47 protein-coding genes (2 of these 47 running past the window's edge) are annotated in these 57,671 nt (G+C 60.5%); 31 read left to right on the top strand and 16 right to left on the bottom strand.

What is annotated here, in order from left to right; translation table 11 throughout:
• The 4 genes from HNR03_RS17525 to HNR03_RS17510 all read right to left on the bottom strand — a co-directional run.
• Positions 1 to 477 carry the 5' portion of a paraquat-inducible protein A gene (locus tag HNR03_RS17525; RefSeq protein ID WP_259154850.1) on the bottom strand. It extends 120 nt beyond the left edge of the window, so the window shows 477 of its 597 coding nt (coding positions 1–477); it begins with the start codon at positions 475 to 477; the stop codon falls past the left edge of the window.
• A gap of 213 nt (positions 478 to 690) precedes the next feature.
• Positions 691 to 1,983: an FAD-binding oxidoreductase gene (locus HNR03_RS17520; protein ID WP_259154849.1), complete on the bottom strand. Its 1,293-nt coding sequence runs from the start codon at positions 1,981 to 1,983 to the stop codon at positions 691 to 693.
• Positions 1,980 to 3,068 carry a polyamine ABC transporter substrate-binding protein gene (locus tag HNR03_RS17515; RefSeq protein WP_259154848.1) on the bottom strand — a complete coding sequence of 363 codons (1,089 nt, stop codon included), beginning with the start codon at positions 3,066 to 3,068 and terminating at the stop codon, positions 1,980 to 1,982. The genes HNR03_RS17520 and HNR03_RS17515 overlap by 4 nt, the downstream gene beginning before the upstream one ends.
• 152 nt (positions 3,069 to 3,220) lie before the next feature.
• Positions 3,221 to 4,579 carry a glutamine synthetase family protein gene (locus HNR03_RS17510; RefSeq protein WP_259154847.1) on the bottom strand — a complete coding sequence of 453 codons (1,359 nt, stop codon included), beginning with the start codon at positions 4,577 to 4,579 and terminating at the stop codon, positions 3,221 to 3,223.
• Between the two features lie 162 nt (positions 4,580 to 4,741).
• On the opposite strand from HNR03_RS17510, the gene HNR03_RS17505 reads away from it, so the two are divergent.
• Positions 4,742 to 5,662 (top strand): helix-turn-helix domain-containing protein, encoded by a 921-nt coding sequence (locus HNR03_RS17505; protein WP_259154846.1) that lies wholly within the window; start codon positions 4,742 to 4,744, stop codon positions 5,660 to 5,662.
• A gap of 23 nt (positions 5,663 to 5,685) precedes the next feature.
• On the opposite strand, the gene HNR03_RS17500 is transcribed toward HNR03_RS17505, so the two are convergent.
• Entirely contained in the window at positions 5,686 to 8,070 is a 2,385-nt protein-coding gene (locus HNR03_RS17500; RefSeq protein WP_259154845.1) for a DUF3772 domain-containing protein, read from the bottom strand.
• Between the two features lie 222 nt (positions 8,071 to 8,292).
• On the opposite strand from HNR03_RS17500, the gene HNR03_RS17495 reads away from it, so the two are divergent.
• Positions 8,293 to 8,586 (top strand): hypothetical protein, encoded by a 294-nt coding sequence (locus tag HNR03_RS17495; RefSeq protein ID WP_259154844.1) that lies wholly within the window; start codon positions 8,293 to 8,295, stop codon positions 8,584 to 8,586.
• On the opposite strand, the gene HNR03_RS17490 is transcribed toward HNR03_RS17495, so the two are convergent.
• From HNR03_RS17490 to HNR03_RS17470, 5 genes are all read right to left on the bottom strand, one after another.
• Positions 8,571 to 9,596 carry a DUF2955 domain-containing protein gene (locus tag HNR03_RS17490; RefSeq protein WP_259154843.1) on the bottom strand — a complete coding sequence of 342 codons (1,026 nt, stop codon included), beginning with the start codon at positions 9,594 to 9,596 and terminating at the stop codon, positions 8,571 to 8,573. The genes HNR03_RS17495 and HNR03_RS17490 overlap by 16 nt on opposite strands.
• The gene (locus HNR03_RS17485; protein ID WP_259154842.1) at positions 9,586 to 10,704 is read right to left on the bottom strand and encodes an HlyD family secretion protein; all 1,119 of its coding nucleotides are present in this window, start codon (positions 10,702 to 10,704) and stop codon (positions 9,586 to 9,588) included. The genes HNR03_RS17490 and HNR03_RS17485 overlap by 11 nt, the downstream gene beginning before the upstream one ends.
• Positions 10,701 to 12,239: an efflux transporter outer membrane subunit gene (locus HNR03_RS17480; RefSeq protein WP_259154841.1), complete on the bottom strand. Its 1,539-nt coding sequence runs from the start codon at positions 12,237 to 12,239 to the stop codon at positions 10,701 to 10,703. Before HNR03_RS17480 ends, HNR03_RS17485 begins: the two co-directional genes overlap by 4 nt.
• 154 nt (positions 12,240 to 12,393) lie before the next feature.
• A complete protein-coding gene (locus HNR03_RS17475) occupies positions 12,394 to 13,026 on the bottom strand; it encodes a response regulator transcription factor (RefSeq protein WP_090183693.1) in 633 nt (210 codons plus the stop codon).
• Between the two features lie 33 nt (positions 13,027 to 13,059).
• A complete protein-coding gene (locus HNR03_RS17470) occupies positions 13,060 to 14,427 on the bottom strand; it encodes a cache domain-containing protein (protein WP_259154840.1) in 1,368 nt (455 codons plus the stop codon).
• Positions 14,428 to 14,804: 377 nt separating this feature from the next.
• Here HNR03_RS17470 and HNR03_RS17465 point away from each other — a divergent pair, with 377 nt between their 5' ends.
• From HNR03_RS17465 to HNR03_RS17440, 6 genes are all read left to right on the top strand, one after another.
• A complete protein-coding gene (locus HNR03_RS17465) occupies positions 14,805 to 16,862 on the top strand; it encodes a carbon starvation CstA family protein (RefSeq protein WP_222586568.1) in 2,058 nt (685 codons plus the stop codon).
• A 15-nt stretch (positions 16,863 to 16,877) separates the two neighbouring features.
• The gene (locus HNR03_RS17460; RefSeq protein WP_038983272.1) at positions 16,878 to 17,078 is read left to right on the top strand and encodes a YbdD/YjiX family protein; all 201 of its coding nucleotides are present in this window, start codon (positions 16,878 to 16,880) and stop codon (positions 17,076 to 17,078) included.
• Between the two features lie 1,182 nt (positions 17,079 to 18,260).
• Positions 18,261 to 19,538: an OmpP1/FadL family transporter gene (locus HNR03_RS17455; protein ID WP_259154839.1), complete on the top strand. Its 1,278-nt coding sequence runs from the start codon at positions 18,261 to 18,263 to the stop codon at positions 19,536 to 19,538.
• 75 nt (positions 19,539 to 19,613) lie between these two features.
• Positions 19,614 to 20,399 (top strand): transporter, encoded by a 786-nt coding sequence (locus HNR03_RS17450; protein WP_259155167.1) that lies wholly within the window; start codon positions 19,614 to 19,616, stop codon positions 20,397 to 20,399.
• A gap of 119 nt (positions 20,400 to 20,518) precedes the next feature.
• Positions 20,519 to 21,025, top strand: a complete 507-nt coding sequence (locus HNR03_RS17445; protein ID WP_259154838.1) for a cupin domain-containing protein — start codon at positions 20,519 to 20,521, stop codon at positions 21,023 to 21,025.
• Between the two features lie 111 nt (positions 21,026 to 21,136).
• Positions 21,137 to 24,070: an EAL domain-containing protein gene (locus tag HNR03_RS17440; RefSeq protein ID WP_259154837.1), complete on the top strand. Its 2,934-nt coding sequence runs from the start codon at positions 21,137 to 21,139 to the stop codon at positions 24,068 to 24,070.
• Between the two features lie 9 nt (positions 24,071 to 24,079).
• Here HNR03_RS17440 and HNR03_RS17435 read toward each other — a convergent pair whose 3' ends face one another.
• Positions 24,080 to 24,511 carry an MAPEG family protein gene (locus tag HNR03_RS17435; protein WP_259154836.1) on the bottom strand — a complete coding sequence of 144 codons (432 nt, stop codon included), beginning with the start codon at positions 24,509 to 24,511 and terminating at the stop codon, positions 24,080 to 24,082.
• A gap of 81 nt (positions 24,512 to 24,592) precedes the next feature.
• Positions 24,593 to 25,546, bottom strand: a complete 954-nt coding sequence (locus HNR03_RS17430; protein WP_259154835.1) for a diiron oxygenase — start codon at positions 25,544 to 25,546, stop codon at positions 24,593 to 24,595.
• 198 nt (positions 25,547 to 25,744) lie between these two features.
• Between HNR03_RS17430 and HNR03_RS17425 the strand changes: the two genes are divergently transcribed.
• Both HNR03_RS17425 and HNR03_RS17420 read left to right on the top strand, forming a co-directional pair.
• The gene (locus HNR03_RS17425) at positions 25,745 to 26,701 is read left to right on the top strand and encodes an AraC family transcriptional regulator (RefSeq protein ID WP_259154834.1); all 957 of its coding nucleotides are present in this window, start codon (positions 25,745 to 25,747) and stop codon (positions 26,699 to 26,701) included.
• Between the two features lie 100 nt (positions 26,702 to 26,801).
• On the top strand, positions 26,802 to 27,497 hold the full coding sequence (locus HNR03_RS17420) for a tRNA (adenine(22)-N(1))-methyltransferase TrmK (RefSeq protein ID WP_310504554.1): 696 nt from the start codon (positions 26,802 to 26,804) through the stop codon (positions 27,495 to 27,497).
• Positions 27,498 to 27,546: 49 nt separating this feature from the next.
• Here HNR03_RS17420 and HNR03_RS17415 read toward each other — a convergent pair whose 3' ends face one another.
• Positions 27,547 to 28,545, bottom strand: coding sequence for a zinc-dependent alcohol dehydrogenase family protein (locus HNR03_RS17415; protein ID WP_259154833.1), 999 nt, complete (start codon positions 28,543 to 28,545; stop codon positions 27,547 to 27,549).
• A 127-nt stretch (positions 28,546 to 28,672) separates the two neighbouring features.
• Between HNR03_RS17415 and HNR03_RS17410 the strand changes: the two genes are divergently transcribed.
• A complete protein-coding gene (locus tag HNR03_RS17410) occupies positions 28,673 to 29,578 on the top strand; it encodes a LysR family transcriptional regulator (RefSeq protein WP_259154832.1) in 906 nt (301 codons plus the stop codon).
• A gap of 101 nt (positions 29,579 to 29,679) precedes the next feature.
• Here the strand turns inward: HNR03_RS17410 and HNR03_RS17405 are convergent, their stop codons facing one another.
• Together HNR03_RS17405 and HNR03_RS17400 are read right to left on the bottom strand one after the other, a co-directional pair.
• Entirely contained in the window at positions 29,680 to 31,452 is a 1,773-nt protein-coding gene (locus tag HNR03_RS17405) for an acyl-CoA dehydrogenase C-terminal domain-containing protein (protein ID WP_259154831.1), read from the bottom strand.
• 77 nt (positions 31,453 to 31,529) lie between these two features.
• Positions 31,530 to 33,152 (bottom strand): acyl-CoA synthetase, encoded by a 1,623-nt coding sequence (locus tag HNR03_RS17400; RefSeq protein WP_259154830.1) that lies wholly within the window; start codon positions 33,150 to 33,152, stop codon positions 31,530 to 31,532.
• A gap of 230 nt (positions 33,153 to 33,382) precedes the next feature.
• Here HNR03_RS17400 and HNR03_RS17395 point away from each other — a divergent pair, with 230 nt between their 5' ends.
• The 17 genes from HNR03_RS17395 (at position 33,383) to HNR03_RS17315 (ending at position 52,847) form a co-directional block, all read left to right on the top strand.
• A complete protein-coding gene (locus tag HNR03_RS17395; protein WP_259154829.1) occupies positions 33,383 to 35,659 on the top strand; it encodes a PAS domain S-box protein in 2,277 nt (758 codons plus the stop codon).
• A gap of 4 nt (positions 35,660 to 35,663) precedes the next feature.
• Positions 35,664 to 36,299 (top strand): response regulator transcription factor, encoded by a 636-nt coding sequence (locus tag HNR03_RS17390; RefSeq protein WP_259154828.1) that lies wholly within the window; start codon positions 35,664 to 35,666, stop codon positions 36,297 to 36,299.
• Between the two features lie 78 nt (positions 36,300 to 36,377).
• Positions 36,378 to 37,475: an AI-2E family transporter gene (locus HNR03_RS17385; RefSeq protein WP_259154827.1), complete on the top strand. Its 1,098-nt coding sequence runs from the start codon at positions 36,378 to 36,380 to the stop codon at positions 37,473 to 37,475.
• 99 nt (positions 37,476 to 37,574) lie between these two features.
• Complete coding sequence (locus HNR03_RS17380) at positions 37,575 to 38,759, top strand: patatin-like phospholipase family protein (RefSeq protein ID WP_259154826.1); 1,185 nt, start codon at positions 37,575 to 37,577, stop codon at positions 38,757 to 38,759.
• Between the two features lie 68 nt (positions 38,760 to 38,827).
• Positions 38,828 to 40,117: an FAD-binding oxidoreductase gene (locus HNR03_RS17375; protein ID WP_259154825.1), complete on the top strand. Its 1,290-nt coding sequence runs from the start codon at positions 38,828 to 38,830 to the stop codon at positions 40,115 to 40,117.
• A 25-nt stretch (positions 40,118 to 40,142) separates the two neighbouring features.
• On the top strand, positions 40,143 to 40,697 hold the full coding sequence (locus HNR03_RS17370) for a helix-turn-helix domain-containing protein (protein ID WP_259154824.1): 555 nt from the start codon (positions 40,143 to 40,145) through the stop codon (positions 40,695 to 40,697).
• A gap of 20 nt (positions 40,698 to 40,717) precedes the next feature.
• The gene (locus tag HNR03_RS17365; protein ID WP_405046060.1) at positions 40,718 to 42,058 is read left to right on the top strand and encodes a glutamine synthetase family protein; all 1,341 of its coding nucleotides are present in this window, start codon (positions 40,718 to 40,720) and stop codon (positions 42,056 to 42,058) included.
• Positions 42,059 to 42,418: 360 nt separating this feature from the next.
• Positions 42,419 to 44,980, top strand: coding sequence for a nitrite reductase large subunit NirB (nirB, locus tag HNR03_RS17360; RefSeq protein ID WP_259154823.1), 2,562 nt, complete (start codon positions 42,419 to 42,421; stop codon positions 44,978 to 44,980).
• Positions 44,980 to 45,357: a nitrite reductase small subunit NirD gene (gene nirD / locus HNR03_RS17355; protein ID WP_222586592.1), complete on the top strand. Its 378-nt coding sequence runs from the start codon at positions 44,980 to 44,982 to the stop codon at positions 45,355 to 45,357. Before nirB ends, nirD begins: the two co-directional genes overlap by 1 nt.
• A 410-nt stretch (positions 45,358 to 45,767) precedes the next feature.
• Entirely contained in the window at positions 45,768 to 45,980 is a 213-nt protein-coding gene (locus tag HNR03_RS17350) for a hypothetical protein (protein ID WP_259154822.1), read from the top strand.
• A gap of 477 nt (positions 45,981 to 46,457) precedes the next feature.
• Complete coding sequence (locus HNR03_RS17345) at positions 46,458 to 47,438, top strand: quinone oxidoreductase (protein WP_259154821.1); 981 nt, start codon at positions 46,458 to 46,460, stop codon at positions 47,436 to 47,438.
• A gap of 14 nt (positions 47,439 to 47,452) precedes the next feature.
• A complete protein-coding gene (locus HNR03_RS17340) occupies positions 47,453 to 48,301 on the top strand; it encodes a TauD/TfdA family dioxygenase (protein ID WP_259154820.1) in 849 nt (282 codons plus the stop codon).
• 86 nt (positions 48,302 to 48,387) lie between these two features.
• Positions 48,388 to 49,440 carry a 3-keto-5-aminohexanoate cleavage protein gene (locus HNR03_RS17335; protein ID WP_259154819.1) on the top strand — a complete coding sequence of 351 codons (1,053 nt, stop codon included), beginning with the start codon at positions 48,388 to 48,390 and terminating at the stop codon, positions 49,438 to 49,440.
• Positions 49,441 to 49,529: 89 nt separating this feature from the next.
• Positions 49,530 to 50,858: an MFS transporter gene (locus HNR03_RS17330; RefSeq protein WP_259154818.1), complete on the top strand. Its 1,329-nt coding sequence runs from the start codon at positions 49,530 to 49,532 to the stop codon at positions 50,856 to 50,858.
• On the top strand, positions 50,855 to 51,517 hold the full coding sequence (locus tag HNR03_RS17325; protein ID WP_259154817.1) for a DsbA family oxidoreductase: 663 nt from the start codon (positions 50,855 to 50,857) through the stop codon (positions 51,515 to 51,517). Before HNR03_RS17330 ends, HNR03_RS17325 begins: the two co-directional genes overlap by 4 nt.
• Positions 51,514 to 51,840, top strand: a complete 327-nt coding sequence (locus HNR03_RS17320) for a Rieske 2Fe-2S domain-containing protein (RefSeq protein WP_259154816.1) — start codon at positions 51,514 to 51,516, stop codon at positions 51,838 to 51,840. Before HNR03_RS17325 ends, HNR03_RS17320 begins: the two co-directional genes overlap by 4 nt.
• A complete protein-coding gene (locus tag HNR03_RS17315; RefSeq protein ID WP_259154815.1) occupies positions 51,837 to 52,847 on the top strand; it encodes a YeiH family protein in 1,011 nt (336 codons plus the stop codon). The genes HNR03_RS17320 and HNR03_RS17315 overlap by 4 nt, the downstream gene beginning before the upstream one ends.
• 221 nt (positions 52,848 to 53,068) lie before the next feature.
• Here the strand turns inward: HNR03_RS17315 and HNR03_RS17310 are convergent, their stop codons facing one another.
• Positions 53,069 to 54,106, bottom strand: coding sequence for an AraC family transcriptional regulator (locus HNR03_RS17310; RefSeq protein WP_259154814.1), 1,038 nt, complete (start codon positions 54,104 to 54,106; stop codon positions 53,069 to 53,071).
• Positions 54,107 to 54,364: 258 nt separating this feature from the next.
• Between HNR03_RS17310 and HNR03_RS17305 the strand changes: the two genes are divergently transcribed.
• From HNR03_RS17305 to HNR03_RS17295, 3 genes are all read left to right on the top strand, one after another.
• Positions 54,365 to 54,961 carry an alpha/beta hydrolase gene (locus HNR03_RS17305; protein WP_259154813.1) on the top strand — a complete coding sequence of 199 codons (597 nt, stop codon included), beginning with the start codon at positions 54,365 to 54,367 and terminating at the stop codon, positions 54,959 to 54,961.
• Positions 54,962 to 55,092: 131 nt separating this feature from the next.
• Positions 55,093 to 57,108 (top strand): DUF1302 domain-containing protein, encoded by a 2,016-nt coding sequence (locus tag HNR03_RS17300; RefSeq protein ID WP_259154812.1) that lies wholly within the window; start codon positions 55,093 to 55,095, stop codon positions 57,106 to 57,108.
• 39 nt (positions 57,109 to 57,147) lie between these two features.
• Positions 57,148 to 57,671 carry the start of a DUF1329 domain-containing protein gene (locus HNR03_RS17295; RefSeq protein WP_259154810.1) on the top strand. Its footprint extends 835 nt past the window's final position, so the window shows 524 of its 1,359 coding nt (coding positions 1–524); the start codon lies at positions 57,148 to 57,150; its stop codon lies beyond the right edge, outside the window.

The raw sequence follows: 57,671 nt of genomic DNA, 5'->3' as shown, positions 1-57,671 counted from the left end.
GATGACCGCCACCATCGCGCCCAGCAGACACACTTCCAGCATGCTCCAGGGCCTGAGGGATTCCAGCCAGCGCATGCAAAACCTGAAACCCGGCGAGCGCCGGGAGGCGAGGGCGTAGCTGAGCACCCAGATCAGCAGCACCAGTTGAAAAATCGGCGCGATGATCATCGCAATCGCCGCCACCAGGGCGATGAAGGTGATGGGACCAAGGCTCAGCGCCAGCACCGAATCCCAGAGGGTTGCGCTGTTTTTCAGGCCCTTGAGGCTGATGCTCATGACCGGGTAGAAATTGGCGAAAATCCACAGCATCAGCGCGGTCAAGGTCAGCGCCAGGCGCTGCTCCACCGTCAAGCCGTTGTAACGCTGGAGCACACCGCCGCAGCGTATGCACAGGGTTTTTTGATGTTTGGCGAGCGTGACTTTTTCGTACACACAGTCGCAGTGCTCGCAGATGATCAGGTGGTTTGTCGTAGCCATAGACTGCATTCGCCAGGACACAGGAAAGTCAGAGCACCCCCTCAATATAGAAGTGCCTAGCGATAGAGCAAATCGAAAGTCTGTTCAGGGAAAAGGAATGATCGTTCCCACGCTCTGCGTGGGAATGCAGCCCGGGACGCTCTGCGTCCCAAAAGCGGGCGCAGAGCGCCCGATGAGGCATTCCCACGCAGAGCGTGGGAACGATCATGATCTTCAGCCGAGCAATTCGCGCAGGCGATACCAGAACATGCCAAGCGCCAGCAGTGGTGAACGCAGCATCGGCCCACCGGGAAAAGTCATGTGCGGTATGGCGCTGAACACGTCGAAGCCCTGGCTGTGTCCGGCATGGATGGCTTCGCCCAACAGCTTCGCGCACCAGTGGGTCACGTTCAGCCCATGCCCGGAATATCCCTGGGCATAGAACACGTTCGGGTGCAGTTTCAAGCGCCCGACCTGCGGGAAGCGATTGGCCGAGATACCGATCTTGCCGCCCCATTGGTAATCAATGCGCACATCGGCCAGTTGCGGAAAAACCTTGAGCATCTGCGGGCGCATGTAGGCGGTGATGTCCGCTGGGTCGCGCCCGGAATAATGGCAGGCGCCGCCGAACAGCAAGCGTCGATCCGCCGAGAGCCGGTAGTAGTCGAGCCCGACTTTCTGGTCGCACAACGCCAGATTCTGCGGGATCAACTGCGCCGCCACCTCGGGCGTCAACGGCTCAGTGGCAATGATGTAGCTGCCCGCCGGGAGCACCTTGCCGCTGAGTGTCGGTTCGAGGTCTTCAAGGTGCGCGTTGCACGCCAGCACCAGGCTGCCGGCGCGTACCGTGCCAGCGGCGCAACGAACCTGCACAGTGCTGCCATGAATCACCTCCAGCACCGGGCTCTGCTCGAAGATCTGCACACCCAGCGATTGCGCCAGCCGTGCTTCGCCAAGCACCAGGTTGAGTGGATGCAAATGGCCGGAACCCATGTCGACCAGCCCGCCGGCATAGACACCGGAATTCACCACCTGCTGACGGATCTGTTCCGGGCCGACCAACCGGGTTTCGTGAACGTAACCCGACTCGATCAATCCGGCCTGTTCCGCTTTGAAGGCGGCGAACTGCGCCGGGGTGTTGGCCAGCTCGCAAAAACCCCAGCGCAAGTCGCAATCGATATCGTGATCACGAATGCGCTTGCCCACCACTTCCACCGACTCGACGCCCGCACGCTCAAGATAACGCACGCCTTCTTCTCCGACATAACGACTGAAACCACTGACGTCATGCCCGATGCCGCGAATCAATTGTCCGCCGTTGCGCCCACTGGCGCCCCAGCCGATGCGCCGGCCTTCCAGCACAATCACCGAGAGCCCGCGCTGAGCCAGCTCGATGGCGGTGTTGATCCCGGTAAAACCGCCGCCGATCACGCAGACATCGGCGAACAGATCCTCGGTCAACGCAGGGAAGGGCGTCAGGTGATGCGCCGTCGCGGCGTAATAGGACTGTGCGTGTTCGTTGTTCATTTGTTGGACTTCACTTTGCTCCAGGAACGGGTCATCAAACGCATGATCGCCTGGGGCGGGGTGGTCGAAATGTAGAGCTTGTCGAGGACAGCCTGCGGTGGATACACCTCAGGGTTGTTCACCAACTCAGCGTCCATGAACGCCTTCGCGGACGGGTTGGGGTTGGCGTAGCCGACCGAGGCACTGACCTTGGCAATCACTGGCGGGTCCAGCAGGTAGTTGATGAAGGCATGGGCTTGTTTCGGATTGCTGGCATCGGCCGGAATCGCCAGCAGGTCAAACCACAAATTACTGCCTTCCTTTGGAATGGCATAGGCGATGTTCACGCCGTTCTTGGCTTCCTTGGCGCGGTTGGCCGCCTGGAACACATCACCCGAATAACCGAAGGCTACGCAGATGTCGCCGTTGGCCAGGTCCGACACGTACTTGGACGAATGGAAATAGGTGACGTAAGGCCGGATGCTCAGCAGCTTGGCTTCAGCTTTTTTGTAGTCTTCGGGGTTCTCGCTACGCGGGTCCATGCCCATGTAATTGAGGATCGCCGGGAACACTTCATCGGCCGAATCCATCATCGACACACCGCACTGGCTGAGTTTCTTGATGTTTTCCGGTTCGAACAGCACGGCCCAGGAGTCGATGTGGTCGACGCCCAGCACTTGCTTGATCTTGTCGACGTTGTAGCCGATGCCGTTGGTGCCCCACAGGTACGGCACGGAATGCTCGTTACCCGGATCGTTTTTCTCCAGCAGCGCGAGCAGTTTCGGGTCCAGGTTCTTGAAGTTGGGCAGCTGCGTGCGATCCAGCTTGAGGAACGCACCGGCCTTCACCTGGCGCGCGAGGAAGTGGTTGGACGGCACCACCACGTCATACCCGGTGCGGCCGGCGAGCAGTTTGCCCTCCAGGGTTTCGTTGGAATCGAATACGTCGTAGATCACTTTGATGCCGGTTTTGGCCTGGAAGTCGACCAGGGTGGTGTCGCCGATGTAATCGGTCCAGTTGTAGACGCTGACGGTTGGCTGGGCCTGCGCAACCGCGCTGAACAACAAGGTCAGCGCGACCGGAACCATGGATTTCAATAGACGCATTCGACACCTCTTTGAGTTTTTGAATTTTTCAGGCGTTTGATCGTTCCCACGCTCCGCGTGGGAATGCCTCAAGGGACGCTCCGCGTTCCACTGGGACGCAGAGCGTCCCGGGCTGCATTCCCACGCAGAGCGTTGGAACGATCATGGTGGGGTTAGACGCTGAACAGCAGGAACTCACGCTCCCAGGAGCTGATCACGCGCTTGAAGTTTTCGTGCTCGGCACGCTTGACCGCGACGTAACCCCTGACGAATTTGCTGCCCAGGTAACGCTCGATGGTTTCGCTTTCTTCCATCTGCGTCAGCGCGTCTTCGATGGTGATCGGCAAGCGCAGGTTGCGCCGTTCGTAGGCTCTACCCTGGACCGCCGCGCTCGGTTCAATGCCTTCGACCATGCCGATGTACCCACACAGCAGGCTGGCGGCAATCGCCAGATATGGGTTGGCATCCGCGCCCGGCAATCGGTTCTCGACACGCATGGCTTCGGGGCTTGAAGTCGGCACACGCAGGCCGACGGTGCGGTTCTCTTCGCCCCATTCGACGTTCACCGGCGCCGAAGTGTCCGGAAGGAAGCGGCGGAACGAGTTCACGTTCGGCGCAAACATCGGCAGCACTTTGGGGATGTATTTTTGCAGTCCGCCAATGTGGTGCAGAAACAGTTCGCTCATGTTGCCGTCGGCATCGACGAAGATCGGCTGGCCCGTGGCAATGTCGACCACACTCTGGTGAATGTGCATGGCGCTGCCGGGTTCATCGCCAATCGGTTTGGCCATGAACGTCGCCGCGACGTTGTGCTTGAGCGCCGCCTCACGCATGGTCCGCTTGAACACGGTGATCTGGTCGGCCAGGTCCAGCGCGTTGCCATGACGGAAGTTGATTTCCATCTGCGCCGGGCCGTCTTCGTGGATCAGCGTGTCGAGGTCCAGGCCTTGCAGTTCGCACCAGTCGTAGACGTCTTCGAACAGTGGATCGAATTCGTTGGCGGCATCGATGGAAAACGACTGACGACCACTTTCAGCGCGCCCCGAACGGCCCATCGGTGCCTTGAGCGGCAAGTCCGGGTCTTCGCAGCGCTGGGTCAGGTAGAACTCCATTTCCGGCGCGACAATCGGCCGCCAGCCTTTGTCGGTGTACAGCTGCAACACTTTCTTCAACACGTTGCGTGGCGAAAGTTCGATCGGGTTGCCGAACTTGTCGAAGGTGTCGTGGATCACGATTGCCGTCGGTTCGATGGCCCATGGAATCACGTACACCGCGTCCGCGTCCGGCTTGCAGACCATGTCGATGTCCGCCGGGTCCAGCAGGTCGTAGTAGATGTCGTCGTCGACAAAGTCCCCGGTTACCGTTTGCAACAGCACACTTTCCGGCAGGCGCATGCCTCGCTCATGCAGGAACTTGTTGGTGGGTGCGATTTTGCCGCGTGCAATGCCGGTCAAGTCACTGACCACACACTCGACTTCGGTAATCTTGTGATCTTTCAGCCACGTGAACAGCTGATCGAAGGGGACATTCATAAAGACCTCGTTATTGGTTTTATTAACGTCGGGGAGGGTGGTTTCATCCACCACACACTTCCCCTGTGACGCGTTGACGACTATCTTGGGCGAGCCTTGTCGTTCCATCTATCCACTTTAAGCAGCACCAAAACGCACCAAACGAGTGCGTAAGGTCATCCCATGTCAGCGTCCAGTCCGTTACAGGTTCAAGCGTTCAATACCGATGATGTCGCCGCGCAAATCCGTGCCACACCGGGTTGGGTGCAGCACTATCAACAGATGTCACCGGGGCATTTCGCCGGGCGTGTGCGCTACCTGGACCTGCAAGGCGTGGAGATTTACGAAGAACAGATGAACACCCGGGTCGAGCAGAACTTCAGTGCGCCGCAGGGGGCGTTGGCGTTTTGTTTCGATCGCAGCGACAACGCGCTGTACGTGTTGAATGGCGAAAGCCGCAATATCTGGATCACCCCGGAGAACTACCAGGAAATCGCCGTGGTGTTCGGCCCCGAGTTCGTCCAGCGCCACGGTTTGAACGTTGCGCGGCTGGAAGGCTTGTTCATGTCGCCGCTCAACTGCGGGCAGAACGCCTTGTTCAGCCGCTGGTTGAGCGGCACCTTGACCCGGCTGGCAGAGACGCTCGATCCACCGAGCAAGGAAGCGCTGACCCAGCAGTTGCTGGAGGATTGCCTCTACATCCTCGATAACGCCTGTTTGTGCCTGGACCGCGGTGGCCTGCAGCGGCGCACCGAAGAGCGCGCGATCATGAAACGCATCGGGGAGTGGGCGGCTGATTCACCGGAAGAAACCCTCAACCTGCTGGAGCTGTCCCAGGTTGCCGGGGTTTCCCTGCGGCAATTGCAGCATGCATTCAAGGCCTTCACCGCCATGACCCCGACCCATTGGCTGCGCCTGCGCCGACTCAACAGCGCACACCGCGAATTGCTCGCCCGAACACCGAATGAGACCACCGTCGCCGAAGTGGCGATGAACTGGTCGTTCTGGCATTTGGGACGGTTTTCCAGCAGTTACCGGGCGCTGTTCAAGGAACTGCCGAGCGAAACGCTGAAGCGCGCGGCGCCAAAAAGAAGCCCGGTATAAGGTCGGCACTGCTTGGCGTCCAGTCAGGTCACTGGCGCCGGTTTCGCCAGCTCAATACCCGCCGCTCCCAAGCGCTTGAGAATTTCAAACAACAGATCGCTTTTGGTCGTGCCAACGATTCTCGGGCTGCTGACGTAACCGGTGACCGTCAATGTGATGCCGTCGGGACTCAGTTTGCTGAAGCGCACAAACGGCGCCGGTTTCTCAAGGATGGTTTCGTGTTCTTGATAGGTGTCGTATAGCAGGTCTTTCACTTGTTCGGGGTCAATGTCCAGCGGGAACACCAGTTCGAGTGTCGCGACCCCCTGGGCACTGCCGCCGAGGGTGACGTTGCGCAGGTTCTGCGAAATCAGTTGCGAGTTGGGGACGATGACGATCGAGCGGTCACTGAGTTGTATTTCGGTGGCCCTGACGTTGATGCGCCGGATGTCGCCTTCGACGCCGCTGATGCTGATCAGGTCGCCCACCTTGACCGGCCGCTCGGTCAGGAGAATCAGGCCGGAGACGAAATTCTTGACGATTTCCTGCAAGCCGAAACCGATGCCCACCGACAATGCGCTGACGATCCACGCCAGATTGGTCCATTTGATGCCCACTGATGAGAGGGTCATCAGAATCACCAGGGCGTAGCCGATGTTGGAAAACAGTGTGCTCAGCGAGGCGCACATGCCGGGGTCCATGTCGGTCTTGGGCAGGAACTCGTTATCCAGCCATCGGCGCAGTGAGCGGATCAGGTAGATACCGATCGACAGGGCCAACACGGCTTTCAACAGGTGGTCGGGGATGATGTTCAGTTTGCGTAAACCGTCGCCACCGAGGATGGCGAACATTTGGGTGAACAGTTGCCCAAGTGTGGTCCCGACCCCGCCCACAAACAGTGAAATCACCGCCAATAGAATTAACGTGGCACGCCCCACGCCGGACAAAATGACCGAGACTTGCTCAAGGCGCACATCGCCGATCCCGAGCAATTGCTTGAACGCCTTGCCGCTGGGGCTCTTGGGAGAAAACAGGTACTCACAGCTGTCTCTGAACACCTGCGTCAGCAAGTAGAACCCGCACAGGATGATGAATCCCCAGACCAGTTGATAGGTGATGAACCTTGCCAGGGAGACATAGCCAATCAGCAGCGCAAGCAGCGCCACCACAATTACAACGGCGACGAATGAGTAAATCAGGCCGGCCAGGGTGGTGCTCGATTCGGGCGCCTCACCACTGTTCACCACGGCTCTTCGGACTTGGCTGGCACGGCGAAACAAGGCACCGACAATCAATGTGACCACGAGCGAAATCAGTCCCCGGCCAAAGAGGATGGCCGGTGCGCTCATGCCGGTGACATTGGTGATTTGTGCCAGGCCCACCAGAATCAGCAGCGTGACAGACAGCAGCCTGGGGTATGGCTGGATCGCCAGCGCAACCGGGTCGGCGATGGCGGGCAGGCGCCAGGACGGATGTCGGGTCGACAGCAGTGCCCTGCTCAAACCGGTGATCAGGACGCAGACATAGATGACTTTTTCGAATTCATCGGCAAAGCTCTGCATCATGGGCGACAGAGGCAGTCCTCGCGTGAGCGCATAAAACAGCAATTGCATCGCACCAGCGGTGGTCAACAGCGTGGCCACGACAGAAGCCAGCGCGAGCGAACTTCGGCGCAAACGACCTTCCGGCATTCGATGAATGCACATCCAGGTCAGCCCGCGATCGGCGATTCTTCGGCCCCAGGACCAAATGGCCGCCGCCAGCAAAACCAGGGTGACGCCAGACAGCCGATTGCCGGGCTGCCAGGCAGCCTGGAGCGCACTGCTGGCCTGCTGGATGAATTCTGCAAAGCGCTGGCGGTCCTCCGGCAGCGGATTGAACAACGGTGCCCAGAACCCTGGCGAGAGGATACTGCCGCTGCGCAGCGTGACTTCGGTTTCCAGAAGGCTGCGTCGAATGCCGGCAATTTGAATGATCAGGTCAGCAGCGTTGGCTCTAAGCGCCGCCAGGGTTTTCAAATTTAAATCGACTTTGGTCTTTTGCTCGGACAGATAGGCTCTTTGCGTCGCAATGTCCGATTTTTCTGGCGTGATATCGTCCTGCGACACCGGGCCCAGCACATCAAGTTGGGCTTGTAGCTGCTTCTGTTCGGGCAGCAGCGAAGACTGCAGGGTGTCCACATCCTTTATAAACAACTGCACCGTGTCCTGCAGGCCGACCATCTGCGTGAGGTTATTGGCCTGCGAAATCTGCTGTTTGATCCGGTCGAGGCGAGCTTGTAGCGCTTGCAGATCACTCTGGGAGACGGCAACGGATGAAGTGCCTGAAACAGCCGATGACGGCGGCAGCTCGGCGGCCGACAGCACCGTGGCAATCGGTCCAAGCAGCGTGAGCACGACGAAAATCACTGACTTCAATGCCTTGCGCATAGGAGTGCCCGGCTCTGTTGTTGGTCGCTTAACCTATGAGGTTAGGCCATCACGCAAAAACGATTGAAAAGAATCATGGACAGGCGTCCTCGGGGCCATTGCGCGTGAGGGACGAACAGTGTGTGATCTACACTCCTTTTTGCTCAATAAGTCGGTGATCTGTCTTGAGCTGCCAAACCACCCGGTGTACTTGCAGGGTAACGGACTGCGTTGGAGGTCTATATGAATAAGGTGTGGTTTATCAGTCTGTGCGCTGTATTGGCCGTCACATGCCCCCAGGCCTGGGCCGAAACCGTCGTGCCGATGAAGGGGCAGGACTCGCAAGAAACCCAGCTCGATATCGACGATTGCCATGACGTGGCGCTCAGTCAGAGCCCGACGCCGCCGCCCTCGGGCACCGTTGCGCCGGAGACCCACGGGCGTCAGCATGATGAGTTTTATGAAGGCGATCAGGACGAAGCGAAGATGGCCTATGTCAATTGCCTGCAGGCGAGGGGTTATCAGGTCAATCCTTGAGTTTTTTCCCGCCGCGCCTCGAGCAGATGAACCATCAGGCTGGCATACAGCGTCACGAGCAGGAACAACCCCATGCGCACGGCAAACGCCGTGTACACGTCCTTGCCGGCGACGCTGTCCTGCACTGACTGGCCCAACAGGATAATCAGCGTGATCAGGGTATTGAGCCAGAACCCGGGGGTAAACCGCGTCGGGCTCAGGGCATACAGTTTGCGCGCCAGCACCAGGCCGAACAGCAGCATCCATAGAAAGAACATCCAAAGGTGCACAAACAGACTCAGGGCGCTCCAGAACAGGATCGCCAGCAGGCCCGCACACAAGGTTGAACCTATGAGTTCACGGCCGGCGTTGCGGGCGTTAGTCGTGGAGCTTTGCTGACCGAGGCTGACGGCCTTGAGGATGATGGGCAAGTAACCTGCCGGGTCGATCAGCGCCATGAGGAACGCCGGTAGCACGATCAGGGTGGCGCGTAACGCAACCCGACTGACTTCTTCGTCAGGCAGGGGCGCGGCGGGCAGCGGCGAGGGGGCATTGGGCGGGTCCGGGAATAATCCGTGACTGATCGCCACGACCAACACCGCAAGGAGCAAGCCCTTGACCAGAGCCCCGATGACCATCGCCGCCAGGTCGAATTCGGCAACGCCTGCCGAGGAGATCATGGTCAGGCCGATCACCAGAAAGGTCACGATCAGCGGATTGCCGCCGCGCAGGCCAAAACGAAAGACCAGGAACAGACTCACACCGATCACCAGCACCCCGGTGACGGGGTAGTAACGCAGTATCGGAATCAATAGCAGGCCAACACTGGTGGTCAGCATCGCGACCAAGGCGAGCACCACGGCCGCCTTCAACGGCAGCGGCCGATTGACCGACGCCAGCAGGATCAGGCACAACACCGGCGCCAAAAAAGGAATCGGCAAGGCCAGGCCGAAACTGGCGGCCAGGCACAGCGCAGTGCCCGTGGCCAGGCGCAGCGCGCGTTGTTCGCGCGGCGTGCGCTTAATAGGCATAGCTCAGCCAGCTCATGAACCCCACGAACAACCGGCCAAGCGGGTTCAACGGATTGCCCTCGGTGGGAAAGGCCATGACTTCCGCCTGCCCGCCGGCACGGATGGCTCGGTTGTCGCGCAGCGTGGCGAGTGAATCCGGGGAGAACTGGATGATCACCGGAAAGCGCTGTGCCGGCCGCAACCAGTCGCGGCTGTTTTGCACGCTGGGCAACGTCCCCGGCTGGGTTGGCTGCCCGACGCTGACGCCGTAGCCGATACTGCGTACCTGGCCTTCGAAAATTTCACCCGGCAGCGCGTCCAGCACGATGGCGACCGGCGTATCGGGCTTGATCAGGCCCAGGTTGTTTTCGGTCATGTCCGCGCTGATCCATACATCGTGGATGGCAATCAAGGTCATGACCGGGCTGCCGGCCGCAGCGAATTGTCCGGCGTCGGTGCGCAGGTCGGTGATCAATCCGGCCGAGCGCGCACGGATCTGCGTGTTGGACAAATCCAGTTCGGCTTTCGACAGCGCCGTGGCAGCGCTGCGCAGCAGGGCGTTGGTTTCCTCGCTGCCGCCTTCCTGCTCGCGCGCACGCTGGACTTCGGCACGGGCGGCGGCAACCTGGCTGACGGCCTGTTCGCGGTTGGCGCGGGACACTTCAAGCACGCGTACGGAAATGGTGCCGGGGTCTTCGCGATACAAGCCTTCAAGACGCTGATTGTCTTGCCTGGCCTTGAGTTCGTTGGCCTGGGCGGCACGCAAATTGGCCTGTGCCGAAGCAATGCCGGCGGTGCTGGCGCCTACCTGTCGCCGTGTCGACTCCAGGTCTGCGCGAGCCCGGTCGACGGCAATCTGGTACGGCTGTGGATCGACTTCGAAGAGCACATCACCGGCCTTGACGTCCTGATTGTTGCGCACGTTGACGCGGATCACCCGCCCGGCGACTTCAGACGCGACCGGAATGACGAAGGCTCCCACCCGCGCCTGTTGCGTGTAGGGCGTGAAGCGGTCGGCCAACAGGTACCACGTCAGGCTCAGGACAATCAGCAACAACACCCATTTGATGCCTTTTTTCGCCGGATCAGGCGCGGGCGTTTCGGGAACGGTCTGCGCGGCTTCGCTCATGGTTGTTTTACCTTGTCGGGCAGAGGGGAGGCGGCTTCGTGCAACAGGTCGCCCCAATCGGTGCGTTGTTCCATCTGCTGGCGGGTGGCCGGATCTGTGATTGGCTGGGCGCTGTACCAACCGCCGCCCAGGGATTTGTAGAGGGCAATCAGATTGCTCACGGCGTTGCTGCGAGCGACCAGGTAGTTGTCCTGCTGGTCGAGCAGCGCGCGTTGCGCGTCGAGGACCCGCTGGAAATCCGAATAACCTTCGCGGTATTGGATGCTCGCGAGCACCAGCGAGCGCTTGGCCGTCACTTCGGCTTGGCCGAGGATTTGCTCGCGTTCCAGCGACTTGATCACCCCATAGGCGGCATCGTCTGCCTCCCGCGCGGCTTGACGGACTTTGTCGCGATAGGCCTCGATCAGCTGCTGCAAGCGTGCATCCTGAACGCGCACGTTGTTGCTGATCCTGCCGTAATCGAACACGTTCCAGCGCAGACTGGGGCCGCCGATCAAGTCCAGGCTCCTGGACGTCCCGTTGAGCGTATCGGCCGACCAGACGATGCTGCCCAGCAAGGTCAGCGATGGATAAAAGTCGCTTTCGGCCACACCGATCAGCGCCGACTGTGCGGCGACGTTCAGCTCGGCGGCGCGCACGTCGGGCCGACGCAGCAGCAGATTGGCCGGTACGTCCTGCAGAACGGCGCGGTCGACCAGCGGGATCAAGCCTGGATTCTCCGCCAGTTGCGGCAAGGCACCGGGCGGTTGACCGAGCAATACGGACAAGGCGTTGCGGGTTCGCTGAATCTGATCTTCGAGCGTCGGCACGGTGCTGAGGGTGCCCAGGTATTGGGTCTTGGCCTGTTGCAGGTCCAGCTCGGCACTCTGGCCACTTTTGAACAGTTTTTCGGTGATGTCGACGTTGCGCAGTTGCTGTTTGGCGTTCTCCCGGGCGACGCGCAGCCGCGCCTCTGAGGTGCGCAACGAAAAATAGCTGTCCGCAACCTGGGCGCGCAGCAACACGAGCACGTCTTCATAGTTGGCTTGTGCGGCAAAATAGCTGGCATCCGATGACTCGATGGCTCGACTGAAGCGCCCCCAGAAATCCAGCTCCCAGCCAATGTCGAACCCGGCACTGTATTGCCAGAAATGACTGTCCTGCGGATTGTTGCCGCCCGATTGTCGGCGGTTGACGTACAAACTGTCGGCGCTGACTTGTTGCAGCTGCGGGTACAAGGTGCTTTGCGCGATGCCCAGTTGGGCGCGCGCTTCGATCACCCGCAGGCCGGCGATTTTCAGGTCCGAGTTGTGGGCATCGGCCTCAGCGATCAGACGATCCAGGACCGGGTCATTGAAGACGCTCCACCATTGGCGCAAGTCCGGCGTCAGTGCGCGCTGGCTGGCGTGGGCAAGGGCAGGGGTGTCCCAGTGTTTGATCCACGCCTCTGCAGGGGACTGGAAGTCCGGTCCCAGCCGCACGCAGCCGCTCAGCCCCACAAAACCCAGCAATATGAGGTGGCCCGGTCTCATCAGCAGGGATCGACGTGGAGGCATTCCATAGGTTCCAGCCAGGGACGATCACTGGAGCATAGCCGCCCAATCGGGCCATCGGCTGCCAAGCTTTTCAAGCACCCTCGAACCTTCGGCGATCACTGAACGGCACGACGATAAAAAGCAGCCTCCTAGGTCATGTTGAATACAGGAAGCTCTAAGGCGAAATAATCCCGTGATCGATGGCGTATTTGACCAGGGCCGCAGGCTTGTCGATGTTGAGTTTGCGCCGGATGCTCAGGCGGTGGGTTTCCACCGTGCGCACGCTGATGTCCAGTTCACGGGCCATTTCCTTGTTGTTCAGGCCCTGGGCCATTTTGTACAGCACCTGGCTCTCGCGCGGCGTCAGCTCGTTGTCGGTGCTTTTATCGGCAATCAGCCGCTGGGCGATTTCGGCGCTGTAGAACGTACCGCCGCTGGCAATGGCTTCAATCGCGGCAATGATTTCCCGCGACGGTGAGTTCTTCAGCACATAGCCGCTGGCGCCGGCACGAACGGATTCACTCACGTATTCATAATTGTCGTACATGCTCAGCACCAGCACTTTGAGCGACGGGTACTGACTGCGTAACAGGCGTGTCAGCTCGAGCCCGTTCATGTCGCGCAGGCTGATGTCGACCAGCAACAGGTCTGGCTGGCAACGTCCGACCATCTCGATGGCATCGGCGCCACTTTCGGCTTCGCCCACCACCTCCAGCGGCGCCATGACCGCGAGCAGGGCTTTGATGCCGTCGCGGACCAGGGCGTGATCGTCGACCAGGGCGACGCGGATCGGGCAGGGCAGGTTCATTGCGGTCATTCACTCTTGTTGTAGTGGTGTATGTCAGCGGTTTGAGCCGGGCGCTTTCATTGGCAGCAGCACGTCCAGCTCACTTCTTCCGGGTATCGATACCAGGTCGAAACGCCCGCCAAAATGTTCGACGCGCTCACGGATATTACGCAAACCGATGCCCGCGTGGCGACGCTCGACCTGAGCCACGTTGAAACCGACGCCGTCATCGACCACCGTCAGCCGCACGGATTCCGGTGACCCGTGCAGGGTAATGGAAACGTGTTTAGCCTGGGCGTGGCGTTCGATATTGGTCAGGCCTTCTTGCACGATCCGAAACAGCGAAACCGCCGCGCCATCGACCAGATCACAGTCGAATTCGTTATCGTCGTAGGTCACTTTCAGACCGCTGCGTTGCTCGAACTCCGTGGCGAGTTGGCCGATGGCGGCCGGCAGGCCCAGGGTGTCGAGCAACGAGGAACGCAAATCGTGAGAGAGGCTGCGAACCTCGCCAATCGCATCCCCGAGGCGCTGCGTGGCCTCTTTGAGTGTGTTCAACCCTTTGTCCTGTGCCGGGCCGTTCTCCAGCAGCAGGCTGGCCAGCTCGAACTGAAACTTGATGGAGACGAGCAACTGACTGATGCCGTCGTGCAGTTCACGGGACACCCGTGATCGCTCTTCCTCCTGCAGGCTGACGATCCGTTGGGTCAGGCGCTGAAGCTTTTTGTCCGCCAGCCGATGTTCACTGACGTTCAGCGTCATGCCGCTGGCAAAGACAAACAGCACCGCGACAAGGGCGACGACGGCAATCGCTAGCATGGTTTTGCGGATGCCCTGGGCCACTTCGTCGCGGGCTTGCTGGGTGGCGCGTTCAACGTCCTCAAGGTAGATGCCGGTGCCGAGCATCCAGCCCCAGCGATCCAGCATCACCACGTAGGCTAGCTTGTCGGTCACCTGGCCGGAGGAGGGTTTTTTCCAGGCATAGCGCTGAAAGCCTTCGCCTGATTGCGCACTTTTGAGCAACGCCTGGATCACCGGCAAACCGTGCGGATCCTTCATGTCCCACAGGTATTTGCCCACCAGATCCGACTGGCGAGCGTGCATCAGGCTGCGGCCTTCGCGGTCGTAGACGAAGAAGTAACCATTGATGCCGAAGCTGAGCTTGCGTAATTCTTCCAGCACTTGTTGCTGGGCGTGTTCGTCACCGTGGCCGTCGTCGTACAGCGGCGCGATCAGGCTTTGCGCCATTTCCACGTAGTTTTTAAGTTCGGCCCGCTTGCTCGCCAGAATGCTGTCTTCGATCAGTTGCGCCTGTTGGTCGCCGAGTTGGCGGTTCAGGGAAATCACCAGCGCGCAGATCACCGCAATCGCCAGGACCAGCGGCAGAATCCCGAGCGCGACGATTTTGTGTTTGAGCTGCATCTTGGCTCCTGACCGGGCGGAGGGTAGGCGAAGGCCGGCATCATATGCCAAAGATACGCGCGTCCTGTAGCGCGGCAGGACGGAATGACCTGCGGCTTTAGTGTTAGCCAACTGGAATACAAAACCCTGTGGGAGCGAGCCTGCTCGCGATAGCGGTATGTCAGATGACATTGATGGTGAATGTCAGTCCACTATCGCGAGCAGGCTCACTCCTACAGGGGATCTGCGCTGTCTACGTAGAACTACGTAGACGCCGCGTACGTAGTAACGCGGATTTATTTGTAGACGACATGCGCAGATATTGGGCCAGCTCCGCACCGCGGACACAATTATAAAAATTACCGCCGCAGTCACTGGCTGTCGGCAGGAGACACGCTATGCCCCGTCTGGCTAAACACCTTGCCTGGTTTGCCGTGGCTGTCCTGGGAGCGTTTGCGCTGAGTGTCGTGGCCCTGCGCCGCGGCGAAGCGATCAACGCCCTCTGGATCGTAGTCGCAGCAGTCGCTATTTACCTCGTCGCATACCGCTACTACAGCCTGTTCATCGCCACCAAGGTGATGCAACTCGATCCCAACCGTGCCACGCCCGCGGTCATCAATAACGATGGCCTGGACTACGTGCCGACCAACAAACACGTACTTTTCGGTCACCACTTCGCCGCCATCGCCGGCGCGGGGCCGCTGGTTGGTCCAGTATTGGCCGCACAGATGGGTTACTTGCCCGGCACGCTATGGCTGATTGCCGGCGTGGTGCTGGCCGGTGCCGTTCAGGACTTCATGGTCCTGTTCATGTCCACGCGCCGTAATGGCCGTTCGCTGGGTGACATGGTCCGTGAAGAAATGGGCCGTATCCCCGGGACCATCGCGCTGTTTGGCTGCTTCCTGATCATGATCATCATCCTCGCGGTGCTGGCGCTGATCGTGGTCAAGGCTTTGGCCGACAGCCCATGGGGCATGTTCACGGTGATGGCGACCATCCCGATCGCGATGTTCATGGGCGTTTACATGCGCTACATCCGCCCGGGCCGCATCGGTGAAATCTCCGTGGTCGGCGTGCTGTTGCTGCTGGGTTCGATCTGGCTGGGCGGGCAGATTGCTGCCGACCCGGTCTGGGCCAAAGCCTTCACCTTCACGGGCATTCAGATCACCTGGATGCTGATTGGCTACGGCTTTGTCGCTGCGGTATTGCCGGTATGGCTGATCCTCGCGCCGCGCGACTACCTGTCGACCTTCCTCAAAATCGGCACCATCGTGGCGCTGGCGATCGGCATCCTGATCACCATGCCCGACCTCAAGATGCCGGCCCTGACCCAATTCATCGACGGCACCGGGCCGGTGTGGAAAGGCGGTCTGTTCCCGTTCCTGTTCATCACCATCGCCTGTGGCGCGGTCTCGGGTTTCCACGCGCTGATCGCTTCGGGCACGACACCGAAGTTGCTCGCCAGCGAAGGTCATGCCCGTTACATCGGTTACGGCGGCATGCTGATGGAATCCTTCGTCGCCATCATGGCCATGGTCGCCGCGTCGGTGATCGAGCCAGGCGTCTATTTCGCCATGAACAGCCCGGCGGCTCTGGTCGGCGCGGATGTGGTTTCGGTGGCTCAAACCGTCAGCAGCTGGGGCTTTGCCATTACCCCTGACGCGTTGCAAGCGGTGGCCAAGGACATCGGTGAAACCACCATCCTGGCCCGTGCCGGCGGTGCGCCGACCCTGGCGGTCGGTATCGCGCAGATCCTGCACCACGTCCTGCCCGGTGAAAACACCATGGCGTTCTGGTACCACTTCGCGATCCTGTTCGAGGCGCTGTTCATCCTGACCGCCGTGGACGCCGGTACGCGTGCCGGACGCTTCATGCTGCAGGACTTGCTCGGCTCCTTCGTGCCGTCGTTGAAGCGCACCGACTCCTGGCCTGCGAACCTGATCGCCACCGCTGGTTGCGTGGCGATGTGGGGCTATTTGCTGTATCAGGGCGTGATCGATCCACTGGGCGGCATCAACACTTTGTGGCCGCTGTTCGGTATCTCCAACCAGATGCTCGCCGGTATCGCGCTGATGTTGGCCACCGTTGTGCTGATCAAAATGAAACGCCAGCGCTATGTGTGGGTGACCATGCTGCCCGCCGTGTGGCTGCTGATCTGTACCGTCACTGCCGGCTTCATCAAGCTGTTCGATGCCAACCCGGCGATCGGCTTCCTGTCACTGGCGAAAAAATACAGTGATGCGCTGGCCAATGGTCAGATCCTTGCCCCGGCCAAAAGCATCGATCAGATGCAGCATGTGATTTACAACGCCTATACCAACGCCACGTTGACGGCGCTGTTCCTGTTCGTGGTCTTCAGCATCCTGTTCTTTGCGCTCAAGGTCGGTATCGCGGCCTGGGGCAGCAAAGAGCGTACGGATAAAGAAGCACCGTATCAGGCAATCCCTCAGGTGTGATGGAGGAGGGCGAGCATGTTCAATGACTTGAGCCGTCTCGGTAAATACCTTGGTCAGGCTGCGCGCCTTATGGTGGGGATGCCGGACTACGATACTTACGTCGAGCATATGCAGACCAAACATCCGGATAAACCGGTGATGAGCTATGAGGTGTTCTTTCGGGAACGTCAGGAAGCTCGATACGGCGGTGGTAATGGGCAGACTCGGTGTTGTTGAGTGAATGGGGAAGCCCTTGCTGAAGTTGTTCTGATACTGCGTCTGAGTGCACGGAAAAGCCGGATGATTTGGCTGATGCTGTTTACTTAAGATGGTATAGGGGGTGGAGTTGGGATTGGGATTGGGATTGGGGGCATATCCGTTTTTGCGGTAACGGCGGCTATTGGTTCCGCTTTTACAGCGGGTTACTTGGAAAAGCGCCAAGTAACCAAGCGCTTTTGCCCCTGACGTTCGGTGCCTCGCTAAGGCTCGGCATGCCCTCGCTCCGGTCCTGCTCCGTGGGCCCGCCGCCATCGGCCATCCATGGCCGGGGGCGGCTAACCCGGCATCCATGCCGGGTTGCCCACTGCGCAGAACCTGCGCTCGGCCTCACGAGGGGGCGTGCAGTGCCAAAGCAAAGCGAGGCGGCCTACGGGCCGACCTGTTTGCTCAACGCTTACGCGTCCTGATCCTGACCCTGGACCCTGACCCTGACCCTGATCGTTCCCACGCTCCGCGTGGGAATGCATCCCGTGACGCTCCGCGTCACCTTGCGCAAGACTCAAGCCTGGTGTCGACAGCGGAACGCAGAGCGTCCCCGGCGGCATTCCCACGCGGAGCATGGGAACGATCAACAGCAATAGCAACAGCATCGCGAGCAGGCTCACTCCCACATAAAGCAGGGCAGACCGGCGAACAGCTTTTGCTCCTCACCACTCATCAGGTCGAGCGTTAGCTCGCCTTCCGCTTTTGATCTTGATCTTGATCTGCCCCGTCGGAAGGCCGAACGCAGGTTCTGCGTAGTGGGCAACCCGGCATGGATGCCGGGTTAGCCGCCCCCGGCCATGGATGGCCGATGGCGGCGGGCCCACGGAGCAGGACCGGAGTGAGGGAATGCCGAGCCTAGGCGAGGCACCGTACGTCAGGGGCGCAGGCGCTTGGTTACTTGGCGCTTTTCCAAGTAACCCGCCGTCAGGGCGGAACCAATATCCGCCGTTACCCAAGTAACGGATATGTACCCAACCCCTACCTCAAAACTTTCTCAAACAAATAGCATCAGGCTGACCAAGCTGGGTTAGAACTTCGATCACGCCGAACAATTAAGTGCCAGCAAATGGACAATGCCAAATCATCAGCAATACTTCAGTTCGCCCTGCGCTGTTATCCGTTCAATAGTGATAAACATTATTTGAGAGGGACATCATGCAGTCGAATAAAAGTGCATTGTGTATTTCCGTTCTTGGAGCGCTCTCTCTTTTAGCCAGCGAGCGCAGCGCAGCCGGCGGCCTGATGTTGTATGAAATCGGCACGGACAACATCGGCCTGGCCAATGCCGGGGCCGCCGCCAGGGCACAAGGCCCTTCAACTATCGCCAGTAACCCCGCTGGATTGAGCTATTTGAGCGGCACGCAAATCACTGCCGGTGCGCAGATCCTCTTTGGTCATTTGTCGTTCGATCGGGACGAACAGACCAATACCCCGGGCAATGGCAGCGGCAATATTCTCGACCCCATACCGGGAGGCAGTTTTTTTATCAGCCATCAACTCGACGACCATTGGTCCGTCGGCTTCGGCTCCTATGGCGATTTTGGCCTGGCGGAAAACTACGACAACGACTGGTCCGGGCGCTATTTCGTGCAGAACGCCAGCATCGCCGGTTTGTCACTGGTGCCCAGCGTGGCGTATCGCTTCAACGATCAGTGGTCGGTGGGGCTTGGCGTTAAAGCCATGTACGGCATGCTCAAATCCGAGGCAGCCATCGATCAGTCGCCCCTTGGCCTGACGAACCGCGCGGACGGGCAGTACAAATACAGGGACACCGATTGGGGCTATGGCGCCAATGTCGGCGTGATCTATGCCCCACAAGCAGGCACGCGTATCGGCTTGGCCTACACCAGCCAGGTCGACCTGAACTTCGAGGATGGCGTGGATATCAAGAACAGCGGCCCGCTGGTGAGTCGATTGGACGGCACCAACCTCAAGCTCGATCTGAAAGTCCCGCAAACCGCCACCCTCAGCTTGTACCAGCAACTGGACTCGCAATGGGCGTTTCTGGCCTCGGTCAATTGGCAGGACTGGTCCAAGTTCGGCGACATCGGCATCGACGTCGATACCAATGCTGGGGGATCGCGGGCGACCACCATCAATGCGCATTACAAAGACACCTATCAATTGGCTCTGGGCGCGCAGTATCAGATGAACCCCGATTTGCTCTGGGACTTCGGTATCGCCTACGACACCTCGGCGGTTTCCGACGGCAATCGCACGTTCACCGTGCCCATGGGCGCCGCCTGGCGGTTCGCCGCCGGCCTCACGTATTCGCTGAACAAGGAGACCGACCTGAACTTCAGCTGGGTCACGGTCTGGATGGGTGACATGCCGGTCGACCAGACCAAATCCCTGTCGGGCAATCGTGTGTCCGGCGAGTTCGACAACGCCTGGCTTCAAGCCCTGTCGGCCAACATGACCTGGCGTTACTGACGGGTCTGTCCATCCGGATCACTGCAAAGGAGAGCGTTCGATATGAACAGGTACATCAAACTGCCTGCGCTCTCAATGATGACGCTTGCAGTCCCTGTCTGCAGTTTTGCGGACACGGACAGTCAGGCCGAGCTGGCCAAGCAATCATTGAACCCGGTTGCGGCGCTCTACAGCTTGCCCATCCAGTACAACTGGAACCAGAAAATGGGGCCCTCCGGTGACGGCATCCAGAGTGTGACCAATATCCAGCCGGTATTACCGTTCAGTCTGAATGAAGACTGGAACCTGATCTCGCGCACGATCCTGCCAATCATCGATCAGCATGGTCTGGCACCGGATGGTGTGGCCGACAAAAGCGGGGTAGGCGACACGACGCAGAGCTTTTTCTTCTCTCCGAAAAAACCCACCGAGAGTGGCTGGATCTGGGGCGTAGGGCCGGCATTGCTGTTGCCGACCGGCAGCAACACCTTGCTCAGCAGCGAACAGTGGGGGTTGGGACCGACGGCCGTGGCGTTAAAGCAGGAGCACGGCTGGACCACGGGCATTCTCGCCAACCACATCTGGTCGCTGGAAAGCAGCCCGGCCGACGACAAGGAAAAAGTGAATCAAACCTTTCTGCAACCCTTCCTGGTGTACACCACGGCGACTTACACCAGTTTTGGCATCAACACCGAATCCACTTACGACTGGGAGACCAAGGAGTGGAACGTGCCGATCAACCTGTTCGTGACGCAGCTGTTCAAGGTCGGCAAGCAGCCCATGAGCCTGCAGGTCGGGCCACGCTATTGGGCCGACAGTCCGAAAGACGGCGCCCAAGGGTGGGGCTTTCGCGTGGCCTACACGCTGCTCTTTCCTAAATGAAAGGCGCCGTGGCAGCGTCTTGGACCTTATCACTTGATTGATCGCGATACTCGGCGTGGCTCATGAAAAAGCCAGGGCTGATCAACGAGAATCGGGTCGGTTTTCTTCGGAGATCCTGTATGACCGACACCACGGGCGCAGACGCTGTCATCGCATCACTGGACTTGCAGCCTCACCTGGAGGGCGGTTTCTACCGCAGGACGTTTGAATCGGACCATCACCCGATGGTCGATACCCAATACGGCCCGCGTTACCTGATGACGTCCATTTATTACTTACTGACTAAGGATTCTCCGACCGGCTATTTTCATTTGAACCGTTCAGACATCGTGCATTACTACCATTTGGGCGATGCGATTCGGTACAGCCTGATTTTCCCGGACGGCACCTTGAAAACAGTGGTGATGGGCAGCGACCTTAGCACTGGACACTGCTTACAGCTGCATGTCCCCGGCGGTGTCTGGAAAGCTTCGCGACTGATTGATGGCTTGGCGGGATACGGTTTGATCAGCGAAGCGGTGTCACCAGGGTTTGAGTATGCGGATATGGAATTGGGCCATCGGCGCACGCTCAGCGAGCAGTTTCCCGAGCATTCCGCGCTGTTTGAAACCCTGGCGCAGCATTAAAGCGAATAAAGCTATTGATAAAAACTTGCATAAGCTTTAAACGGGAAGCACACGGGCACATTGCTAGTAATCAGCAGGTGAATTTCGCCAGTTTTGGCTCAGGGAGTGCTGATGAGTGTTCGTCCATTGACCGACTCCCCGCAGCAATCAAGCGACTGCGACGTTGTCGCACCTCAACTGACAGGGAATTCGGATACGGTCGGCATGGCTTACGCGGGTATTGAGAACACGATCGAACAATTGCTCGACTCGGCGCGTCACTGGGCCCACACCACTGCGTGGGTGGTTTACCGTGCCGGCGAACAATTGCATTTGGTCGGGCAGGGCGATCCAGCGTTGCCGTGGCCGTCAAGCGTCGACAATGAGGACTTCGAAGCCTTTTGCCTGACCCGGCGCTTGCATCGCTGGCCGACTGGCAAAGGCGAAAGTGTGCTGGGCTGGCTGCTCGCGCCCGTCACCGCGGCCGGAGAACCGGCGCTCGCCGAGTTTGCCCGGCGCCTGGGCATCGAGGTCCAGACCAATACCCTTGCCCGGGCACAGATTACTCAACGGGTGTTGTATGAAATTACTTACCTGGCCAGCTCGACCCGCGATCGCTCAGTGTTTCTGGTGGGGGTTCATCGGCTGCTGGCCAGTCTGATCGACGCCGAGAACTTCTATCTCGCACTGTACGATCCGCACACCGGCAAAATTGACTACCCCTATTACGTCGACATCATCGACGTTGATGCCCTGGAGTCCGAGCAATACGAATACCTTGACGCTTCGCACTTGTCGTTGACCGGCCAGGTGCTGACGTCTGGCCAGCCGTTGCTGATCGATGCCGCTGGCATTCGTGCGGCTGAGGCCGAGGGCCGTTTCTATTGTGTGGGTGATCGTCCGGAATTCTGGATGGGCGCACCGTTGAAAAATGCCTCGGATGACGTGTTTGGCATGTTGGCGATGCAGGTCTACGACGTTTCCCGTGCCTACAGCGCCGAAGACCGCGCGCTGTTTCTGGTGGTGGCTCGTCACGTGGCCATGGCGCTGGACCGGATTCTGCACCGCGAGGACCTGGAACAGACGGTGCTGCGCCGCACCCTGGAGCTTTCGGCGCTCAACGATGCGTTGAGGCAGGAAGTCGCAGAACGCGAGCGCGCCGAACATCTGCAAAGCGCGCTGTTCCAGATTGCTGAACTGTCGAGCCAGCCGGGCGACATGGCTGAGTTGTTTCAAACCTTGCATGGCATCGTCGGTGATCTGCTGTTCGCGCAAAACTTCTACATTGCGCTGTTCGATGACGCGACCACCGAAGTGACCTTTCCGTATTATGTCGATGAGCGGCAGACGACCTGTCCGCAGGCTCGGCGTGGACGCCGGGGCTTGACCGAGTACGTTATCCGCCAGCGTCGACCGTGCCTGATTGACGTCGATGAAGCTGAACGCTTGTCGGCGAACGGCGAAGTCGAGCAGGCCGATGAATATGTCCGATCCTATTCCTGGCTGGGCATTCCCTTGTTCGATGGCGATGTGGTGCGTGGCGTGCTGGCGGTGCAAAGCTATACCTCGCACGTGCGCTATTCCCTGCGGGATCAGGAACTGCTGACGTTCGTGTCGCGGCACATCGACACCGCGTTGTCGCGCCGCACGGCCGCCGAAGCGATCCATGCCGCCAACCTCAAGCTGGAAGCGCGGGTGCAGAACCGCACCCGCGAACTCGATCACGCCAATGCCAAGTTGCAACACGAAAACTCCCACGACGCACTGACCGGGCTGCCGAATCGAACCTACCTGCAACAGCGCCTCAATCTGGCCTGGTCGCAGTTAGGCAGTGAAGGCGGGCACCTGGCGGTGATGTTCATCGACCTGGACCGGTTCAAGCTGGTCAACGACAGCCTCGGCCACCATTTTGGCGATCTGTTGTTGATGCAGGCCGCCCACCGATTGCGCGGTTGCCTGCGCGACACCGACATGTTGGCGCGCTTGGGGGGCGATGAGTTTTCGGTGCTCGCACCCGAGGCGCCGCTGGACGTCTTGATCGAAATCGCCGAACGGATTCTGCTGGCGTTCGACCTGCCGTTTTTCATCAATGGCCATGAGGTCTTTTCGTCCTGCAGTATCGGCATTGTCAGCGCCGACCATCAGTTCCATCAGGAACCAGCGGACTTGCTGCGCGATGCCGATGCCGCGATGTATCGGGTCAAGAGCGCCGGTCGCGACAGTTACGCGGTGTTCAACCAGGAAGTGCGCCGGGAAGTCTCGGATCAGGTCGAGCGTGAAGGGGCCTTGCGCAATGCGCTCAAACGCACCGACGAACTGCTGCCGTATTTCCAGCCGATTGTCAGCGTTGAAACCGGCGAGCTATTGGCCCTTGAAGCGCTGATCCGCTGGCATCAGCCGGGCGGGCGGGTGATGGGCCCGGGCGAATTTTTGCCGGATGTCGAGGGGTTGCGCCTGATCGGTCGGCTGGACTTGTACATGCTCACCAGTATCGCAGTGATCCTCGCCCAGCCTGAGCACGCCAACTGGCCTGCGGTGCACGTCAATTGCTCCAGCTACAGCATGACACGCCCGGATTTCGCCAACGATGTGCTTGCGCTGTTGGCCCGGTACGGGGTCGCGCCGTCGCGCATTTGCCTGGAGTTGACCGAAGGTGCGCTGGTGGCTGAGCCGGCGATTGCCCGACTGACCATGCAGCAATTGGCCGACAACGGCATGTCGGTGGTGCTCGATGACTTCGGTGCCGGGTTTTCCTCCCTGAGTTATGTGCATCAATACCGCTTCAGCGGCTTGAAGATCGACAAGTCGTTCATTCTCGAACTGACCACCAGTCCCCGCAGCCGCGCGATCGTACGGGCGATTGTGCGGATGGCCGAATCGCTGGACCTGAGCGTGGTGGCCGAGGGCGTCGAGGACGCCGAGACGCTGGCGCTGCTGCGCGAAATGGGTGCCGGACAGGCCCAGGGTTATTATTTTGCCAAGCCGATGTGTCTGCAGGCGTTACGCGCCTGGGGGCTTGCTTCAGGCAATGCAGTTGAGGCCACCATAGCCGGCGATCAAGCCTGAATTAATCCCTTATTTAGCGATTACGCCGTACCAGGCGGCTATCGCAATGAGCGCGAGAAAACACACCAGCTGCACACAAAAGAAAGAAAACCGAACCGCCACGAACGCATCCGTTTGCACATGGGACACATGAACCAGAGACTGGCACACGCGAGCGGTCAGGACGAGGATGGACAAGGCGTTCACCACCGAACCATCGATCCCAAGGGCTGAAATCACCCACACGATGGCGCCAAAGACCGGCAGGTTTTCCACGCAGTTCGCGTGGGCCCTTGTGCCGCGTCGATACCAGTCCTCGCCTTCGAGCTGATCGCTTCGGAAAGAGGCAATCGGTACATGTGAGAACAGGATCCTGACCCAGCGATATACCCCGACGGTTGCCATCAACAGCAGCAAAGTCCAGGTCGCAAATCCAAGCAGCATCCACATCGGCGTCGTCATGGCCGCCATCCTCGATCAATCATTTTCAGCGCGTCGTTCAACAGCCGCGCGACCGACGTGTGGTCGGTCGCGCGTTATCGATCAATCGCCCATGATGGGTGCCAGTGCGGCCTGAATCCTCGACATCTGGGCCGGTGTTGTCATCCCCGTCAGCAGCCGGCCAAAGTGTGGATGCCGGACCCCCGAGACAATGTATTGCCAGCGGTAGGCGCTCAGGATGCAGGCCTTGATTTGTGTTGTCTGCTCGACACTGAACGAGGGTGAAACATTGCGCAGGAAGTAGTCGGCATCGGCCGCCGCTTGCGCTTGCAGGATGGCGTCGACGGCGGCCACCAGCGCAATCAGATCGTTCACTGCCTGGTCACGCTCGACGGGCGAGAGTTTCGCGTGTTCGGCCTTCCACTCCAGTTCATCGAGCACGACGTGGCGACTTTCATCCTTCCAGTGGAATTTGAAGACATCCTTGAACAGCGGGCACAACTCCTCGTGCGGGGCGATGCTGTGCGCGTAATGCGCCTGAACAAACAGCTCGATATGACAGGTCAGCGCCAACACTGACCAGGTGCTGGCCGCAAGGACCGAGCGCGCCACCTCGTTTGGGTCGGCCACTTGACGGTATCCTGCGGGCAAATGCGCACCCAGCATCGTCTCCATGCGCCGAAACAGCTCCTGATGCTTGATCTCGTCATTGGAAAAACGCACCAGTGCTTCGAGGGCGAGTTGATCGTCAAACACATGGCCCCGGCCTTGATCGAGCATTTTGGCACTGATGAAACGCTCCACCAGGCCAAAGAGATATGCATAAGTCCGGCCCTGAATCTGACTGAGCAGGCGGGCCTCGTCTGCGGCGAGAAAGGTCAGGCGGTCGACCTGCGAAAGTCCGTCGGGCAAGAATTTGCGCGAGAAGTCGAAACGACGGTCTTGCAGCAAATCGCGATCGATCTGCCATTCCGCCTTCTTCGATGATCTGACGAGTTGAGCATAACGGGCGGCGTTGCCCGAATTTGAGTGGGGTACGGTTGCGACGCTGTTCATATCGATCTCCTGCTTCCCGGATCAAGTAGCAAAGGGCTGTTTCAGCCAACATCGGAGCCCATGACCGTCGATGAAGCCTCTGAGGGCTGGCCTGATCACCGGGTCCGCGTTGGTGCTAATCTAGGCCTCGCCGTTCTGGCGAAGAATGCCCGGGGCGCCTGATTGCATGCTCCAGGCTCCGGAAGAGAGGGCGGGCAAGTGTTGGATGCGCTTTCTGATGTCTTGCGTGTGATTCGGCTGTCGGGAGGGGTTTTTCTCGAGGCGGAGTTCACTGCGCCCTGGTGCCTCAACGGAAGAATCTCCGCCGACGATTGCAAGCCGTTCGTGGCGGCACCCAGGCACATCATTGCGTCGCATTTTGTCGCCTCGGGGCACATGCAATTACGCATCGACGGGGAGGCGACCATCGATGTGCGGGCGGGCGAACTCATTCTGCTTCCCCGCAATGACCTTCATTGCTTTGGCAGCGACCTGGGCATTGCGCCCCTGTCGGCGAGCGACGTTATTCAACCGCCTGAAGTGGGCGGCATTTCACGAATCAAGTGCGGCGGGGGCGGGGAGGCAACGCATTTGTTGTGCGGATTCCTCGGGTCTGAAACCCCCTTCAGCCCGTTGCTTTCATCGTTGCCATCCTTATTGAAACTGGACGTTCGCTCGACAGCATTGGGCGCCTGGATCGAAAGCTCATTCCGTTTCGCGGTGAGTGAGATCGCGGCGGGGCGCGTCGGCTCGACAACGGTCATCACCAAACTATCAGAATTGCTCTTCGTCGAAGCCGTCAGCCAGTATGTCGCCAGCCTCCCGGCTGAACGACGCAGCTGGCTGGCAGGATTGCGTGATCCGCATATCGGGCGCGCACTGGCGCTGCTGCATGCGCGTCCAACCGAAGGCTGGACGGCAGAAGCCCTGGCGCAGGAAGTGGGCATGTCGCGCTCGGTGTTCGCGGAGCGATTCACCGCATTGGTCGGCCAGCCACCGATGCAATACCTGACGCTGTGGCGAATGCATGTGGCGGCGCAACAGTTGCGCGAAGGCCGGGGTAACGTGGCGCAGATCGGTTTTTCCGTGGGCTACGAATCCGAGGCCGCGTTCAGTCGCGCCTTCAAGCGCCAGTTCGGCACATCCCCCGGCACTTGGCGCAAACAATCAGCATGAGAGGGCGCGGGCGCTTTACCCTTGCGCCCTCACCAAGCATCATGGCCGCCCGCACTTCCTGCCAAAGGTGGCGGACCTTCGTGGTGAAAAGGACCAGCAGTTGAACGAACACACATTATCCATGCGCCTGGAGCGGGTGGCGGCGCATGTGCCCGCCGGCGCGCGCCTGGCCGATATTGGCTCGGATCACGCCTATTTGCCGGTCGCGTTGATGCGCCGTGGGGCCATCGCAGCCGCGGTGGCTGGCGAGGTGGCATTGACGCCGTTTCTCTCGGCCGAACGTACCGTCAGCGAGAGCGGCCAGGACCTGCGGATCACGGTGCGCCTGGCCGATGGCCTCGCAGCGATCAAGCCCGAAGACGCAATCACCGCAATCAGCCTATGTGGCATGGGGGGGGAGACGATCCGCGACATTCTCGAGCGCGGCAAGGCGCACCTCAGTGGCCAGGAGCGCCTGATCCTGCAGCCCAACGGCGGCGAGCAACCCTTGCGCCAATGGCTGATGGACAATGGCTACCGCATCCTTTGTGAGGAAGTGCTGCGGGAAAACCGCTTCGACTACGAAATCATCGTCGCCGAGCGCGACGAGCCGGTGCTGTACACCGAACAGGAACTGTACTTCGGCCCGTTGCAGATGCAGGCCCGTAGTCCGGCGTTTTTGGTCAAGTGGCAGCGCCGGCTGCACCAGAAGCAAAAGACCCTGAGCGAGTTCGCCCGTGCGGGGCAGGCCGTGCCTGAAGAGAAGGTGCAGGACGTCGCACGGCAGGCCCGCTGGATCACCGAACTGCTGGCCTGAATCCGGGCCCGCCATGACCGTCATGAAACACTTCGACCGTTGACGGCATTCATTCAATGTCGACGATTACTTTGCCCGAAGCCTTGCCTGCAGCAACCAGTGCATGAGCCTCGTTGACAGTGCCGAGGGTAAAGCGTCGTTCGTCCAGCAGCACCCGCAACTGTCCTGCTTCAGCCATGGCGCTGGCTTTAGCGAGTATTTCGCCGTGGTGCTTGCGACCTTTGCCGGTAATCAATGGCAGCAGGGTGAACACCCCGGAATAGGTGGCACCGCGAAACGATAGTGGCGCGAGTGAGTGCTCACCCCAGCCGAGGCAACTGACGACATGGCCCGTGTACACTTTTGCTACGGCGAATGAGGCATCCAGTGTCGCGCCGCCGACGGTGTCATACACGATGTCAAAACCTTCGCCGTCGGTGTATTGCTCAAGATAGTCCGCAGGGCTCTGGGCGCGATAATCAATGGCGGTGGCTCCCAGGCTTTTGATTGCTTCAAGGCTGACGGCACTCCCGGTGGCGAAGACGTCGGCCCCGTGTGCCTTGGCGATCTGCACCGACATCTGTCCGACACCACCGGCACCGCCGTGCACCAGAACGCGTTGCCCAGCCCGGACATTGGCCCGGTCGACCAATCCCTCCCACGCCGTGATGAAGATCAGCGGCAGCGCGGCGGCTTCACGCATGCTCAGGTTTTGCGGCTTGCGTGCCAGCAGGTCGGCGTCAACTGCGATGTATTGTGCCAGCGAGCCTTGGTTACCACCGATACCCCCGGCCATACCGAAGACTTCGTCACCGACGGCGAACTGAGTGACGCCGGTCCCGACCGCTTCGACGACACCGGCCAGGTCCATTCCCAAGACAGTCGGCAACGGTTGGCGGGCATGCAGGCCCTGACCCTTGCTGATTTTGGTATCCAAAGGGTTCACGCCACTGGCGATGACCTTGACCAGCACTTGTCCGGCGGCAACCTCAGGCAAGGGCATTTGCTGAATCTCTAGAGCGGCTCCAGCCTGCAAAGCAACGGCGGCGTTCATGGTGTTCTGGTTCATGGGTAATTGCTCCTGAAATGATTCGGTCGCGCTGGGCGATGACAACAGTTTCCTGCAGTCGATGAATTCCGATAAGAGGGCAAATGCCTATAGTATTCATGCCAATTGATCGCTAAATGAGGTCGCGATGGACACGTTGGAAGCGATGGCCATTTTTATGCGGGTGGTGGAGCGAGGCAGCTTTTCAGCGGTGGCCCGTGAAACCGGCCTCAGTCAGCCAACCATCAGTAAACAGATTGGCGCCTTGGAGCAAAGGCTTGGCGGCCGGCTGTTCGCCCGCAGTACGCGCAACCTGAGCCTGACGGATGAGGGGCAACGCTACTACGAACATTGTCGGCAGATTCTGGCCGCGGTGGACAGCGCCGAGCACAGTTTTCAGACCGGACAAGAGCGCGTGGCGGGCCCGCTGCGCATTGCCTCTTCAGGCAGCTTCGGACGCCTACAGATTGCGCCTCGATTGCACGGCTTTCTTCAGCAATACCCCGAGGTGTCGATTGACTTGCAACTGAGCGACGAGAACGTTGACCTGGTCAGCGAGGGGATCGATGTCGCGGTGCGCATTGGCGAGTTGAAAGACAGTGGCCTGATCGCCAGACGGATAGGCCTGACACGACGTCGAGTATTTGCAGCCCCTGGTTATCTCGAACAACTCGGTGTCCCGGCGACGCCGGATGAACTGGGCAACCACAATTGCCTTGTGTTCAATCAGCTCAAGCATTCCGACACCTGGCGTTTCGAGCACAACGGCCAATGGAGTGAGGTGCAGGTCAAGGGCAATGTGCGCAGCAACAACAGTGAGTCGATTCGGCAAATGGTCTTGAGTGGCCTGGGCATTTCGCTGTCTGCCTCATGGTTGTTTCGTGAGGATGTGCAGGCAGGGCGAGTGGTGGCGTTGCTTGAGGGGTACACACCGTCGTCGATGCCTATTCACGCGGTTTCTCCAGCGGACCGCAGGCAGTCAGCGCGGGTGCGAGCGTTCACTGATTATTTGAGAGACGCTTTTGCAATCGACAACGACGTTTGCATCGATTGAACGATGCCGGTTGCACAACCTTCCCGGCGGGCTTGGCTGATCGATAAAAAACGCGAACGCCCAAAAAGAGAGGAGCGGGGCGTTCGCGTGCGGTTCAATCGTTAGAACTGCTCGGCGCTCAGGCCGTACAACGAGGCACTACCCGCGCGAATGGATTGCTCCAGACTCAGGATGCGCGGCAGAAGCCGGTGAATGTAGAAGTCGGCAGTGGCGATCTTCGCGCCATAAAACCCTTCGTCTTCGCCAAGTTTTGCCCGGGCGACCTGGGCCATGCGCGCCCAGAGCCAGGCGTAGGCGACGTACCCGAACAGGTGCAGATACTCGACCGAGGCCGCACCGATTTCATTGCGGTTGGACGCGGCCTGGTCCTGCAGCCAGTCACTGAGGCTTTCGAGACGCTGCACGGCATCGAACAGCTGCCCGGCGTACGGCGCGTCTGGCTGATGGGCGAAGTGGCGAATCTGGGCAGTGAATTGACGCAAGGCGACACCGTTGTCGGCCAGCACTTTGCGACCGAGAAGGTCCAGCGCCTGAATGCCATTGGTGCCTTCGTAAATCTGCGCAATGCGCACATCACGGACCAATTGTTCCTGGCCCCATTCACGGATGTAGCCATGGCCGCCGAACACTTGCTGGCCGTTGATGCAGCTTTCCAGGCCAGTGTCGGTGAAGAACGCCTTGGCCACCGGGGTCAGCAGCGCGACCAGGTTTTGCGCATTGTCGCGCTCCTGGGCGTCATCGGAAAACTTCGCCAGATCGAGCTGCTGCCCGACGTAACTGGCAAAGGCACGGCCACCTTCGGTCATGGCTTTCATGCCGAGCAGCATGCGGCGCACGTCAGGGTGAACGATGATCGGGTCGGCCACTTTGTCCGGGGCGAAGGCGCCGGTCGGGGCGCGGCTCTGAATACGTTCGCGGGCGTAAGCGACGGCGCTTTGATAGGACGCTTCGGCGCACCCGATGCCCTGGATGCCGATGGACAAGCGTTCGTAGTTCATCATGGTGAACATCGCCGCCAGGCCCTTGTTGGCTTCACCGATCAGCCAACCGCTGGCACCGTCGAAGTTCATGACGCAGGTGGCCGAGGCCTTGATGCCCATCTTGTGTTCGATCGAGCCGCAACTCACTGCGTTGGCATTGCCCAGGGAACCGTCGGCATGGACCAGCACTTTAGGCACGACAAACAACGAGATGCCTTTGGGCCCGGCCGGTGCATCCGGCAGTTTGGCCAGTACCAGATGGACGATGTTCTCGGTCAGGTCCTGATCGCCGCCCGTGATGAAAATCTTGCTGCCGGTGAGGGCGTAACTGCCGTCGGCCTGAGGTTCGGCGCGGGTACGGATGATCCCCAGGTCGGTGCCGGCGTGGGCTTCGGTCAGGCACATCGAGCCGGCCCAGCGGCCTTCATACATCGGCGGCAGGTAGAGGTTTTTCAGGGTGTCGCTGGCGTGGGCATCCAGTGCCAGACAGGCGCCGGAACTCAATGCCGAATACAGGGCGAAGCTTGAGTTGGCGCCGTAGAGCATTTCTTCAAACTGCACGGCGAGCATCTTCGGCATGCCCATGCCGCCGAAATCGGCGTTGCCGGACAAGCCGACCCAACCGCCTTCGATGTAGGTGGCATATGCCTGTTTGAAACCGGCGGGCGTGCTGACCTGGCCATCCAGCCACTTCGCGCCTTCCTCGTCGCCGCTGCGGTTCAAGGGGGCAATCAGCTGTGAGGTGACTTTCGCCGCCTCCTCGAGAATGGCATCAGCGGTGGCGGCGTCGACGCTGTCGGCCAGGGCCGGCAGGCGCGCCCACAAGGCTGGCGCATCGAACACTTCATGCAGCACAAAGCGCATGTCGCGCAGCGGAGCGTTGAATTGGGGCATCGGGTGAACCTCAAAAGGACATTGTGCAGTGGGCACGGTGCCGTAACGGCAGACCGTGCCGGTAACATCGGTTCGGTTTAGAGCGCTTTGGCCCTGTCGCGCAACACGTACTTCTGGATCTTGCCGGTAGACGTTTTCGGCAACAGGGTGAAGATCACCGTGCGCGGCACTTTGTACCCGGCCAGGTGCTCGCGGCAGAAACTGATGATGTCAGCTTCGCGCACGTCCTGATGGTCGGCTTTCAAGGTGACGAACGCACAAGGCGTTTCGCCCCATTTTTCATCCGGACGGGCGACCACGGCGGCTTCCATCACGCCCGGATGGCGATAGAGCACGCCTTCGAGTTCGATGGTGGAAATGTTCTCGCCACCGGAAATGATGATGTCCTTGAGTCGGTCCTTGATCTCGACATAACCGTCGGGATGACACACCGCCAGGTCGCCGGTATGGAACCAGCCACCCTCAAAGGCTTCGGCGGTGGCGGTCGGATTCTTCAGGTAGCCCTTCATTACGGTGTTGCCGCGCATGAAAATCTCGCCGATGGTCTGGCCATCGCGCGGGGTTGGTTCCAGGGTCTTGGAGTCGCCGACCATCACGCCTTCGAGCGTCGAGTAGCGCACCCCTTGGCGGGATTTGATCTGTGCCCGTTCATCGAGCGGCAGCTCGTCCCACTCGGCATGCCAGGCGCACAGGGTCACGGGGCCATAGGTTTCGGTCAGGCCATAGACGTGAGTGACCTTGATGCCCATTTCTTCCACGGCACCGATCACTTTGGCCGGCGGTGCAGCACCCGCCACCATCGCATTGACCGGGTGGTCGATGGCCGCTTTTGCCGACTCCGGCATGTTGACCAGGGCATTGAGCACAATAGGCGCCGCACACAAGTGCGTCACCTGATGCTCGCGGATCAGGGTGAGGATTTTCTGCGGGTCGACCCGGCGCAAGAACACGTGCACACCGGCCATGGCCGTGATAACCCACGGGTAGCACCAGCCGTTGCAGTGGAACATCGGCAGCGTCCAGAGGTACACCGGGTGGTTGCCCATCGCCCAGGTCATCTGGTTGCCCAATGAGTTCAGGTACGCACCGCGATGGTGGTAAACCACGCCTTTGGGGTTGCCGGTGGTGCCTGAGGTGTAGTTCAACGAGATGGCTTGCCATTCGCTTTCCGGCCATTGCCAGGCGAATGCCGGGTCGCCTTCGGCCAGCAGCGCTTCATAGTCCAGGTCGCTGACCGCCTGGCCTTCGCCGTATTCCGGGTCATTGACGTCGATCACCAGCGGCGGGTGATCGAGCATGCCGACGGCTGCGCGAATCACGTCATGGAATTCACGGTCGGTAATCAGCACCTTGGCTTCACCGTGTTGAAGCATGAACGCGATGGCTTCGGCATCCAGGCGCACGTTGAGCGGGTTGAGCACGGCGCCGATCATCGGCACGCCGAAATGCACTTCCAGCATCTCGGGAATGTTGGGCAGCATCACGGCCACCGTGTCGTTCTTGCCGATCCCGCGACCGGCCAGCGCCGAGGCCAGGCGACGGCACCGGGTGTAGGTCTGCGCCCAAGTACGACGAATCGAACCGTGGATGACTGCAGGGTAGTGAGGGTAAACGCTGGCGGTGCGTTCGATGAAGCTCAGAGGCGACAAAGCGATGTGATTGACAGCCGAAGGGGCTAGCCCTTGTTCATAAATCGACATGACGGGTACTCGGTGGCTGATTGTTAGCTCTATGGATGGCCTGTTCAGCGTAGACGCTGCGGTCATCCTTTATGTCCGGCTTGCTTTATATAACAACCTCCCACATATATGGAAGTACAACCTACGCAGTATAGTAAACATACTATATTTGATTCCTGCGCATCTAAATGGATGCGACCTTACCGACAGAGCCGGTATATTCTTGGCTCCCCCGACAAAGCGGACCTGTGATGACCCTGACGCCCGTTCGATTGCACAGCTGGTTGCGCCTGCAACGTGAGGGGGTGTCTCTGGCTGCCCGGGCCGATGCGTTGTGCCATGCGTTACAGGACTGTCCAGAGGTGCGCCGCGCGGTGTATCTGAGCTGGCAGCCACAGGCAGGGATTTACAGCCATGAGGGTGCCGCACAGCACTTCCCGCCGGGATTGGGTGATCCATCGCTGGCCAGCGATCAGTTGCTATTTGATCGACTGGTGGAGGCCGGGCGCCTGGACCTGGCGCAAGTACGGCAACTCGATTGCTGGTTGTCCGGTCGATTGCGCCGCGCCGCTATCAGCCACGGCCAGGTGTTTGATCTGGCGCTGACTTCGGGGCAGCCTGGGTTATTGCTGGTGGAAGTGTGCGAAGGCATCAGTCTTGACTGGCTGGGTTGGGTGCAGGACTTGCTGACAACCTTGCTCAGCAGCGTTAACGGAATGCTGCGCGGCTCACCGTTGTTGGGTCACGATCCGCAACCAAGTCTGTTGCTGGATGCTCAGGGCCGGCCGCTGGAATTCAACGCCGCGCTGCTGGCCTTGCTCGCGGAAAAACCGCTGACCGATGTGCTGGGCTTTTTGCCGGGCAATCACCGGGTGCTGGTACGCGCCTGCCTTGATCAGCAGCGGGCCATCGAAGGGGTCGAAGCGCAGTTTCAAGAGCAGATTCTGATCTGGACGTTTATCCCCGACCCTCAGGACAACCGTGTGCTCGCCCGTTGTCGCGATGCCACCGCGCAAGTGCTGGCTGAGCGTGAAGCGGCCACGGCACGCCGGCTGTACCGGCTGATCATCGAGAACACCACCGACCTGATTTCCCGGCATACGCCCGACGGGCGTTTTCTCGATGCCTCGCCGGCGTCCTGGACATTGCTCGGCTACTGGCCCGAAGAGCTGCGCGGGCAAATGGCCCAGGGTTTGTTCCATGGTCAGGACCTGGCCAACCTGGTGCAGCGTGCGAAGGACGCTTTGGAGCAGGACGGTTATCACACGATGACCTACCGCATTCGCCATCGTGCCGGGCATTACCTGTGGTTCGAAACCGCCAGCCGGGCGATCCGTGAAACCTACACCGGCGCGGTGGTCGAGGTGGTCAGCGTCTCGCGAGACATCACGGCCCGGGTGCAGGCCGAAGAGAACAAGCGGCGCCTGGCCGAAGTGGTCGAGGCCAACACCGATCCAGTGTTGTTTATCGACCCGGACGGGCAAGTGACGTACCTCAACCCGGCGGCGCAGCGCATTCTGGGGTTCAATGAGCCACAGCCGATGCCGACGCTGGCGCAACTATTGGCAAGCGCCGACCTGACACGCCTGCAACATGACGGCTGGAGCTGCGCCGAACGCGATGGCGTGTGGAGCACCGACGCGCGGTTGCAGCCTCTGGGCGGCGGCACCTGTGTGCCGGTGTCGCTGGTGCTGCTGGCGCACCGTTCGGCCGGCGGCGAGCGCTACTACTCATTGGTGGCGCGGGACATGACTGAACGCGAATTGCGTGAAGCGCAACAGCGTCGCCATCAGGACGAACTGGCGCACACCGCACGGCTGGTCACCCTGGGTGAACTGGCCTCGGGCATCGCCCACGAGATCAATCAGCCATTGGCCGCCGTGGTCAATTATGCCAATGCCAGCCAGCGCTATTTACAGACGCTGGATGCCAATCCCCAGGCCGCCACCCGAGTGGCACAAGGGCTGGAACGCATTACCCATCACGCCACGCATGCGTCAGAAGTGATCAGGCGTTTACGGGGGTTTCTGCGCAAAGGCCAGCGGCGCATGCAGGCGCTGAATTTTACCGATGTCGCCCGCGAGGCCGTGCGTTTGTGTGCCTGGGAAGCGAGCAATTGCCAAGTGACAATCGAGGATCGCCTGCCGGATAATCTGCCGCCCGTTTATGCCGACCGGGTGCTGCTGGAGCAGGTGCTGCTCAATCTGTTGCGCAACGCCATCGACGCCAATCGCGAACAACACCCCGGGCAGCCATCGTTGATCGTGATGACGGCCGGGCAGGGCAGTGGCGCCACCGTGCAAATCGATGTGCAAGACCAGGGGCCGGGCGTCAGCGAGCCCGAACTGGAGCAAATATTTACCCCGTTCTATACCAGCAAGGCCGATGGCCTGGGCCTTGGCTTGTCCATGAGCCGCAGCATCATTGAAGGCTTCGGTGGCGAGTTGCAGGCCCGGCGTCAACCGGTCGGGCTGCTGATGTGCTGCCAATTGCCGCTGGCCGGCCCAACAAAACAACAACAGGAATGACGTAATGGCAGGTGTGACGGAGCACGTGGTGTATGTGGTCGATGATGACCAGGGCATGCTCGATTCAACGGTCTGGTTACTCGAGTCGGTCGGGCTCAAGGCCTTGCCGTTTACCAGCGGCGTCGAGTTTCTCAATGCCTGTGATGCAACGCTCTATGCCTGTGTGCTGCTCGATGTGCGTATGCCCGGCATGGGCGGGTTGAACGTGCAGGAAGAAATGCGCGCCCGTGAGCTGAACCTGCCGATCATTTTCGTCAGCGGGCACGCAGATGTCCCCATCGTGGTCCGCGCGTTCAAGGCCGGTGCCCATGACTTCATCGAGAAACCCTACAACGAGCAATTGTTGCTCGACAGCGTGCAACAGGCACTCAGCAAGTGCGCGGCCAGCCGCTCGGATAACAGCGGCCACGAAGCCTTGCAGGCGCGTCTACTGACACTCACCCCACGCGAGCGCGATGTGTTGCTGCCGCTGGTTCAGGGCTACACCACCCGTGAAATCGCCGAGCAATTGGGCGTCAGCGCCAAAACCGTCGATCTGTATCGCTCGCGGGTGATGAAGCGCATGCAGGCTAATACCTTGCCGGACCTGGTGGGCATGGCCATTGCTGCGGGGATGGTCGATCCACTGAAGTTGCGTTGATCTCTCACGTCGGTAATTGTGCGTCTATGCTGGGCTAATCGACCCCATTCCTGTGCAGTGAATCTGCAAGGAGGCAGCATGTTGCCCGCGCCGATTTCCGAAAAAGCCCTTTCTCATACTTTGCTCGATGTCCTGATTCGTGCCGGGCTGATCACCGTCCTGGTGCTGTTTTGCTTCAACATATTCAGCCCGTTCCGCGACCTGTTGCTGTGGTCGGTGATCCTGGCGATCACCCTTTATCCCCTGCAAGAACGACTCAAGGGGCCGTTGGGGCAGAAAGAGGGACGAATCGCGACCCTGATCATCCTGTTTTCCATCGTCATCCTGATGGTGCCGGTCTATCTGCTGGGCATTTCGATTGCCGACTCGGTCACGCAGGCCGTGGCACTGGTAAAAGGCGGCGGCTTCCAGATTCCACCGCCCAGCGAATCGGTCGCCAGTTGGCCTGTCGTGGGCAAGCGGATTTCAGCGCTCTGGCTACAGGCCTCGACCAATCTCCCCGAGCTGACGGCAACGTACCTCCCGCAGATAAAACAGGTAAGCCTGGGCCTGCTGAGTAAGCTGGCCGGCGTCGGCATGGGGTTTCTCACCTTCATTTTCGCCTTGATCATCGCCGGTATCTTCATGGCCTACGGCGAAAGCGGCAGGCGCAGCGCGGTGCAGATCGCCTCGCGCATCAGCGGCCCGGACCGGGGGCCGTCAATCGCCGACCTGTGCACCGCCACAATCCGTGCGGTCGCGTTGGGGGTGGTCGGCATCGCCTTCATCCAGATGCTGCTGGTCGGCCTGGGTTTTGTCGTCAAAGGGGTTCCCGGCGCTGGTTTGCTGGCTATCGCGGTCCTGCTGCTGGGCATCATGCAGCTGCCGGCAACGCTGGTCACCATTCCGGTGATTGTCTATGTGTTTGCCAATGAGGGGGCCACCACCGCCGTCATCGTGTTCTCCATCTACGTGTTCGTTGCCGGCCTGGTAGATAACGTACTCAAACCTTTGTTGCTGGGGCGCGGTGTCAACGTACCGATGCCGGTGGTGCTGATCGGCGCGCTGGGTGGCATGGTCACCAGCGGCATCATCGGGCTGTTCATCGGGCCGGTGGTCCTTGCGGTCGGCTATCAATTATTCTGGCAATGGGTACGTGACCCATCGCAGGAAGGTGGAAGGCCGCCGCCCGTTTGAGGGGGCCATGGGCATTGACCGCGAGCATGACCGCCGAGGCCAACTTGCCCAGTCAGTCGAGCGCGTGCTCTGTTGATGGCGGGGACCGGAGGAGGCGTTTTGAAACCATTTCTGCCCAGGCCCAGCGCCTCGACGATGAACATGTTGCGCGAAGGCTGCCTGCAACGCCGCGAGGCTGTGCCACAAGCGCTGACGGAACACGCCGTCATCCCGGGCATCCCGAATGCGCGTTACTGGCTGGATCGGGACCTGTCGACGTTCATCGCGGACGCGACCCTGGCCAACGATCGCGAGGCCCAGGCGCACGCCGACGAAGAACTGCCCGAAGACACGTTGCCGCGGGGCTATTACCTGGCCATTTCAGGGGGCGGCGACGCCGGCACCTTCGCCGCAGGCATCATTGCCGGATGGACCCTGCATGGATCGCGACCGACGTTCAAGGTCGTCACCGGGATCAGCGCAGGCGCACTGGTTGCCCCGTTCGCTTACCTGGGGCCTGAGTACGACGAGATCATTCTGGGGATCTGCAGCGCAATCGGCCCCAAAGACGTTTTCCATGCGCGAAGTGTGCTGACCCGCCTGACCAGCGATGGCATCGCGGACAGCAAACCCCTGGCGCGACTCATTGCCAAATACATCACCGCCGAGGTGCTGGCGGCCGTCGCCGCGCAGTACGCCAAAGGCCGGCTACTGATGATCGGGACCACCGACCTCGATGCCGGGCGGCCCGTTACCTGGAACATGGGCGCCATTGCCGCCAGCGGAGCGCCGGGAGCGCTCGATCTGTTTCGCAACATCATGGTCGCCTCGATGAGCATTCCCGGTGCCGTCTCACCGGTCATGATCGATGTGGAAGTGGACGGCAAACAGTTTCAGGAGATGCACGTCGATGGTGGCGTGCTCACGCAGGTGTTCCTTTACCCGCCGGGCACGGTGATGGCGCTGAACAGCGTGAGCGGCGCGCGTATCCGCCGCGACCGGCATTTCTATGTCATTCGCAACGGCAAGCTGGAACCGCAATGGGCCGGCACCAAGCGCCGCACCTTGAGCATCGGCGGTCGCGCCATCAGCACCCTGATCCAGACCCAGGGGATCAGCGACCTCGATCGGATTTACCGCATCGCCCAGCAGGACGGGGCGGACTTCAATCTGGCGTACATCGGCGCCGATTTCCTTCATCCGCGCAATCAGAAATTCGACGGCGCATACATGAAGCGTCTGTTCGATTACGCCTTCGAACTCAGTGCGAAAGGTTATCCGTGGCATAAATCGCCGAACAGGTGAGTTGTCTGAATGAAATTTATGCTGTAGTTTTTCATGAAATTATAAAAAGATAATTTCATGAGGCTTGTATGTTTCAGCAGTCCACGCAGCATGTCGCCAGCTATTACGCCCACAGTTGCGCTGATCGCCTGACCACCCGACCTGCACTGAGCGGCGAACAAGACACCGAGATCGTGATCATCGGCGCCGGTTTCAGCGGCCTGCACACCGCGCTGCGCCTGGCGTTGGCCGGCAAGCGCGTGACGCTGCTGGAAGCCAGCCGCGTGGCGTGGGCAGCCTCGGGACGCAATGGTGGTCAGGCCATTCTCGGCTGGTCGTGCGACATGCCGCCGCTGGAAGCAGCGCTGGGCTACGAACGCGCGCGACGGTTGTGGGATGGCATGCGCTGGGCAGCGCAGGAGCTGCGTGAATTACCGGCTCGCCATGGTTTCGACTGCGACTACCGCGCCGGGCATTTGTGGACTTCGGTCATGCCCCGGCGTGTCGGTCTGCTCACCGAGTGGCAGCGCGAAGCCAGCCACAAATGGGGCCACCATGACTTGCGGTTCATCAGCCGTGAGCAATTACCGCAATGGGTCGCCAGCGAGCGTTATCAGGCTGGCCTTTATGATCCCGAGGGCGGACACCTGAATCCGTTGAAACTGGCACTCGGTCTGGCCTCCGCGATAGAGCAGGCCGGCGGGCGCATCCATGAACAAAGCAAGGCACTGAGTTATCAAGAGGAGGGCGGCCGGTTCCGGGTCAACACCGAACGCGGAACGATCCGCGCGGATGTGCTGGTGCTGGCCTGCAATGCCTACCTTGATCGGCTCGATCCAAAACTCGCCAGTTGCGTGTTGCCGGTGGGGACTTACCAAGTCGCCACGGCGCCGCTGACCGCCGAGCAGGCCAGCGAGCTGCTGCCGAGCAACGTCTGTGTCACCGATAACCAATTCGTCCTCGACTATTTCCGTCGCACCCCGGACAACCGCCTGCTGTTTGGCGGAGGCTGTACGTATCTGGGCGGACTGCCCAAGGACATTGCCGGCGCCACGCGGCCGTTTCTGGAGCGGGTATTCCCGCAACTCAAAGGCGTGAAGCTTGAGTTCGCCTGGGGCGGGCACATTGACCTGACGCTCAAACGCACACCGGACATCGGGCGCCACGGTGATCGCTACTGGCTTCAGGGCTACTCAGGACATGGCGTGCTGCCGACACTGGCCGCCGCCCGCGCCGTGGCTGACGCCATTCTCGGTCAGCCGGATGAACTGGCGTTGTATCAAGGCTTGAGCAACGCCAGCTTTCCCGGCGGTAAATACCTGGCGGCACCGCTGGAAGCCATCGGCAAGGCGTGGTATCGACTGCGCGACAGCATCTGATGAATCACTTGGCGGAATGGCAGGCATGAACAAGCAAGAAGAAATCGCTGCGCTGGCGATCCTTATCCACGATCTGCGCAAGCACAAGAAATACACCCTGAAGGACCTGGCCGACAAAATCGGCCGCTCCGTAGGCTTTCTCTCCCAGGTCGAGCGCGGCTTGTCTCGGCCCACCGTTGCCGACCTGACCGCGATCAGCGAAACCCTGGGCGTGCCGACGACTTATTTCTACAGCCTGCCCAAACCCAAAGAACTGCCGTGGGTCACCCGCCCGGACGAGCGCCGCACGTTGTACTACGCCAATGGCATTACCGACATTCTGGTGTCGCCGAAGATGCGGGCCTCGTTTTCCATGCTCGAAAGTCATCTCGAAGCGGGCGCCAGCAGTGGCGACCGGCACTTGAGTGACAGCTCGGAGCAGGGCGGTTACGTGCTCGAGGGCGAGTTGACGCTGTGGCTGGGCGATGAAGACCCGGTCACCTTGCTCGCCGGCGACAGCTTTCAGTTCGACAGTCACACCCGTTGCCGTTACGGCAACCTGACCGGGCATCTCACGCGAGTGCTCTGGGTCTATACCTGATAACCACAATAGGACCAACCATGATGGACGCTGATCTGCTGGCCGAAGTGCGTGCCTTTCGCCAACGCCACCCTGACGTACGTTACGTCGACCTGATTGCCCTGGACATTCCGGGGCACTTTTACGGCAAGCGCTACCCTGTGGAAATGCTCGAAAAGGTCGCGGCGGGCAGCGCCCTGAAACTGCCGCAAAACTGCGTATTGCTGGGCGTGCAAGGCGGATTGTTCAAGATCGGCGATTACTGCTTCAACGACGGTGACCCGGACGCGCTGCGCCGGCTGGTGCCGGGCACACTGAAGCCGGTGACCTGGGAAGCGCAGCCGTTGGGGCAGATGCTGATCACCTCCGACGGCACCGAGAAACCGATCGTGTTCGAACCTCGCCAAGTACTGGCGCAGGTGCTCGACAGGCTCGCGGCAAAAGGCATTCATCCGGTGGTGGCGTTCGAGCTGGAGTTCTATCTGTTCGATAAAAAGCTGCGCGACGGGCTGCCGCAGTTTCCTCGGGATGGCCTGACGGACGATGCCGATGATCAACCCAACATGCACATCGAGCGCCTGTCACGCTTTGCGCCGGTCCTCGATGACATGGTCGCCGCGTCGCAGGCGCAAGGCATCGACACCACGGTGATCACCGCCGAACTCGGCCAGGGGCAGTTCGAGATCAATTTCGGTCACCTCGACGATGGTTTGCGTGCGGCGGACTGGGCGGCGTTGTTCTGTCGTAGCAGCCGAGGCGTGGCCCTGAAACACGGCTACCGCGCCAGTTTCATGGCCAAGCCGTACTTGCAGCACCCTGGCAGCGGCATGCACGTACACATCAGTCTGTACGACGCGGCCGGCAACAACATCCTGGCGGCAAACCAGCAGCGATCACTGCGCCATGCCGTGGCCGGCTGCCTGGAACTGCTGCCGCATTGCATGCCGATCTTCGCGCCGAACCAGAACGCCTATCGCCGCCTGGGCGGCACGACGAACATCGCCACGCGGGCGAGTTGGGGTTTTGAGGATCGCGACGCGTGCCTGCGCATTCCCGAATCCGATGCGAAGAACCTGCGCATCGAACATCGCCTGGCCGGTGCCGACGCCAACCCGTACCTGGTGCTGGCGGCGATTCTGGTGGGACTCGAACATGGCCTGGAATCGGGCAACGAGCCCATCGCGCCGCTCAACGAAAACCGCAGCAGCGGGGTCGACTTCCCGCTGGAAATGCTCGAAGCGGTGCGCGCCATGCAGCATCAACCGCAACTGCGTGAAGGACTGGGTGCGGAGTTTGTCGATGTGTATTGCGAGAACAAGCGTCAGGATCATCTGGCGTTCATGCAGGAAATCAGTGCCCGGGAGTATCGTTGGTATCTGTAGGCCAAGCGGGGGAAATGCACTTTTATAAAGCCCGGGCCTTTCGGCATGCACTAAGCCAAGGCACAAAGCGCTGCGCACCGCAGGACGCAAACACCCGTTCAAGCCGCCAGACTGTGTCAAACGCGGATAATCCGGGTTTGGCACAAACGCTGCATTACATCGATCAAGGCCCACCGTGAATGCAGTCGGGGGCAGCTCCCTCGGTCAACGACGATCGATCCGTGAGCAACATCGGTGAGTCAGGCATAGACGTCTGGTTTCAACACCGCAAAAGAACAGGCAAAGACGCCTGGAACCGTAAGGTTTCAGGCGTTTTTTTTTGCTTTTTGAATCGTGATGGGCTTTAGCCGGGTGCTTCTTATGAATACCAATGTGGCCGCGTTGAACAAGCAGCAAACGCTGATCGTGATCGGCAATGGCATGGTCGGACATCATTGTGTCGAGCAGCTGATCGAGCGCGGCGCCCTTGATCACTATCGACTGCACGTCTTCAGCGAGGAGCCGATGCGCGCCTATGACCGCGTGCACCTTTCCGAGTATTTCACCGGACGTGATGCCGAGTCCCTGGCCCTCAGTGATGCCGCGCTGTACCAGACCCCGGGCGTGACCCTGCATTTGGGCGTGCCGGTGCTGGAAATCGACCGAGTCCGACGTCAGGTGATCACTGCGCAAGGTTGTGTTGCCTACGACACATTGGTCCTGGCCACCGGCTCTTACCCGTTCGTGCCGCCGATTGAAGGCGCCGAGGGTGATTCGCGCCTGGTGTATCGCACCCTCGAAGACCTCGATGCCATCCGTGCCGCTGCGACCAACGCCAGACGCGGCGTGGTGGTCGGCGGTGGCTTGCTCGGTCTGGAAGCCGCCAATGCCCTGAAAAGCCTGGGCCTGGAAGCGCATGTGGTGGAATTCGCCCCGCGCCTGATGCCGGTGCAACTGGACGAGCAGGGTGGCCGTGCGCTCAAGGCGCAGATCGAGCGGCTCGGCGTCGGCGTGCATTTGTCCCGTGGCACCCAATCGATCAGCGCCGGTGAGGACTACCGCTACCGGATGAATTTCGCCAATGACGAATTCCTCGAAACCGACCTGATCGTGTTCTCCGCCGGCATCCGCGCCCAGGACGCATTGGCCCGCCAATGTTCGCTGGAAGTCGGCCCGCGCGGCGGCATCGTGATAGACGACCACTGCCAGAGTAGCGACCCGCACATCTACGCCATCGGCGAGTGCGCTGCTTGGAATGGCACTGTGTTTGGCCTGGTCGCGCCCGGTTACCAGATGGCCCGCGCAGTGGCCGCGCAGTTGTGCAATGAATCCACCGAACCGTTCGTGGGCGCGGACATGTCGACCAAACTCAAGCTGCTGGGCGTCGATGTCGGCTCCATCGGCGACGCTCATGGCAACACACCGGGCTCGCGCAGTTATCAGTTCATCGACGAAACCAGCGCCAGCTACCGCCGGCTGGTGGTGGACGCCAGCGGCAAACACGTGCTCGGCGCGGTGCTGGTCGGTGACAATAGCTATTACGACACGCTGCTGCAATACATGCAGAACGCCATCGCGCTGCCGGCCGAACCGGCCAGCCTGATTCTGCCATCGTCCACAGGCGCACCGACCCTGGGCCCGGGCGCGTTGCCCGAGTCGGCCACGGTGTGTTCCTGCCACAACGTCACCAAGGGTTCCATCTGCTCGGCCATCGACGGCGGGTGCACCGACCTCGGCCTGCTCAAGGCGCAAACCAAGGCCGGCACCGGGTGTGGCGGTTGCGCGGGGTTGCTCAAGCAAGTGTTCGAGCATGAGTTGATTGCCCGTGGCGTCAGCGTCGACAAGAGCCTGTGCGAACACTTCGCCTACACCCGTCAGGAACTCTATGCGCTGGTGCGGGTGGAAGGGGTAATCACCTTCGAAGAACTGTTGGCCAAACATGGCCGTGGCCACACCGGTTGCGACGTGTGCAAACCGGCAGTGGGTTCGATTCTGGCTTCGTGCTGGAACCAGCCGATCATGGACGCCTCCCTGGTGCCGTTGCAGGACACCAACGATACCTTCATGGCCAACATGCAGAAAAACGGCACCTATTCGGTGGTGCCGCGCATCCCCGGCGGCGAAATTACCGCCGACAAATTGATCGCCATTGGCGTGGTCGCGAAGAAATACGACCTCTACACCAAGATCACCGGCGGCCAGCGCATCGACCTGTTCGGCGCGCAATTGCACGAGTTGCCGGACATCTGGGCCGAGCTGATTGAAGCCGGTTTCGAAACCGGGCATGCCTATGGCAAATCGACCCGCACTGTGAAGTCGTGCGTGGGCAGCACCTGGTGCCGTTACGGCGTACAGGACAGCGTCAAGATGGCCTTGGCCATCGAGGATCGCTACAAGGGTTTGCGTTCGCCACACAAGCTCAAGTTCGCGGTGTCCGGTTGCACCCGCGAGTGCGCCGAAGCCCAGAGCAAAGACGTCGGCGTCATCGCCACCGAGAAAGGCTGGAACCTGTACATCGCCGGCAACGGCGGCATGCGCCCGCGCCACGCCGAGCTGTTCGCCACCGACCTGGACGATGAAACCCTGATCCGGTACATCGACCGTTTCCTGATGTTCTACATCCGCACCGCCGACAAATTGCAGCGCACCTCGGTGTGGCGCGAAAGCCTGGAAGGCGGCCTCGATTACCTCAAGGACGTGATCATCAACGATAGCCTTGGGCTGGGCGAAGAGCTCGAATCGCAGATGCAGTTGGTGGTCAATCGCTATGAATGCGAATGGGCCAACGCCCTCAAGGACCCGGAAAAACTCAAACGCTTCCGTACCTTCGTCAACGATAAACGCCCGGACCCGGACATCCACTTTGTCCAGGAACGCGGTCAACGTCGCCCGATCATGGCGGCTGAACTCAACCTTATCCCTGTCATTGAGGAAACCGTCTGATGAGCCAGTCCACAGCACAACGTTTAGCGTCCCTGGAAAGTGCCGAGGTCTGGCAATCCGTGTGCGAGCACCGGGATCTGGTCAGTCACTCCGGTGTGGTGGTCTGGCTCGACGGAGCGCAGGTGGCACTGTTCTACCTGCCGGGCGCTGAGGGGCGGACTCTTTACGCCATTGACAACCATGATCCGCAATCCGGGGCGAACGTCATCGGTCGCGGGCTGGTGGGCAATATCAAGGGCGAGATGGTTGTCGCATCGCCGATCTACAAGCAGCATTTCCGTTTGGAGGACGGCAGTTGTCTGGAGTATCCGCAACAGCGCTTGCGTGTCTGGCCGGTGCGGTTGAATGGTAGCTTGGTGGAAGTCGGGGTTGCCTGAGGTAATGCTGTTCACTTAAGAATGTTTTGGGATGGGGGCATATCCGTTTCTGCGGTAACGGCGGCTATTGGTTCCGCCCTGACGGCGGGTCACTTTGAAAAGCCTGCGCGGCCCGACGCCAAGTAACCAAACGCTTGCGCCCCTGACGTCCGGTGCCTCGCCTAGGCTCGGCATCCCCTCACTCCGGTCCTGCTCCGTGGGCCCGCCGCCATCGGCCATCCATGGCCGGGGGCGGCTAACCCGGCATCCATGCCGGGTTGCCCACTACGCAGAACCTGCGATCGGCCTCCCGACGGGGCAGATCAAGATCAAGATCAAAAGCGCAAGGCGAGCTAACGCTCGGCCTGAAGAGTGGTGAGGAGCAAAAGCTGCGCGCCGATTTGCTTCATGTAGGAGTGAGCCTGCTCGCGATGCTGTTGCTGTTGCTGTTGCTGTTGCTGTTGCTGTTGCTGTTGCTGTTGCTGTTGATCGTTCCCATGCTCCGCGTGGGAATGCCGCCGGGGACGCTCTGCGTTCCGCTGTCGACACCAGGCTTGAGTCTTGCGCAAGGTGACGCGGAGCGTCACGGGATGCATTCCCACGCGGAGCGTGGGAACGATCAGGGTCAGGATCAGGACGCGTAAGCGTTGAGCAAACAGGTCGGCCCGTAGGCCGCCTCGCTTTGCTTTGGCACTGCACGCCCCCTCGAGAGGCCGAGCGCAGGTTCTGCGCAGTGGGCAACCCGGCATGGATGCCGCGGTAGCCGCCCCCGGCCATGGATGGCCGATGGCGGCGGGCCCACGGAGCAGGACCGGAGCGAGGGCATGCCGAGCCTTAGCGAGGCACCGAACGTCAGGGGCAAGAGCCCTTTGGTTACTTTGGGGCTTTTCCAAAGTGACCCGCCGTCAGGGCGGAACCCTAAGCCGCCGTTACCGCAAAAACGGATATGTACCCAACCCCAACCCAAAAAGCACCAGCCCGAAACCAAGCCCCCCCTTTGTCATGAAATGAAAAGTCATTGTCGTCTGATGAGAAGCGATTCATAAGCCCGCGGCCTACAGTCCAATCAACGCAAATCGGCGCATTACGCTAATAAAAATGCAGATTGGAGAATAAAAGGCATGGCCAAAGCCGTACGCTTCTACGAAACAGGTGGTCCCGACGTCCTGCGCTATGAAGACGTCGAGGTCGGCGACCCAGGCCCGGGCCAGGTTCGTCTCCGGCAAGTGGCTGTCGGACTCAACTACGCCGACACCTACTTCCGCAATGGCACCTACCCGATCCCGCTGGCAAACGGCATGGGCGTCGAAGCCTCCGGTGTGGTCCAGGCGGTCGGCGAAGGCGTGACCCAGTTTGAAGTCGGCGATCGCGTCACCTATACCGGATTCCTCAACACCCTGGGCGCCTACAGCACCGAGCGCCTGATCCCGGCCTCGGCATTGATCAAATTGCCCGAAACCATCAGTTTCGAAACCGCCGCCGCCATGACCATGCGCGGGCTGACCTCGGCCTACCTGATGCGACGCATCCACGCCTTCAAGGCCGGCGACACGGTCCTGTTGCACGCCGCCGCCGGGGGCGTCGGCCTGATCGTTTCGCAGTGGGCCAAGCTGCTGGGGCTGACAGTCATTGGCACGGTGTCCACCCAAGCCAAAGCTGAAATCGCCAAGGCGCATGGCTGTGACCACGTCATCAACTACAGCCACGAGGACGTTGCCGGGCGCGTTCGCGAGCTGACTGACGGCGTCGGCGTCAACGTGGTGTTCGACAGCGTTGGCAAGAACACCTTCATGGGCTCGCTCGACTCACTCAAACGCCGGGGCCTGATGGTCTGCGTCGGCACCGCCTCCGGCCCGATCCCGGCCTTTGATCCGGTCTTGCTGGCAATGAAAGGCTCGCTGTTTCTGACGCGTCCGGCGCTGGTCGACTACATCGCCGACCCTGCGGAAAAAGCCGCCCTGGCCGGCGAGCTGTTCGACCACGTCGGCAACGGTCGAATCAAGATCGAGATCAACCAGCATTACGCCTTGCAGGATGCCGTACAGGCGCACCGTGATCTGGAATCACGCAAGACCACCGGCTCGTCGATTTTCGTCATTTAAGGGAGCCTGCTGCCATGAAAGTCGAACAACTGACCAGCAACATTGGCGCGGAACTGATTGGCGTCAACCTTGCCGACGCCATCCATGACGACGGTCTTTTTGCCGAGATCCGCGCCCAGTTGCTGACGCACCGGGTGGTGTTCTTGCGCGATCAGGACATCAGCCGTGCCGAGCACGTGGCATTCGCCCGTCGGTTCGGCGAACTGGAGGACCATCCGGTGGCCGGCAGTGACCCGGATCATCCGGGGCTGGTGCAGATCTATAAAAAGCCCGACCAACCGATGGATCGCTACGAAAACGCCTGGCACACCGACGCCACCTGGCGTGACGCGCCGCCGATGGGCTGTGTGCTGCGTTGCGTCGAATGTCCTCCGGTGGGGGGCGACACCATGTGGGCGAATATGGTCGAGGCCTACGAAAATCTGCCCGATGACGTGAAGATCAAAATCGCCGACCTGCGTGCCCGGCACAGCATCGAGGCCAGTTTCGGTGCGGCCATGCCGATGGAAAAACGCCTGGCGCTCAAGGCCCTGTACCCGGATGCCGAACACCCGGTGGTGCGCACCCATCCGGAAACCGACGAGAAGGTGCTGTTCGTCAACGCCTTCACCACCCATTTCAGCAACTACCACACCCCCGACAGGGTGCGTTTCGGCCAGGACGCCAACCCCGGCGCCAGCGAGCTGTTGCGCTACCTGATCAGCCAGGCGTACATCCCCGAGTATCAAGTGCGCTGGCGCTGGAAGCCCAACAGTATTGCCATCTGGGACAACCGCAGCACGCAACATTACGCCGTCATGGATTACCCGCCGTGCCACCGCAAGATGGAACGCGCCGGGATCATCGGCGACAAGACTTACTGATCGACCGTCACTGCATTCGCACTCATCACTGCGCCCACCGGGCCCGATCCCGGCTGGGCGGACAATCATAAAAACAGGAGTAACTCATGCAATTCTTCGACGATTCCCTGCACCCGGAAAACATGGAAAAGGTGGTCATCACCGTGGCCCCGTACGGCCCGGAATGGATGCCTGAAGACTTTCCCGAAGACATCCCGCTGACCATGGATGAGCAAGTGCAGAAGGCGGTCGATTGCTACGAAGCCGGCGCCACCGTGTTGCACCTGCACGTGCGTGAACTGGATGGCAAAGGCTCCAAGCGCCTGTCCAAGTTCAACGAGCTGATCGCCGGTGTGCGTGAAGCCGTGCCGGACATGATCATTCAGGTCGGTGGCTCGATTTCCTTTGCCCCGGAAAGCGATGGCGAAGCGGCCAAATGGCTGTCCGACGATACTCGCCACATGCTCGCGGAACTGACGCCCAAGCCGGATCAGGTCACGGTGGCGATCAACACCACCCAGATGAACATCATGGAATTGCTGTACCCGGAATACCTGGAAGGCACATCCCTGGCCAACCCGGCCTATCAAGCCGCCTACAGCGAAATGACCGTGCCGGCCGGCCCGGCCTGGGTTGCCGAGCACCTCAAGCGCCTGATGGATAACGGCATTCAGCCGCACTTCCAGCTGACCGGCATGCACGCCATGGAGACCCTTGAGCGCCTGGTGCGCAAAGGCGTCTACATGGGGCCGCTGAACCTGACCTGGATCGGCATCGGCGGCGGCTTCGATGGTCCGAACCCGTTCAACTTCTTCAACTTCATCCATCGGGCGCCGGATGGCTGCACGCTGACCGCTGAATCGCTGCTCAAGAACGTGCTGCCGTTCAACGCCATGGCCCTGGCCATGGGGCTGCACCCGCGTGTGGGCATTGAAGACACTATTATTGATCACAAGGGCAAGCGGTTCAGCTCGGTGCAGCAGATCGAGCAAACCGTGCGCGTCGCCCATGAACTGGGGCGCGAGATCGCCACCGGCAAAGAAGCCCGTGAGATTTACCGCATCGGCGTGCAGTACCCGAGCATCGAAGCAACCCTGTTGGCCAATGGCATGGCCCCCAACCGCAAGGCTGGGCAAAAAGGTGTTCCGCAACGCGGTTGACCGGCAGCAAAGGCGGGGGGCGATGGCCTCCCGTCCATTGCATTGCACAACGCTCGATAACAACAAAAACAACGTTTCGAGGAGGCTTCATGGCCTTTCACCCAATCGCCGCAGACGATGATGACGTTGCTGTCAGCGTTGCGCGGCCATACGCCTGGATCGTCTTCGCCCTGACGTTCGGCCTGTTGATTTCCGATTACATGTCGCGCCAGGTGCTGAACGCGGTGTTCCCGATGCTCAAGGGCGAGTGGGCCCTGAGCGACGGCCAGCTCGGCTTGCTCAGCGGCATTGTAGCGTTGATGGTCGGGCTGCTGACGTTTCCGCTGTCGTTGATGGCTGATCGCTTCGGCCGGGTCAAAAGCCTGGCTTTGATGGCGTTGCTGTGGAGTCTGGCCACACTGGGCTGCGCGTTGGCGCAGGACTATCCGCAGATGTTCATTGCCCGTTTCATGGTGGGCGTCGGCGAGGCCGCGTATGGCAGCGTTGGCATCGCGGTGGTGATTTCAGTCTTTCCCAAACACATGCGCGCAACGTTGAGCAGTGCGTTCATGGCGGGTGGCATGTTCGGATCGGTCCTGGGCATGGCCCTGGGCGGTGCAATAGCGGCCAAGCTGGGCTGGCGCTGGTCGTTTGCCGGCATGTCGCTGTTCGGTCTGCTGCTGGCGGTGCTTTACCCGATCATCGTCAAAGAAGCGCGCATCGCGCCGCAGCGTGCGACCAACGCGATCAACAAGGCCTCGGCCAAGATCAAACACCCGTTGCGCACATTGTTTTCCAGCCGCTCGGTGATCGCCACCTATGTTGGCAGCGGCTTGCAGTTATTCGTCGGCGGCACGGTGATTGTGTGGATGCCCAGTTACCTGAACCGTTACTACGACATGGGCACGGACAAAGCCGGAGGCATGGCGGCAATCATCGTGTTGTGCAGCGGCGTGGGGATGATCCTGTGCGGCATGCTCAGTGACCGCCTGTGTCGCCATTCGCCGGAGCGCAAGGTGGCCCTGGCCATCGCTTATTGCCTGGGCAGTTGCATGCTGTTGTCGGTGGCGTTCGCGCTGCCGCCTGGCCCCGTGCAATTGTCGCTGATCTGTCTGGGCATGCTGATCGCGGCAGGCACTACCGGCCCCGCCGGGGCAATGGTTGCCAACCTGACCCATTACTCGGTGCACGGCACGGCGTTCGCGACCTTGACCCTGGCCAACAACATGCTGGGCCTGGCGCCGGGGCCGTTCATCACCGGTCGCGTGTCCGATTTGATCGGTCTGCACGCCGCTTTCCAAATGGTGCCTCTCGTCAGTGTGCTGGCGGCGGGCGTGTTCTTTTATGCCATGTGCCATTACCACAAAGACATCGCTCGGTTGAGGGATGAGCGCGTCAGTGACGTGCCGGGCACAGCGGCGTGCGAGGTGAAGTTGTGAGTCGTCGTTTACAGATTGATGTGTTTTTCGATTTCATCTGCCCCTGGTGTCTGATCGGCAAGCGCCAACTGGAGCATGCGCAGGTACAGTTTCGCAGTCGCCATCCGGATGTGCAGATCACCACCGCGTGGCATGGGGTGCAGTTACTGCCCCAGTTGCCGGTAGAGGGTGAACCCTTTGCTGATTTCTATCGCAAGCGTCTGGGGAATGCCCACGCGGTGACCACGCGCCAGGCTCAGGTACAGCAGGCTGCCCGTGAGGTTGGACTGGCCATCGACCTCGGCCGCATCGCGACGATGCCCAACACCGCTGACGCCCATCGCTTGTTCGAACGTGCCAGCGCGCTGGGCAATGCTATCCAGCGTGAAATGTTGCTCGAACGGCTGTTCGCCGCTTATTTCCGCAAAGGCGAAAACCTCGGTTGCCGTGAAACGTTGCTCGCCATTGCCCGCTCGTGCGGTATCGATACGGACAGGGTGCTCGAGTGCCTGAAGGGTGACGGCACGCCTTTCGACGGATTCCCCGGCGCGACCAGTGGGGTGCCGGGCTTTCAGTTCGACGGACGCGTGACCGTGGTTGGTGCACAACCCGCTCAGGTGCTGCTCGGGGCCATGAACGAAGCGCTCAAGGAACGTGATCGCGAGCGGCAACCGGCATGATCAGGCGTATTCCCGTTCCTGCCGGCAAACACCCGCAGGTCGGCGCCCGTGCGCTGTTCGAATTCGAAGAAAAAAGTCTGGCGTTGTTCAACGTCGACGGGCAGTTGTTCGCCATCGACGACAGTTGCCCGCACCAGGGCGCCTCGCTCTGTGGCGGGCGCCTCGATGGACGACTGATTCAGTGCTGCGCCCATGGATTGCGCTTTGATCTGGCCAGCGGCTACTTGCTCAATTCCAACACACTCAAAGTCGCCAATTACCCGGTCGAGGTAATCGACGGCCAGGCCTTTATCGTCATCGTTCCTCAGGAGTCCGCGCCATGAGCGCCATTGCTCTCACCCGAATCAACAGCCGAACGCGCGAATTGGCGCCTGGGTTCATCGTCAGCCTGATCGTCGCGGCGGCAGCTTCCTTTTTGTCCGAGCATTACGGCGCGCCAGTGATGCTGTTCGCCTTGTTGCTGGGCATGGCGCTCAACTTCCTGGCGGCGGATGGCGCGTGCAAGGCCGGCATTGAATTCACTGCCCGTAGCGTATTGCGCATTGGCGTGGCGCTGTTGGGGATGCGCATTACCCTGGAGCAGATGGTGGCGCTGGGGTGGAAACCGGTAGCCCTGGTGGTGATTCTGGTGGTTGTGACCATCGGCGTCTCGGTGATCGCGGCCAAGGCGCTGGGGTTTCAGCGTCTGTTCGGCATGCTCACTGGCGGTGCCACGGCGATTTGCGGCGCTTCAGCGGCGTTGGCGCTGGCCGCTGCATTGCCCAATCATCCGCAGAAAGAGCGGGCCACGCTGTTCACGGTGATTGGGGTGTCGGCGCTATCGACCCTGGCAATGATCGTCTATCCGATGATTGCCAACTGGCTGTCGTTGTCGCCTCAGGTGGCAGGTGTGTTTCTGGGGGCGACCATCCACGATGTTGCCCAGGTCGTGGGCGCCGGCTACAGCATGTCCACCGAAACGGGCGATACGGCGACGGTGGTCAAGTTGATGCGCGTGGCCATGTTGCTGCCGGTGATCGTCAGCGCCGCCATGATCACCCGCCTGCAAGGCGCCGACCCCACAGGCAAACGGCCGCCGCTGTTGCCGTGGTTCGCGGTCGGTTTTCTGATGCTGGCCTGTATCAACAGCACGGGCTGGATAGCCCCGGTGGTGCAGGGTTCGGTCAACGAACTGTCGCGCTGGTGCCTGGTGGTTTCCATCAGTGCCCTGGGCATGAAAACCCGGCTCAAGGAGCTTGCTTCCGTGGGCATCAAACCCATTCTGTTGATGGTGGGGGAGACCGTGTTCCTGGTTGTTCTGGTGCTGCTGTTGCTGCGCTGGGGGATGTAACACAGCCGCCGCATTACGTTCACTCCGACGTACTGCGGCACTCGACCGGGGTCAAAAGCACCGGTTTTTTTGCGGCGACTGTACCAACAGTCGCCGTTTTTTTTAGATCTATAGATCGTTCCCACGCTCTGCGTGGGAATGCCTCAAGGGACGCTCCGCGTTCCAATGGGACGCAAAGCGTCCCGGGCTGCATTCCCACGCAGAGCGTGGGAACGATCAAATCAGACGTGTGATTCAGGTTTTTTCGGACCGGGGAGGTCGGTTTTTTGCGTGCTGCGCCAGGTGGCCGGCGGCATGCCGAACTGGGAGATGAACCAGCGGGTGAACGAGCTCGCCATGGAATAGCCCAGCATATCGGCGATGCGGCCCAGCGAGTAATTCGGGTTCTCCAGGTAACGCAGCACCAGGTCACGGCGCACTTCGTTGATCAGATCGTTGAAGGCGCAGCCATCGTCTTTCAGGCGGCGTTGCAGGGTGCGCACGTTCATGCCCTGGGTCTGGGCGATCTGTTCGATGGTGGCGCGGCCCATGGGCAGCAGCAGGTAAATGGCCTTGCGCACTTCGAACAGGATCGACGGCCCTTCGTGGCTCTGCAGCGAATCGAGATAGCGCTGGGCATAACGCGCCATGGCCGGGTCGGCATGCGGATTGGTCATGTCGAGGCTGGCATCGGGGCAGACAATGCCGTTGAACTCGCTGCCGAACTCCAGGTTGCAGCCGAACAGGCGGCGATGCAGTTGCAGGTTGTCGGGAGGCTGGTGCGTGAAGTTGACGCTGTAAGGGTGCCAGTGCGCGCCGAGCAGGGCGGCGCAAAGCCGGAACATCACGCCGATCGCCAGTTCGTTTGCCTGGCGACAGGGCATTGGCGACTCGGTCACCACTTCCTCGCGAATGATCACCATCTTGCCGGCTTCCTCAACGAAGATCGCCAGCGAGTCGTTCATCAGGTGCCGGTAATGCACCAGTACCTGCAACGCATCACGCAGCGTGCGCTGATGGGTGAGCAGCAGACTGACGACGCCAAAATCCGAAAGCTGACGCGACTCGGCCATGCTCAGGCCGAAGGTCTGACAGCCAGTGGCGGCGGCCGAATCCTCCAGCAGACGTACGGCCGAATCGATCGGGATACGTTGCTCGGGGGCTTGCAGTCGGGCCTTGCTCAGGCCGACGTTCGCCAATAAATCGTGCGGATTGAGCCCCAGGTAGTGGGCCACTTCCAGGTAGTTGGTCAAGACGGCGGCGCGAACAAGCTTTGGCATGCAAAGGTCTTTCCTGGCGTGGTCCCGGTGGAAATCAGCGGGGCGACTATAGCCAGCACACCACGAAATGAAAAGTTTTTGAAGCCGCCTTTTTGCCTTCCCCACGACCGTCAATCCGGGGGCGTTTCGCTGTCATCAAAAGAAAAGTCGCTGTCGTCAAATGAAAAGCGCAGGGGTGGCGGGCTCTTTAATGTCGGACCAACAAAAAGATTCTGGCGAAACAGCCAGTCGAGCCACCGTGAAGGCGAAGGTGTTGAAGTGGACAAACTGCAAACTGCCGCAACCGTTCTGATCGTACCGGGTCTACGCGACCATGTTGCCGAGCACTGGCAAACGCTGCTGGAGGCCCGGCTGAGCAATGTGCGCAGCGTCCCGCCACTGGAAACCGACAAGCTCGACTGCGCGGCCCGGGTCCGGGCGATCCAGCATGAACTTGCGCAGATCGACGGGCCGGTGATTCTCGTCGCCCACAGCGCCGGTGTGTTGATGGTCGCGCATTGGGCTGCTCTGCATGGCGCTGCTCTGCATGGCTCGGCTCAGCACAGCGCCCCGATCAAAGGCGCGCTGCTGGCAGCTCCACCTGACCTCGATGCCACCTGGCCGTCGGGTTATCCATCCCCTGAAACCCTGCGAACCCATGGCTGGGCTCCACTGCCTGCCGGCGCGCTGCCCTTTCCCAGCATCGTCGCGGCCAGCAGCAATGATCACCTGGGCAGCCTCGAAGCCGTTACCTGCATGGCCCGCAACTGGGGCAGCGAAGTGGTCAATCTCGGCGAGGTCGGCCACCTCAATCCTGCCTCGGGTTTTGGCCATTGGCCGCAAGCCGAGGCACTCATTCTGGAACTGGATCGTTAGTCAGGCACCTGGCCGGTCGGCACACGTCCGGCAATTGCTCTAACGCGTGAACACAACGCAAGCCCTTTCACCTGGGCCTGTGCAAGGAAAGCTGCGCTTAAAAACAAGTACAACATGGCGGAGACACCGTAATGCATAACAATAAGAGTCACGGCCACACACTTCCTTCACCTCGCAGTCTGCTGACGCTAGCAATTCTGGCGGCATCGATGCCAGTCGCCCACGCCGTCGAGCTGGACACCGGCAACCCCGACTGGGCCGTGCGTTTTGATAACACCGTCAAGTACAACTATGGGGTGCGCACCGAGAACGCCGACAAGCGCATGCTCGGGACGCCGAACAACAATGACGGTGACTACAACTTTCGCAGGGCCGGCACCAACATCACCAACCGGGTCGACCTGCTGACCGAGATGGACGTGGTCTACAAGGACCACATGGGCGCTCGCGTCAGTGCCGCCAGCTGGTACGACAAGGCCTATGAGAACACCGGTTCCAATTCCAACCCGTTCGTCAACGGCAATGGCGACACCTCCGGGCTGGTCGCCAATGACCCGCGCCTGGCGGCGGTGACTGGCGACAATGTCGGCAATGGCAGCCCGCATCTCAGCCACTACGCCCAGCGCTACTACAACGGTCCTTCCGGGGAAATCCTCGATGCCTTCGTGTTCTACAGCACCGAAGTAGGGGAGGAGTCGCTGTTCAGCGTCAAGGCCGGGCAACACAACGTATTTTGGGGTGAGACCATCCTCAACCCGGTGCATTCGATCAGCTACGGCCAGTCCGGTCTGGACCTGGCCAAACTGGCAGCGTCCCCCGGCACCGAGGCCAAGGAGCTGTTCGTCCCGCGCAACCAGGTGTCGATGACCTTCACCATCAACCCCGAATTGACCGTCGGAGCCCAGTATTTCCTTGATTGGGACGCCGCACGCCTGCCGGAGGCAGGTACTTATTACGGCGGTTCCGACCTCGTGGGCTTCGGCGCGCAGTCGTTCCTGCTCGGCAACACCAACTCGATCACCCCTGGCAGCCCGTTGGGGTGCGGCCTGGCGCCGTGCAACGCATTGACCAACGTACGCCGTGGCGATGACCTGACCCCACGCAATTCAGGCGATTGGGGCGTCATGGCCAAGTGGTCGCCCGCCTGGCTCGACGGCACGCTCGGCGTCTACTACCGCCAGACCTCGGACATCTTGCCGCAAGCCTGGCTCGACGCCCGTGGACTGACCTCGGCCAACCCCAACGGCACGCGGCCAGCGGGCCAGGTGCCGGCGGTGGTCAACACCCTGAACTCGTTGAGCACCGCTACTTATCAATTGGCGTATTCGGACAAGATCGACATCTTCGGCCTGAGCCTGTCCAAGGACATCGGCGGCGTCAGTGTCGGCAGCGACCTGAACATCCGCCACAACATGCCGCTGGCCAGTATCCCGGCGATCGTCAGCAGCAACAGCCCATTGGGGCTCGGTCAAGGCCTTGGCTTGCTGCCACCGCGCACGGCGGCCACCGGCGTCATCTACGACACCCCGCACGATGGCGACAGCATGAGCGCCACCGGCGACACCTTGCACTGGACACTCAACGGCCTGATGACCTTGCCCAAGACGCCGGTGTTCGACTCGGCCGTCCTGCTTGGTGAGCTGTATTACAGCAACCTGCTCAAGCTCGATGACAAGAACGCCGCGCTCTACAAGGGCAAGAGCACTTACCGCGGTGTCGACGCGCCGACTCGTGACAACTGGGGCATCGCGGTCAACTTCACGCCGACCTGGTACCAGGTGTTCCCCGGCGTCGACATGAGCATGCCGATGTCCGTCAACGTCGGCCTCGACGGCGTTTCACCGGTCTCGGGCGGTGGCGCGAAAGACACCGGCAACTATGCGTTGGGCGTCGGTGCGGCGATCTACAACAAGTACTTCGTCGACCTCAAGTACGTCGACTCTTTCGGCAAGGCTGACAAGTGCAACGTCAGCGGCAACAGCACCGGCGCGGCCAACGCCGGCAGTGGCGACGGCTCCACGCCGAACGCCTTCAGCGGTAACGAAAACTATGCGTGCTTTGCCGGTGGCTATTCAGCCTTCTCGGGTGGCGGTGCGACCACCGAAGACCGTGGCGCCCTGTACCTGACGCTGAAAACCACCTTCTGATTCACCCAATGCTTAAACACTAAGCAGGAGATTGATCCCATGAAATTCGTGCAAACTCTGCTCGCCGCTTCATTGGCCCTGGCCGTTGCCGCTCAAGTTCAAGCCGCCGTGTCGGCGCAGGACGCGGCCAAACTCGGGAGCAGCCTGACCCTGATCGGCGCTGAAAAAGCCGCCAACGCCGACGGCTCCATTCCCGCCTACGCCGGCGGACTGACCACGGCTCCGGCCAGCTTCAAAGCGGGCGACAGCATGCGCCCGGACCCTTTTGCCAATGAAAAACCGCTGCTGGTCATCAATGGCAAAAACGTCGATCAGTACAAGAACCTGCTCAGCGCCACCACGGTAGAACTGGCCAAGCGTTTCCCCAGCTACCGCGTCGATGTCTATCCGACCCATCGCACCGTGGCTTTGCCGCAACCGGTATTGGACAACAGCCTGAAGAACGCCAATGGCGCCAAATCCCTTGAGGGCGGATTGGCCATCGACAACGTCTTGCCCGGCGTACCGTTTCCGATTCCGCAATCGGGCAGCGAGGCGATGTGGAATTTCCTGCTGCGTTACCA

Origin of the sequence: Pseudomonas sp. JAI111, assembly GCF_024809425.1 — a bacterium.
Taxonomy (GTDB): Bacteria; Pseudomonadota; Gammaproteobacteria; order Pseudomonadales; family Pseudomonadaceae; genus Aquipseudomonas.
This window is presented reverse-complemented; position numbering and strand designations above follow the sequence as displayed.

Bases quoted from the DNA above. Each gene is read 5' to 3' on its own strand.
- HNR03_RS17515 (WP_259154848.1), bottom strand. From the start codon at position 3,068: ATGCGTCTATTGAAATCCATGGTTCCGGTCGCGCTGACCTTGTTGTTC.
- HNR03_RS17330 (WP_259154818.1), top strand. From the start codon at position 49,530: ATGGCCTTTCACCCAATCGCCGCAGACGATGATGACGTTGCTGTCAGC.
- HNR03_RS17350 (WP_259154822.1), top strand. From the start codon at position 45,768: ATGCTGTTGCTGTTGCTGTTGCTGTTGCTGTTGCTGTTGCTGTTGCTG.
- HNR03_RS17460 (WP_038983272.1), top strand. From the start codon at position 16,878: ATGTTCAATGACTTGAGCCGTCTCGGTAAATACCTTGGTCAGGCTGCG.
- HNR03_RS17485 (WP_259154842.1), bottom strand. From the start codon at position 10,704: ATGAGCGAAGCCGCGCAGACCGTTCCCGAAACGCCCGCGCCTGATCCG.
- HNR03_RS17440 (WP_259154837.1), top strand. From the start codon at position 21,137: ATGAGTGTTCGTCCATTGACCGACTCCCCGCAGCAATCAAGCGACTGC.
- HNR03_RS17410 (WP_259154832.1), top strand. From the start codon at position 28,673: ATGGACACGTTGGAAGCGATGGCCATTTTTATGCGGGTGGTGGAGCGA.
- HNR03_RS17400 (WP_259154830.1), bottom strand. From the start codon at position 33,152: ATGTCGATTTATGAACAAGGGCTAGCCCCTTCGGCTGTCAATCACATC.
- HNR03_RS17415 (WP_259154833.1), bottom strand. From the start codon at position 28,545: ATGAACCAGAACACCATGAACGCCGCCGTTGCTTTGCAGGCTGGAGCC.
- HNR03_RS17335 (WP_259154819.1), top strand. From the start codon at position 48,388: ATGCAATTCTTCGACGATTCCCTGCACCCGGAAAACATGGAAAAGGTG.
- nirB (WP_259154823.1), top strand. From the start codon at position 42,419: ATGAATACCAATGTGGCCGCGTTGAACAAGCAGCAAACGCTGATCGTG.
- HNR03_RS17385 (WP_259154827.1), top strand. From the start codon at position 36,378: ATGTTGCCCGCGCCGATTTCCGAAAAAGCCCTTTCTCATACTTTGCTC.
- HNR03_RS17520 (WP_259154849.1), bottom strand. From the start codon at position 1,983: ATGAACAACGAACACGCACAGTCCTATTACGCCGCGACGGCGCATCAC.
- HNR03_RS17480 (WP_259154841.1), bottom strand. From the start codon at position 12,239: ATGCCTCCACGTCGATCCCTGCTGATGAGACCGGGCCACCTCATATTG.
- HNR03_RS17395 (WP_259154829.1), top strand. From the start codon at position 33,383: ATGACCCTGACGCCCGTTCGATTGCACAGCTGGTTGCGCCTGCAACGT.
- HNR03_RS17315 (WP_259154815.1), top strand. From the start codon at position 51,837: ATGAGCGCCATTGCTCTCACCCGAATCAACAGCCGAACGCGCGAATTG.
- HNR03_RS17365 (WP_405046060.1), top strand. From the start codon at position 40,718: ATGATGGACGCTGATCTGCTGGCCGAAGTGCGTGCCTTTCGCCAACGC.
- HNR03_RS17505 (WP_259154846.1), top strand. From the start codon at position 4,742: ATGTCAGCGTCCAGTCCGTTACAGGTTCAAGCGTTCAATACCGATGAT.
- HNR03_RS17510 (WP_259154847.1), bottom strand. From the start codon at position 4,579: ATGAATGTCCCCTTCGATCAGCTGTTCACGTGGCTGAAAGATCACAAG.
- HNR03_RS17435 (WP_259154836.1), bottom strand. From the start codon at position 24,511: ATGACGACGCCGATGTGGATGCTGCTTGGATTTGCGACCTGGACTTTG.
- HNR03_RS17375 (WP_259154825.1), top strand. From the start codon at position 38,828: ATGTTTCAGCAGTCCACGCAGCATGTCGCCAGCTATTACGCCCACAGT.
- HNR03_RS17455 (WP_259154839.1), top strand. From the start codon at position 18,261: ATGCAGTCGAATAAAAGTGCATTGTGTATTTCCGTTCTTGGAGCGCTC.
- HNR03_RS17300 (WP_259154812.1), top strand. From the start codon at position 55,093: ATGCATAACAATAAGAGTCACGGCCACACACTTCCTTCACCTCGCAGT.
- HNR03_RS17465 (WP_222586568.1), top strand. From the start codon at position 14,805: ATGCCCCGTCTGGCTAAACACCTTGCCTGGTTTGCCGTGGCTGTCCTG.
- HNR03_RS17495 (WP_259154844.1), top strand. From the start codon at position 8,293: ATGAATAAGGTGTGGTTTATCAGTCTGTGCGCTGTATTGGCCGTCACA.
- HNR03_RS17430 (WP_259154835.1), bottom strand. From the start codon at position 25,546: ATGAACAGCGTCGCAACCGTACCCCACTCAAATTCGGGCAACGCCGCC.
- HNR03_RS17310 (WP_259154814.1), bottom strand. From the start codon at position 54,106: ATGCCAAAGCTTGTTCGCGCCGCCGTCTTGACCAACTACCTGGAAGTG.
- HNR03_RS17320 (WP_259154816.1), top strand. From the start codon at position 51,514: ATGATCAGGCGTATTCCCGTTCCTGCCGGCAAACACCCGCAGGTCGGC.
- HNR03_RS17470 (WP_259154840.1), bottom strand. From the start codon at position 14,427: ATGCAGCTCAAACACAAAATCGTCGCGCTCGGGATTCTGCCGCTGGTC.
- HNR03_RS17390 (WP_259154828.1), top strand. From the start codon at position 35,664: ATGGCAGGTGTGACGGAGCACGTGGTGTATGTGGTCGATGATGACCAG.
- nirD (WP_222586592.1), top strand. From the start codon at position 44,980: ATGAGCCAGTCCACAGCACAACGTTTAGCGTCCCTGGAAAGTGCCGAG.
- HNR03_RS17445 (WP_259154838.1), top strand. From the start codon at position 20,519: ATGACCGACACCACGGGCGCAGACGCTGTCATCGCATCACTGGACTTG.
- HNR03_RS17490 (WP_259154843.1), bottom strand. From the start codon at position 9,596: ATGCCTATTAAGCGCACGCCGCGCGAACAACGCGCGCTGCGCCTGGCC.
- HNR03_RS17500 (WP_259154845.1), bottom strand. From the start codon at position 8,070: ATGCGCAAGGCATTGAAGTCAGTGATTTTCGTCGTGCTCACGCTGCTT.
- HNR03_RS17370 (WP_259154824.1), top strand. From the start codon at position 40,143: ATGAACAAGCAAGAAGAAATCGCTGCGCTGGCGATCCTTATCCACGAT.
- HNR03_RS17475 (WP_090183693.1), bottom strand. From the start codon at position 13,026: ATGAACCTGCCCTGCCCGATCCGCGTCGCCCTGGTCGACGATCACGCC.
- HNR03_RS17340 (WP_259154820.1), top strand. From the start codon at position 47,453: ATGAAAGTCGAACAACTGACCAGCAACATTGGCGCGGAACTGATTGGC.
- HNR03_RS17405 (WP_259154831.1), bottom strand. From the start codon at position 31,452: ATGCCCCAATTCAACGCTCCGCTGCGCGACATGCGCTTTGTGCTGCAT.
- HNR03_RS17345 (WP_259154821.1), top strand. From the start codon at position 46,458: ATGGCCAAAGCCGTACGCTTCTACGAAACAGGTGGTCCCGACGTCCTG.
- HNR03_RS17450 (WP_259155167.1), top strand. From the start codon at position 19,614: ATGATGACGCTTGCAGTCCCTGTCTGCAGTTTTGCGGACACGGACAGT.